The sequence below is a fragment of the Nostoc sp. ChiQUE01b genome (assembly GCF_034531255.1).
GTDB lineage: Bacteria > Cyanobacteriota > Cyanobacteriia > Cyanobacteriales > Nostocaceae > Nostoc.
This window is the reverse complement of record NZ_JAVRBM010000039.1, coordinates 1-57,671: the sequence shown is the minus strand read 5'-3', so window position 1 is coordinate 57,671 and position 57,671 is coordinate 1. Positions and strand designations below refer to the sequence as shown.

The 57,671-nt window shown below is 42.9% G+C and carries 45 protein-coding genes and 2 pseudogenes; 22 read left to right on the top strand and 25 right to left on the bottom strand.

Annotated features, from left to right (window positions below; translation table 11 throughout):
- Positions 1 to 470: 470 nt before the first annotated feature.
- Both RMY63_RS23630 and RMY63_RS23625 read left to right on the top strand, forming a co-directional pair.
- Positions 471 to 4,754 (top strand): ATP-binding protein, encoded by a 4,284-nt coding sequence (locus RMY63_RS23630; RefSeq protein WP_322731045.1) that lies wholly within the window; start codon positions 471 to 473, stop codon positions 4,752 to 4,754.
- 460 nt (positions 4,755 to 5,214) lie between these two features.
- Positions 5,215 to 5,772: an HPP family protein gene (locus RMY63_RS23625; protein WP_322731044.1), complete on the top strand. Its 558-nt coding sequence runs from the start codon at positions 5,215 to 5,217 to the stop codon at positions 5,770 to 5,772.
- Between the two features lie 75 nt (positions 5,773 to 5,847).
- Here the strand turns inward: RMY63_RS23625 and sppA are convergent, their stop codons facing one another.
- The 3 genes from sppA to RMY63_RS23610 all read right to left on the bottom strand — a co-directional run bounded on the left by sppA (position 5,848) and on the right by RMY63_RS23610 (position 9,152).
- A complete protein-coding gene (sppA, locus tag RMY63_RS23620; protein WP_322731043.1) occupies positions 5,848 to 7,683 on the bottom strand; it encodes a signal peptide peptidase SppA in 1,836 nt (611 codons plus the stop codon).
- A gap of 197 nt (positions 7,684 to 7,880) precedes the next feature.
- Entirely contained in the window at positions 7,881 to 8,951 is a 1,071-nt protein-coding gene (gene fni, locus RMY63_RS23615) for a type 2 isopentenyl-diphosphate Delta-isomerase (protein ID WP_322731042.1), read from the bottom strand.
- Positions 8,952 to 8,963: 12 nt separating this feature from the next.
- Positions 8,964 to 9,152: a hypothetical protein gene (locus RMY63_RS23610; RefSeq protein WP_322731041.1), complete on the bottom strand. Its 189-nt coding sequence runs from the start codon at positions 9,150 to 9,152 to the stop codon at positions 8,964 to 8,966.
- Between RMY63_RS23610 and RMY63_RS23605 the strand changes: the two are divergent.
- Positions 9,088 to 9,321, top strand: a pseudogene (locus RMY63_RS23605) (hypothetical protein); the annotation flags it as partial. The gene RMY63_RS23610 and the pseudogene RMY63_RS23605 sit on opposite strands and share 65 nt — an antisense overlap.
- A 35-nt stretch (positions 9,322 to 9,356) precedes the next feature.
- Positions 9,357 to 9,797 (top strand): hypothetical protein, encoded by a 441-nt coding sequence (locus tag RMY63_RS23600; RefSeq protein ID WP_322731040.1) that lies wholly within the window; start codon positions 9,357 to 9,359, stop codon positions 9,795 to 9,797.
- A gap of 308 nt (positions 9,798 to 10,105) precedes the next feature.
- Here the strand turns inward: RMY63_RS23600 and RMY63_RS23595 are convergent, their stop codons facing one another.
- From RMY63_RS23595 to RMY63_RS23585, 3 genes are read right to left on the bottom strand one after another with little or no spacing between them, the layout of a single operon-like run.
- Entirely contained in the window at positions 10,106 to 10,513 is a 408-nt protein-coding gene (locus RMY63_RS23595) for a VOC family protein (protein WP_322731039.1), read from the bottom strand.
- A gap of 53 nt (positions 10,514 to 10,566) precedes the next feature.
- Positions 10,567 to 11,010, bottom strand: a complete 444-nt coding sequence (locus RMY63_RS23590) for a YybH family protein (protein WP_322731038.1) — start codon at positions 11,008 to 11,010, stop codon at positions 10,567 to 10,569.
- A 35-nt stretch (positions 11,011 to 11,045) separates the two neighbouring features.
- Positions 11,046 to 11,405, bottom strand: coding sequence for a YciI family protein (locus tag RMY63_RS23585; protein ID WP_322731037.1), 360 nt, complete (start codon positions 11,403 to 11,405; stop codon positions 11,046 to 11,048).
- Positions 11,406 to 11,590: 185 nt separating this feature from the next.
- On the opposite strand from RMY63_RS23585, the gene RMY63_RS23580 reads away from it, so the two are divergent.
- Complete coding sequence (locus tag RMY63_RS23580; RefSeq protein ID WP_322731036.1) at positions 11,591 to 12,853, top strand: RNA polymerase sigma factor; 1,263 nt, start codon at positions 11,591 to 11,593, stop codon at positions 12,851 to 12,853.
- On the opposite strand, the gene RMY63_RS23575 is transcribed toward RMY63_RS23580, so the two are convergent.
- Complete coding sequence (locus tag RMY63_RS23575; protein ID WP_322731035.1) at positions 12,850 to 13,053, bottom strand: CoA-binding protein; 204 nt, start codon at positions 13,051 to 13,053, stop codon at positions 12,850 to 12,852. The two genes, RMY63_RS23580 and RMY63_RS23575, sit on opposite strands and share 4 nt — an antisense overlap.
- A gap of 266 nt (positions 13,054 to 13,319) precedes the next feature.
- Between RMY63_RS23575 and RMY63_RS23570 the strand changes: the two genes are divergently transcribed.
- A complete protein-coding gene (locus tag RMY63_RS23570) occupies positions 13,320 to 13,982 on the top strand; it encodes a class I SAM-dependent methyltransferase (protein WP_322731034.1) in 663 nt (220 codons plus the stop codon).
- An 18-nt stretch (positions 13,983 to 14,000) separates the two neighbouring features.
- Here RMY63_RS23570 and aroA read toward each other — a convergent pair whose 3' ends face one another.
- Complete coding sequence (aroA, locus tag RMY63_RS23565) at positions 14,001 to 15,281, bottom strand: 3-phosphoshikimate 1-carboxyvinyltransferase (protein ID WP_322731033.1); 1,281 nt, start codon at positions 15,279 to 15,281, stop codon at positions 14,001 to 14,003.
- A gap of 205 nt (positions 15,282 to 15,486) precedes the next feature.
- On the opposite strand from aroA, the gene obgE reads away from it, so the two are divergent.
- Positions 15,487 to 16,515: a GTPase ObgE gene (gene obgE, locus RMY63_RS23560; RefSeq protein ID WP_322731032.1), complete on the top strand. Its 1,029-nt coding sequence runs from the start codon at positions 15,487 to 15,489 to the stop codon at positions 16,513 to 16,515.
- Between the two features lie 116 nt (positions 16,516 to 16,631).
- Here the strand turns inward: obgE and RMY63_RS23555 are convergent, their stop codons facing one another.
- Complete coding sequence (locus RMY63_RS23555; protein WP_322731031.1) at positions 16,632 to 19,460, bottom strand: PAS domain S-box protein; 2,829 nt, start codon at positions 19,458 to 19,460, stop codon at positions 16,632 to 16,634.
- A 347-nt stretch (positions 19,461 to 19,807) separates the two neighbouring features.
- Here RMY63_RS23555 and RMY63_RS23550 point away from each other — a divergent pair, with 347 nt between their 5' ends.
- The 3 genes from RMY63_RS23550 (at position 19,808) to RMY63_RS23540 (ending at position 21,509) form a co-directional block, all read left to right on the top strand.
- A complete protein-coding gene (locus tag RMY63_RS23550) occupies positions 19,808 to 20,413 on the top strand; it encodes a VWA domain-containing protein (RefSeq protein ID WP_322731030.1) in 606 nt (201 codons plus the stop codon).
- A gap of 67 nt (positions 20,414 to 20,480) precedes the next feature.
- Complete coding sequence (locus RMY63_RS23545; RefSeq protein ID WP_322731029.1) at positions 20,481 to 21,086, top strand: VWA domain-containing protein; 606 nt, start codon at positions 20,481 to 20,483, stop codon at positions 21,084 to 21,086.
- Between the two features lie 27 nt (positions 21,087 to 21,113).
- Positions 21,114 to 21,509, top strand: a complete 396-nt coding sequence (locus tag RMY63_RS23540; protein ID WP_322731028.1) for a salt stress protein, Slr1339 family — start codon at positions 21,114 to 21,116, stop codon at positions 21,507 to 21,509.
- 239 nt (positions 21,510 to 21,748) lie between these two features.
- Here the strand turns inward: RMY63_RS23540 and RMY63_RS23535 are convergent, their stop codons facing one another.
- The 4 genes and pseudogenes from RMY63_RS23535 to thrS form a co-directional block, all read right to left on the bottom strand.
- Complete coding sequence (locus RMY63_RS23535; protein ID WP_322731027.1) at positions 21,749 to 22,090, bottom strand: helix-turn-helix domain-containing protein; 342 nt, start codon at positions 22,088 to 22,090, stop codon at positions 21,749 to 21,751.
- Positions 22,091 to 22,695: 605 nt separating this feature from the next.
- Positions 22,696 to 23,031 carry a XisI protein gene (locus RMY63_RS23530; RefSeq protein WP_322731026.1) on the bottom strand — a complete coding sequence of 112 codons (336 nt, stop codon included), beginning with the start codon at positions 23,029 to 23,031 and terminating at the stop codon, positions 22,696 to 22,698.
- A 369-nt stretch (positions 23,032 to 23,400) separates the two neighbouring features.
- Positions 23,401 to 23,475, bottom strand: a pseudogene (locus RMY63_RS23525) (element excision factor XisH family protein); the annotation flags it as partial.
- A gap of 66 nt (positions 23,476 to 23,541) precedes the next feature.
- Complete coding sequence (thrS, locus tag RMY63_RS23520) at positions 23,542 to 25,401, bottom strand: threonine--tRNA ligase (RefSeq protein WP_322731065.1); 1,860 nt, start codon at positions 25,399 to 25,401, stop codon at positions 23,542 to 23,544.
- A gap of 726 nt (positions 25,402 to 26,127) precedes the next feature.
- On the opposite strand from thrS, the gene RMY63_RS23515 reads away from it, so the two are divergent.
- Both RMY63_RS23515 and RMY63_RS23510 read left to right on the top strand, forming a co-directional pair.
- Entirely contained in the window at positions 26,128 to 26,445 is a 318-nt protein-coding gene (locus tag RMY63_RS23515) for a DUF2605 domain-containing protein (protein ID WP_322731025.1), read from the top strand.
- Positions 26,446 to 26,752: 307 nt separating this feature from the next.
- Entirely contained in the window at positions 26,753 to 27,082 is a 330-nt protein-coding gene (locus tag RMY63_RS23510) for a DUF2973 domain-containing protein (RefSeq protein WP_322731024.1), read from the top strand.
- 380 nt (positions 27,083 to 27,462) lie between these two features.
- Here the strand turns inward: RMY63_RS23510 and RMY63_RS23505 are convergent, their stop codons facing one another.
- The 4 genes from RMY63_RS23505 to RMY63_RS23490 all read right to left on the bottom strand — a co-directional run bounded on the left by RMY63_RS23505 (position 27,463) and on the right by RMY63_RS23490 (position 31,129).
- Positions 27,463 to 27,708, bottom strand: coding sequence for a hypothetical protein (locus RMY63_RS23505; protein ID WP_322731023.1), 246 nt, complete (start codon positions 27,706 to 27,708; stop codon positions 27,463 to 27,465).
- A 46-nt stretch (positions 27,709 to 27,754) separates the two neighbouring features.
- Positions 27,755 to 28,030 carry a hypothetical protein gene (locus RMY63_RS23500; RefSeq protein WP_322731022.1) on the bottom strand — a complete coding sequence of 92 codons (276 nt, stop codon included), beginning with the start codon at positions 28,028 to 28,030 and terminating at the stop codon, positions 27,755 to 27,757.
- Positions 28,031 to 28,463: 433 nt separating this feature from the next.
- Entirely contained in the window at positions 28,464 to 29,987 is a 1,524-nt protein-coding gene (locus RMY63_RS23495; RefSeq protein ID WP_322731021.1) for a chlorophyll a/b binding light-harvesting protein, read from the bottom strand.
- Positions 29,988 to 30,070: 83 nt separating this feature from the next.
- Entirely contained in the window at positions 30,071 to 31,129 is a 1,059-nt protein-coding gene (locus tag RMY63_RS23490) for a chlorophyll a/b binding light-harvesting protein (RefSeq protein WP_322731020.1), read from the bottom strand.
- Positions 31,130 to 31,615: 486 nt separating this feature from the next.
- On the opposite strand from RMY63_RS23490, the gene RMY63_RS23485 reads away from it, so the two are divergent.
- Together RMY63_RS23485 and RMY63_RS23480 are read left to right on the top strand one after the other, a co-directional pair.
- Positions 31,616 to 31,864: a RusA family crossover junction endodeoxyribonuclease gene (locus RMY63_RS23485; protein ID WP_322731019.1), complete on the top strand. Its 249-nt coding sequence runs from the start codon at positions 31,616 to 31,618 to the stop codon at positions 31,862 to 31,864.
- Between the two features lie 169 nt (positions 31,865 to 32,033).
- Positions 32,034 to 32,714 (top strand): hypothetical protein, encoded by a 681-nt coding sequence (locus RMY63_RS23480; protein WP_322731018.1) that lies wholly within the window; start codon positions 32,034 to 32,036, stop codon positions 32,712 to 32,714.
- A 116-nt stretch (positions 32,715 to 32,830) separates the two neighbouring features.
- On the opposite strand, the gene RMY63_RS23475 is transcribed toward RMY63_RS23480, so the two are convergent.
- Positions 32,831 to 35,122 carry an amylo-alpha-1,6-glucosidase gene (locus tag RMY63_RS23475; protein WP_322731017.1) on the bottom strand — a complete coding sequence of 764 codons (2,292 nt, stop codon included), beginning with the start codon at positions 35,120 to 35,122 and terminating at the stop codon, positions 32,831 to 32,833.
- 495 nt (positions 35,123 to 35,617) lie between these two features.
- Between RMY63_RS23475 and RMY63_RS23470 the strand changes: the two genes are divergently transcribed.
- The 5 genes from RMY63_RS23470 to trpE all read left to right on the top strand — a co-directional run bounded on the left by RMY63_RS23470 (position 35,618) and on the right by trpE (position 46,652).
- A complete protein-coding gene (locus RMY63_RS23470; protein WP_322731016.1) occupies positions 35,618 to 37,729 on the top strand; it encodes an AAA-like domain-containing protein in 2,112 nt (703 codons plus the stop codon).
- Complete coding sequence (locus RMY63_RS23465; protein WP_322731015.1) at positions 37,722 to 41,909, top strand: AAA-like domain-containing protein; 4,188 nt, start codon at positions 37,722 to 37,724, stop codon at positions 41,907 to 41,909. Before RMY63_RS23470 ends, RMY63_RS23465 begins: the two co-directional genes overlap by 8 nt.
- A 240-nt stretch (positions 41,910 to 42,149) precedes the next feature.
- Complete coding sequence (locus RMY63_RS23460) at positions 42,150 to 44,159, top strand: DICT sensory domain-containing protein (RefSeq protein ID WP_322731014.1); 2,010 nt, start codon at positions 42,150 to 42,152, stop codon at positions 44,157 to 44,159.
- 292 nt (positions 44,160 to 44,451) lie between these two features.
- Positions 44,452 to 44,874, top strand: a complete 423-nt coding sequence (locus tag RMY63_RS23455; protein WP_322731013.1) for a photosystem I reaction center subunit II — start codon at positions 44,452 to 44,454, stop codon at positions 44,872 to 44,874.
- 242 nt (positions 44,875 to 45,116) lie between these two features.
- Positions 45,117 to 46,652, top strand: a complete 1,536-nt coding sequence (trpE, locus tag RMY63_RS23450) for an anthranilate synthase component I (protein ID WP_322731012.1) — start codon at positions 45,117 to 45,119, stop codon at positions 46,650 to 46,652.
- 144 nt (positions 46,653 to 46,796) lie between these two features.
- On the opposite strand, the gene RMY63_RS23445 is transcribed toward trpE, so the two are convergent.
- Positions 46,797 to 47,009 carry a chlorophyll a/b-binding protein gene (locus RMY63_RS23445; protein ID WP_322731011.1) on the bottom strand — a complete coding sequence of 71 codons (213 nt, stop codon included), beginning with the start codon at positions 47,007 to 47,009 and terminating at the stop codon, positions 46,797 to 46,799.
- An 846-nt stretch (positions 47,010 to 47,855) separates the two neighbouring features.
- Here RMY63_RS23445 and RMY63_RS23440 point away from each other — a divergent pair.
- Positions 47,856 to 48,818 carry an orange carotenoid protein N-terminal domain-containing protein gene (locus tag RMY63_RS23440; RefSeq protein ID WP_322731010.1) on the top strand — a complete coding sequence of 321 codons (963 nt, stop codon included), beginning with the start codon at positions 47,856 to 47,858 and terminating at the stop codon, positions 48,816 to 48,818.
- 4 nt (positions 48,819 to 48,822) lie between these two features.
- On the opposite strand, the gene RMY63_RS23435 is transcribed toward RMY63_RS23440, so the two are convergent.
- From RMY63_RS23435 to RMY63_RS23425, 3 genes are read right to left on the bottom strand one after another with little or no spacing between them, the layout of a single operon-like run.
- Positions 48,823 to 49,020 (bottom strand): hypothetical protein, encoded by a 198-nt coding sequence (locus RMY63_RS23435; protein WP_322731009.1) that lies wholly within the window; start codon positions 49,018 to 49,020, stop codon positions 48,823 to 48,825.
- Complete coding sequence (locus RMY63_RS23430) at positions 48,995 to 51,268, bottom strand: Piwi domain-containing protein (RefSeq protein ID WP_322731008.1); 2,274 nt, start codon at positions 51,266 to 51,268, stop codon at positions 48,995 to 48,997. Before RMY63_RS23430 ends, RMY63_RS23435 begins: the two co-directional genes overlap by 26 nt.
- Positions 51,265 to 52,086, bottom strand: coding sequence for a PD-(D/E)XK nuclease family protein (locus RMY63_RS23425; protein WP_322731007.1), 822 nt, complete (start codon positions 52,084 to 52,086; stop codon positions 51,265 to 51,267). The genes RMY63_RS23430 and RMY63_RS23425 overlap by 4 nt, the downstream gene beginning before the upstream one ends.
- A gap of 408 nt (positions 52,087 to 52,494) precedes the next feature.
- Between RMY63_RS23425 and RMY63_RS23420 the strand changes: the two genes are divergently transcribed.
- Together RMY63_RS23420 and RMY63_RS23415 are read left to right on the top strand one after the other, a co-directional pair.
- Positions 52,495 to 53,169 (top strand): ImmA/IrrE family metallo-endopeptidase, encoded by a 675-nt coding sequence (locus RMY63_RS23420; RefSeq protein WP_322731006.1) that lies wholly within the window; start codon positions 52,495 to 52,497, stop codon positions 53,167 to 53,169.
- A 104-nt stretch (positions 53,170 to 53,273) separates the two neighbouring features.
- Entirely contained in the window at positions 53,274 to 53,861 is a 588-nt protein-coding gene (locus tag RMY63_RS23415) for a Uma2 family endonuclease (protein WP_322731005.1), read from the top strand.
- Positions 53,862 to 53,863: 2 nt separating this feature from the next.
- Here RMY63_RS23415 and RMY63_RS23410 read toward each other — a convergent pair whose 3' ends face one another.
- The 3 genes from RMY63_RS23410 to RMY63_RS23400 all read right to left on the bottom strand — a co-directional run bounded on the left by RMY63_RS23410 (position 53,864) and on the right by RMY63_RS23400 (position 57,180).
- Positions 53,864 to 55,798: a type I restriction enzyme HsdR N-terminal domain-containing protein gene (locus tag RMY63_RS23410; RefSeq protein WP_322731004.1), complete on the bottom strand. Its 1,935-nt coding sequence runs from the start codon at positions 55,796 to 55,798 to the stop codon at positions 53,864 to 53,866.
- Between the two features lie 340 nt (positions 55,799 to 56,138).
- Positions 56,139 to 56,543: a biopolymer transporter ExbD gene (locus tag RMY63_RS23405; RefSeq protein ID WP_322731003.1), complete on the bottom strand. Its 405-nt coding sequence runs from the start codon at positions 56,541 to 56,543 to the stop codon at positions 56,139 to 56,141.
- Positions 56,527 to 57,180, bottom strand: coding sequence for a MotA/TolQ/ExbB proton channel family protein (locus RMY63_RS23400; RefSeq protein ID WP_322731002.1), 654 nt, complete (start codon positions 57,178 to 57,180; stop codon positions 56,527 to 56,529). The genes RMY63_RS23405 and RMY63_RS23400 overlap by 17 nt, the downstream gene beginning before the upstream one ends.
- Between the last annotated feature and the right edge of the window lie 491 nt (positions 57,181 to 57,671).

Below are 57,671 nucleotides of genomic sequence, written 5' to 3'. Positions count from 1 at the left end.
AGAGGCTAGAAATGCTGCTCCTGGCGGCTCTGTTGCGAGTTCGGGAGGCGGAGCCTCAATGAGGGGCATTCCCAGTCTCCGACTGGGAACGAGACAATATCTCAAAGCTGGTTCTAGGCTGGCTTTCAGATTAAATTGACACCAATGGTTATAGCACGACCCATTAAAACCCGTTTGCTTGACCTACAGCATGCCAAACACTTGTGGCTAGCGAATCGCCCTTGGTAGCTTGAAATATTGATGATATAAAGGAGACAATAAAAATAGCCAAAGTAGAAACTTGCCCCGAAAAGGCAATTTCAATGCTTTGAAAAGTCACAACAGAGTTGGTATCTCACGCTGTATATGCCTTTGAATATCCTCTAAAATGACTGTTTAGAAGCGTAAAGGTCTAATTTATAGAGGATTTTTCCTAACAGACAACCGCCGATGTAGCCTGTAACCAACACATGACCAATCGAGAGGAATTAATGATGAACGAGTCAACGTTAGCAAGCAACGCCGACGTAAATTTCCTGATTGGTGGAGGTGAAATGGGTGCTAGGATGCGAGAATACGATTGGTCAAAAACGTCCCTTGGCCCAACACAGCAGTGGCCACAGAGTTTAAAGACTGCCGTGCGAATTATGCTAACTTGCCGTCAACCCATGTTTGTTTGGTGGGGCGAGGAACTGATTAACCTTTACAATGACGCTTATAAAACTATTATTGGCGGCAAACATCCAGAAGCATTTGGGCAGCCAGCTTCCTACGTGTGGCGGGAAATTTGGGATCAGGTTGGGCCTCGAGCTGAATCAGCGATGCTGAAGAATGAGGGGACTTACGACGAAGCGCTGCTGCTAATTATGGAGCGCAATGGCTACCCAGAAGAAACCTATTATACTTTTTCATATAGCCCGGTTCCTAATGACCAGGGCGACACAGGTGGGATCATCTGCGCTAACACAGACGACACGCAGCGGATTATCAGTGAGCGTCAGTTGGCACTTTTGCGCGAACTAGCGGCGAGGACAGCAGACGCGCGAACATTTGATCAAGCCTGTACGCTAAGTGCGAGTTGTCTAGAGAGCAACCCTTACGATCTCCCTTTCGCCATGATTTATCTGGTCGATCCCGATAAGCAGGAAGTTTTTCTGGCTGGAACGTGCCGCATCGAGCAAAACCACGTAGCAGTTCCACAAACAGTGGCTCTCGATGCTGATGGGGTTTGGCCCTTTGCGGAAGCGATCAGAACGCATCAAGCCAAACTGATTTCCGATTTGGAAGTGTCTTTTAGTAGTCTACCCTGTGGTGTTTGGCAGCGATCGCCCCATCAAGCGATCGCAGTACCCATTGCCCCATCCGGTCAAACCGGAAAAGCTGGTATATTAATCGCTGGTTTGAACCCCTACAGGCTATTCGACGACAATTATCAAGGATTCATTGATTTAGTTGCGGCTCAAATTGCAGCCAGCATCGCTAACGCCCAAGCTTATGAGGAAGAACGCAAACGCGCTGAAGCCTTGGCAGAAATCGATCGCGCCAAAACCGTCTTTTTCAGCAACGTCAGCCACGAGTTCCGTACCCCACTTACTCTGATGTTGGGGCCATTAGAGGACACCTTAACCACTTGTGCGACTCTGCTTCCAGCCAAAGAACGAGAGCAGCTAGAAATGGTGCAACGCAACGGACTTCGGCTGCTGAAACTGGTCAACAGCTTGCTAGATTTTTCACGCATTGAAGCCGGAAGGGTTGAAGCATCTTATGAACCCACCAACCTTGCCACCTTCACCGCAGAACTAGCTAGTGTATTTCGTTCAGCAGTAGAACGGGCAGGGATGCAGTTATCAGTCAATTGTCCTTCCCTGCCAGCATCAGTGTATGTAGATCGGGAAATGTGGGAAAAAATTGTTCTTAACCTGCTCTCGAATGCCTTCAAGTTCACGATGGCTGGAGAAATTGCGGTCAGTTTGCAGTGGTCAAATGACCATATTGAGTTTGCAGTCAAAGACACAGGAATCGGTATTCCAGCCGCAGAAATCCCCCACCTTTTTGAACGATTCCACCGCGTCAAAGGGGCGCAAGGACGAACTTTTGAAGGGTCAGGAATTGGATTGTCACTGGTGCAAGAATTGGTGCAAATGCATGGTGGAACAGTTGATGTTACCAGTCTTCTCGGAGCAGGCAGTTGCTTTACTGTGTCAATTCCAACAGGATATGCTCATTTGCCTCCAGACCGGATTAGTGCCCCGCGAACTTTAGCTTCAACTGCATTAGGTGCAACACCTTATCTAGAAGAAGCCCTGCGGTGGCTACCCGAAGAGAGCAGGGGAAGCAGGGGGAGAAGAGAAGCAGGGGGAGAAGAAATTGTTCAAGAAGAATACGATTCTTCCCCTGCCTCCCCTGCCTCCCCTGCTCCCTCTGCCTCCCCTGCCTCCCCTGCCCCCCGAATTCTCCTGGCTGACGACAATACAGATATGCGTGATTATGTCAAGCGGCTATTAAGTCAGCAGTATGAGGTGGAATCAGTGCCGGACGGTTTAGCTGCTTTGGATTCTGCTCGTAGACGTGTCCCAGATTTGGTACTGACAGATGTGATGATGCCTGGATTAGATGGCTTTGGACTGCTGCAAGCATTACGAGCCGATCCGCTGACGCAAAAAGTTCCAATCATTCTGTTGTCGGCACGGGCGGGAGAAGAGGCGCGGGTAGAAGGGTTAGAAGCGGGGGCTGATGATTATCTGATTAAACCTTTCTCTGCCCGTGAATTGTTGGCGCGAGTAGAGGCAGCCCTAAAAATGGCTCGTCTCCGCCAAGAGGCAATGGAACGCGAGCAAGGGTTGCGAATTGAAGCTGAGGTCGCCAAAGCCCACCTAGAGACTGTCATCGCTGGCATCCAAGACCAGTTCTTTGTGTTGGATCGAGAGTGGCGTTATACCTTTGTCAATCAACAAGTAGCAGAAATTGTTGGCATCCCCAAGGAAGAGTTGCTAGGTAAGATCATTTGGGAAGTGTTTCCCGATCTGGTTCAAAGCGAGTTTGATACTGAGGTTCATCGGGCGAACGCACAAAACACCGTTGTTCAGTTTGAATACTTTTATGCGCCTTGGCAACGCTGGTTTGAGAATCGCATCTACCCTTTTGCAGAAGGAGTCAGCATTTTTGTTACAGACATTAGCGATCGCAAACAAGCAGAAAAAGCACTTCGGGAAAGCGAAGAAAAGTTCCGCAACATGGCTGACAATGCCCCCTTCATGGTTTGGGTAACAGACCCCAATGGCTACTGCACCTACCTCAGTCAAAGCTGGTACGATTTTACAGGTCAGAGCGAGGAAATGGGTCTGGGATTTGGCTGGTTAAATGCTGTGCATCCAGAGGACAGCATTTATGCTAAGAATGTTTTTCTGGAAGCTAATAGGAGTTGCTCGGCTTTCCGTTTGGAATACCGCTTGCGGCGCAAAGACGGCAAATATCGCTCTTGCATCGATGCGGCTAATCCGTGGTTTGGAGTGGACGGTCAGTTTAAAGGTTACATCGGCTCAGTAATTGATATTAGCGATCGCAAAGTCGCAGAAGCCGAACGCGATCGCCTCTTGGAACTTGAGCAAGCTGCCAGAACTGAAGCCGAAACAGCCAACCGGATTAAAGATGAGTTTCTGGCGGTGCTTTCCCATGAATTGCGATCGCCTCTCAATCCGATTCTTGGTTGGGCGAGACTTTTGCAGACTCGTGAGTTTGAACCAATAGCCCTGAAAAAAGCGATCGCAACTATCGAGCGGAATGCTAAATTACAAGCTCAACTAATTGAAGATTTGCTCGATGTCTCTCGGATCTTACAAGGCAAGCTCAACCTGAAGATGTTACCTGTCAACCTAGTATTTGTGATTGAGGGGGGATTGGAAACAGTACGTTTGGCAGCAGAAGCTAAAAATATTCAAATTAAGACGCTGCTGGATGCTTCTTTCGGGCAAGTTTTGGGTGATTCCGGTCGTTTACAACAAGTTATTTGGAATCTCTTATCGAATGCCGTTAAATTTACTCCTGAAGGAGGAAGAATTGATATTCAATTACAGCGCGTTGACGCTCAAGCTCAGATTACCGTCAGCGACACAGGTAAGGGAATCAGCCCTGAGTTTCTGCCTTATGTGTTTGAATATTTTCGTCAGGCTGATGGCACGACAACCCGAAAATTTGGGGGATTAGGGTTAGGGTTAGCAATTGTTCGTCATTTGATCGAATTACATGGCGGCACGATTCGGGCAGAAAGTTTAGGTGAAGGGCAAGGAGCTATTTTCCGAGTCAGGCTACCACTAATTAAAAAAGATTTAACTCCAAAACAAAACATAGATGTTGCTGCATTAAATCCTTCTCCTCCGACTGAAATTCTTGCAGGCATCCAAATTTTAGTTGTAGATGATGACGATGATACCCGTGACTTCCACACATTTGTATTAGAACAGGCTGGAGCAATGGTAACAGCAGTGACATCAGCAAAAGAAGCACTACAAGTCTTGGCAGAGTCACAACTAGATATGCTGCTTAGTGATATTGGGATGCCAGAGATAGATGGCTATATGCTGATGCGCCAAGTTAAAGCATTGCAAGCAAACCAAGCCAAACAAATTCCGGCGATCGCTTTAACTGCTTATGCCGGAGAAATCAATCAGCAACAAGCACTTGAATCAGGCTTTCAAAAGCATCTCTCCAAACCCATCGAACCAGATGAGTTAGTCAAGGCAATTGCAACTCTAATTGGTAGAAGTAGAAATGTCTGAGTATTCAGTTGCATTCAAGCGTCGCGTCTTGATTCTGACGCCTTGGCGGAGCTTTCCTTGCTTTGCTCCTGAATTCTGACCGAATTTTAGATTTTAAATTTTGAATAATGGAATTGAAGATTCTCTCATTTGCAGAATCTCTACTTCGGGGTTGCAATTTCTGAAATTCAGCAGCGAGGGGATTGGATTGTTTGAGTTACGCCTCCTCAATTCCGAAAGTAGTCTGCGCTTCTTGTGTTGCCCGCCCAAAAAAGCGTTTTCCTGATTACGACCTTGGCAAGGCCAACTCATCCGCCTCGCTGTTCAAATTAGCCTATTTAGGCAAAACTTCAATAAAACAAAAAAATCTGTGTATTTAGATACTTTTTAGAGATTTTTTTCGTAAATGTCATGTTATTGTAACTTAAGCAAAGCCTTGCTCAGTCAATTCAAGGAGTCATGAGTATCGAGTGGTTGATTCATGATCGATAGTAAAAAAGTTCGGTTGAAGTGGCAAAATTATTGGTTTAAAACCTTTGGTAGATGGCGCTCGTGTCCGCTAACCTGTCCAATAGAAAAACCTCATCATCGGCATGTTTTTTGGAGTTGGATCGGTAGTTTTTTAGCCATCACAGCAACGTCCTACCTTGCTGTCAAAACTAATTCTCCTTTGCTGATGGCTCCTTTTGGTGCTACAAGTGTCTTGATCTTTGGTGTCCCTGACAGTCCTTTGGCTCAACCTCGTAATGTCATTGGGGGTAATCTTTTAGCTGCTATAGTGAGTCTGATAATTCTGCATTTTCTCGGTTCCTCTCCCTTGGCAATGGGAATGGCTGTTTCTAGTGCGATCGCAATTATGCAGTTTACCGGAACTGTACACCCACCTTCGGGTGCTGTTGCATTAGTCGTTATGATGACGAAACCGGATTGGCAATTTCTGCTAACACCTGCCTTTGAGGGATCGATGATTCTAGTGCTATGCGCTGTGATCTTTAATAATTTAGCAGCAGAAAGGACGTATCCAAAGCACTGGTTATAACATTGTCTCTAGAGAAAAATTAATCGTATCAAGTACAAAATGTAGGGGCAATTCATGAATTGCCCCTACAAAAAATTACTCAATCTTCAAGTTGAAAGGCAAGCGGGCATAAACCCCCTGTGGATCGTTCATCTTTTGCAAAATCTCTACTTCCTGTTGCAATTTTTGGAATTCAGTGATGAGAGGATTGGCTGATTTAAGTTGCGCCGCTTCAATCCCTAAAGCAGTCCGTGCCTCTTCTGTTGCCCGACCAAAAAAGCGTTCTCCGAAGCTGCTAGTGCGAGGATATTCTTGCACTTCCCAGTCTTCTCCTAGTTTCGCCTGCTTGGCAGTGTATGCGATCGCAGTATTCAATCCACCAATTTCATCCACCAAACCAATTTCTTTGGCCGCTTCACCCGACCAAACCCTTCCTTGGGCAATTTCTGCTACTTTTTGTTCTGGGAGTTTGCGACCTTGAGAAACTTTATTCAGAAACATATTATAAATACGGTTAACACTGCGCTGATAAATTTCTAACTCTTGAGGCGATTTCGGACGCGAAACTGTTTGACTATCAGCATAGCGTGCGGTTTTCACTGAATCCCAAGTAATACCATTATTACTGGCCAGCTTTTCCCCATTAAATAAGATGCCAAACACCCCTATAGAACCTGTAATGGTATTTGGTTCTGCAAAAATGCGATTAGAGTCGCTAGCAATCCAATAACCACCAGAGGCAGCGACATCACCCATTGACACTACAACTGGTTTTACCTCACGAGTTAATTTCACTTCTCGCTGCATCACTTCGGCTGCGGTAGCGCTACCACCAGGACTATTAATTCGTAATACAACAGCCTTTACATCTTTATCTTGTCGCAGCTTGTTGAAAATTTTGGCAAAGCGATCGCCTCCTACTTGCCCATCTTCTCCTTTACCATCGACAATCTCGCCCTCAGCATAAACAACGGCGATTTGATTTTTGGAGTTACGTTCTACACCTAGAGATTTACCAGAAACTTGTGCGTAGCTATTCAGGCTAATTTGTCGGAATGTTTTGTCTTCTTTATCGCTATTTGTCAACTTTTTCAGGTCAGCGACAACTTCATCGGGGTATTGTACTCGATCGACTAAACCTCTAGTTTTGGCTTGTGTGGCTTCTAGTGAGGATTGATTATCGGCGATCGCTTGCAATTTATCGGGTTCAATTTTCCGACTTGCGCCGACAGCAGTGCGCCACTCTCCCCAAACATCATCCAACAATTTCTGAGTTTGTTCGCGGTTTTCTGGACTCAATTTTGTGAGAATAAACGGTTCAACTGCCCCTTTAAATTTCCCGACTCGCACGACTTGAACGCCAATACCATATTTCTGCAATGCTCCTGCTAAGAACATTGGTTGTGAACTCAAACCGTTGATTTCCATCATTCCCAGAGGATTAAGGACAATGGAATCTGCCACTGAACTAACGTAATATTCCTTTTCACTCCAATCACTGCCATAAGCAACAATCTTTTTCCCCGCAGCCCGAAACTCCTCTAGCGCTTTCCGAATTTCTTTAAGAGAGGCATAGCCGACGTTAGCAGTTTGGCTTGTGTTCGTTGCATCCACATAGATTCCGACAATGCGCGGATCGCGCCGCGCCTTTTCCAGAGTTTCCACAACTTTGCGGAGAGCCATTCTATCTTCATCCACACCTGATATTGTGTTTTGAAACAGTTCGCCTGAACTAGGTTCGCTATCAGTAATTTTCATTGACAAGTCAAAAACCAACACTGACTTATTTTTCACATAAGGCCCAGTATCTTTTGACGAGCTAGCAGCCAATATCAGCAAGAACAGTCCAGTAGTTCCTAGACCAGCGAAAATAATTAGTCCTAGTAAGGTGCCAACTAAACTAGCAAAAGTTTGTTTGATAAAATTACGCATTAGTTATTTAGTTATTAGTTATTGGGTATGGGGCAAAACAGTTCCGTTAGTGGTAGCGCGGCATTGAGCCAGTTCCGAATTCTGAGTAAAAAGTGAGATTCCCCACTCAGCACGGGCTAAACCTTAGCTATCCGCTAACAGCACTCATAACTGGGCACTCTTGAGGGGCATTTACAAATGACAAATGACCTATTTACTTATTCTATGCGCTGTAAACTGCCAGAGTGCTTTAACTGATACAAGGTAGCATTGCCAGTGCAGAATAAGACTGTGGTGATTTCAGCGATTAATACCTCAGCAAGTTCAGCTACTGCTGTCTCTGATGTTGCTGCTGCTTGCAAGAAAGGCATTGCTAAACCAGCTATATCTGCTCCCAAGGCGATCGCAGCTGCAACATCCAATCCATGACGCAAACCTCCTGAAGCAATTAAGGGCACATCTTTGGCGTAGGCGTAGCCCGTCGTAGACATCGCTCTAATAGTTGTAATGCACTCTGCCGTCGGTAAACCCCAATCGGCAAACGTCCTCCCTAAGCGACGTTGCAGGGGATTTTCTGCCCGTTCGCTTTCTACTTTTGCCCAAGAAGTACCTCCCGCACCCGCGACATCAATTGCTGCTACCCCAGCGGCGATCAGTTTCTCGGCGATCGCTGCGGAAATGCCGTTACCAACTTCCTTTGCAATTACTGGTACTGGCAATTTTGAGCATAATATAGAAATTTTGTCAAGCAAACCCCGAAAATTAGTATCACCTTTGGGTTGAATGCACTCTTGTAAAGGGTTAATGTGTAAAATCAAAGCATCAGCTTCTAAAATATCAATTACGCGCAAACATTCATCTAAGCCGTACTTGTAGTTAAGTTGCACAGCTCCCAAGTTTGCAAGTAGTAGAACATCAGGGGCATACTTGCGGACAGCAAAAGTATCAGCCACCTGGGGTTTTTCTACCGCTACTCGCTGGGAACCGACACCCATTGCAATTTTGTAGTGTTGTGCGACTTGGGCCAAACGTTGGTTAATAATCGCGGCTTGTTCTGTTCCGCCCGTCATGGAAGAAATTAACAAGGGTGCGTCAAGGTTTTTTCCCAGAAAAGTTGTACTGATATCAATATCGTTGTAGTTGAGTTCGGGTAAGCAAGAATGGGTGAAACGATAACGTTCTAATCCATTGGTGATTTGATCGCACTGAACGTCTTCTTCTAAGCAGATGCGAATGTGATCGGCTTTGCGATTCTGAGTTTGTGCAGAGATATTGGTAGAGGCGTTCACTGGTGGGTATGGCTAAAAGTATTGGCTTGCGATCGCTATTGTTACATATGCACCTCCATTTGGTTCTACTTCTATATCAACAGAATACTCTGGAAAGGCTTGCTTGATTTGGGCGATCGCTTGTTCAATTTCAGGTGTCCATTGTCCAATAGAAGCGCGATGTCTAGCGACAAGCCGCTTCTCTACGAGAGGCTTTGCCAACGTGTCTACGCCCAGCACAGCCCGTCACTTCCAACAGCTATTAGAACAAAGTGGTACACTAGTTCCACCCCTACCTTGGAATAACCTTGAACATCCCCCTAATCAGCTCAGTTTATGGCGATCGTATTTAGTAGATAATTGGTGTTGTCGTAGTTTTCTGTTAAAGTGAATTTTTTCAAAGCAATTCCACAAAAGGAGGTTGAGATGAGTCGTCTTCTTTATGAAAAATCAGTCTCATATAAAGGATATCTCATCATTCCATTTGTTTTTGGTAAGGCGGATAATTACGAAATTTATTCGTATAAAATACTATCTGAAATTGGGCACAGAAGCAAATTTCATAAAGCAGAAAATCCAGCAGAAATCTATGGAAGTGACGTTAGTAACATCATTGATATTGCTAAAGAGCATATCGATCAAAATTTCGAGTTTGTTCATCGGGGGGATAGTTTTAAGTTTCGCTATATTTATCGGAACAATTTGATTATCATCTTCCAAGAAGGAGACAAATATTTTTATGACCATTACCCACCAGAGTTATTGAATAATATTGCAGCTCCTAAGTTATTCAAATCTGAATATGAATGTCTGAGTTGGATTAAGCAAGGGTTTGATGGGCGACATGTGCGGCAAAGAGCTATTTGAAAAAGGTATAGTAGTCGAAGCATAAATTAGGACTATGTTGGTTGCTGAAACTTTTAATAATACTGAGTTTCTACTCAGCACTCAGCACTTTGCTATAAGAGTATTTGCATTTGTGTATTACAGCTATAGCGGTTCCCATTCAGATGCGATATAGCAATCCTAAATTATTCGTGAAAAGTTAGATACCCGATTTCTCAAAGAAGTCGGGTATCTGGACACCGGGAATTTTCACAAATCAGATAGGATTGCTATATGACGTTGTACTACATCTGAATCGGAACTGCTATAATTCCTCAAACATGAAATTTTCAACCTTGATTTATTGCGCTTGGCTCCATGTAGATAATCTCCCAAATGTGGCCATCTAAGTCAGCAAATCCATGTCCATACATAAAATCGTGATCTTGCGGTTCATTGTAGGTTGTTCCACCAGCGGCGACAGCCTTGCGGACTATTTCATCGACTTGTTCTCGGCTATCAAAAGATAAACACACAAGCACTTCTGTGCTTTTTGTGGCATCACAAATTTCTTTGGGAGTAAACGTCTTAAACTTATCATGGGTCAAGAGCATGACGAAAATGTTTTCGGACACAATCATACAGGTGGCAGTTTCGTCAGTGAATTGAGGATTAAACTCAAAGCCGAGTTGAGTAAAGAACTCGATCGATTGATTGAGGTTTTGAACTGGCAGATTAACAAAAATTTGAGTACTCATGGGTTTTTCTTTTGAAAGGATTAAGTTTCATGGCGTTAGCTCAGTAGATTGAGCTATGGGTTGAGCGTGAATACAGCTTGAGAAGTCTGTGGATCGAATGGAACCGAGAGATGTTCGTGTAATATCTGCCATTCGCCTTGATTTTTCTGGCAGACAGCGGTAACGCGCATCCACGTCTGCATTGCCGGATGGTCTTGGGTTCCTGTGAAGCGAAATAGCCAATGTGCAACCGCTAAGTCTTCACTGACAGTAATTTTGAGGTCTCGTGTTTCAATCTCAAAGCTGTCGGGGAAGTAAGGCAAACATTCTGACCACACTTGACCTAAAGCATCTTTTCCTTGGGTTTGGAAAGGAGGTTTAACATCGAAGATGATGACCTCGGTGGCATAGTGGGACATGATTTGCTCAACATCCTTGGTGCAGATGGCACGTTGTTGTTCGGCAATTAGTTGGCGAATCTGAACTTCGTTAGTTGCGATCGTGTTTTTGGTTGTCATCGTCATCTCTCCTTTTGGGTTGAGGTTGAGTACAGTTAGGAATTCTCTGGCAAGCCTGCAACTTCAATCACAGGTCGAATTTCAACGGTGCCGACGCGTGCGCTCGGAATCCGCGCGGCGATCGCGATCGCTTCGTCGAGATCCTGAGCATTAATCAGAAAAAAACCGCCCAATTGTTCGCGGGTTTCTGCGAACGGCCCGTCAGTTACTAGCGATTTGCCATCACGCACCCGAACGCTGGTTGCAGTTGCGACAGGGTGGAGCGGGGCGGTCGCGAGATACTGCCCCTTCGAGTTGAGTTGTTGTGCCAGTTGCACGGATTCTACATAACAATGTTCCCGTTCGGTTTGGCTGAGGGCATTTTCCTCCAGGTAAATCAGCAGCAAATATTTCATCGGGTTGCCTCCTTTATTTCCTGTTGTTACTTCCCTTCTTTAGTTAGTCGAACGGTGCTGCCTCAAATCGACACTCCGCCAAAAATTTTTCTTGTTTAGTACGATCAAGGTATACCTCCCTTGTTTCCCTTCTTTAGTTAGTCGAACGGTGCTGCCTCAAATCGACACCTCGCCAAAAATTTTTTATGTCAGGTATAATTCCAAACGCAAAAACAGACGTAAACCAAGCGATCGCCTCCCTTTACCGGGCTGAATGGGGGCGGATCGTCGCCATCCTCATCCGGTTGGTGGGGGATTTCGATGTGGCTGAAGAAGCGGTACAAGAAGCCTTTATAGCCGCTGTGAATCAATGGCAGTCTAGCGGCGTGCCCGATCTCCCCCGGGCGTGGATCGTCAAAACAGCCCGATACAAAGCCATCGATCGCCTCCGACGGCGGACACGGCTGACGGAAAAATTGTCATGGTACGCTGCCTCCGGGTTGATTCCAACCCGCGAGGAGCCAACTTACGACACAGAGGAAATTCCAGACGAGCGGCTGCGGCTGATCTTTACTTGCTGCCACCCAGCACTGGCGATCGAGGCGCAGGTTGCTTTGACGCTGCGGCTGCTGGGCGGACTTGAGACAGATGAAATTGCGCGGGCGTTTCTCGTGCCCACGGCAACAATGGCGCAACGGTTGGTGCGTGCCAAGCGCAAGATTCGGGATGCAGGTATTCCCTATAAAGTGCCGGACACAACCGATCTGTCTGTGCGGGTAGACGCAGTGCTGACGGCGATTTATCTGATTTTCAATGAGGGCTACGCGACGACTAGGGGCGAGACGATGGTGAGGGCTGACCTCTGCACAGAAGCGATTCGGCTGGGTCGCCTCGTGAGGACGTTGATGGCACCGCAACCGCCCTCAGAAGTGACTGCACTCTTGGCGCTGATGTTGCTGCACGACTCCCGGCGCAATGCCCGTTTGGATGAGGCAGGCGATCTGGTGTTGCTCGAAGATCAAGATCGTCGTCGCTGGAACCAACAGCAGATTGCTGAGGCGCTACCGCTCGTTGAAGAGGCATTGCGGGGTGAGATTGGTTCGTTTGCAGTGCAAGCAGCGATCGCGGCACTACATTGTCAGGCAGCACAAGCAGAAGAAACGGACTGGTTACAAATTGTTCGCCTCTACGATTTGCTCGAACGCTTGCAGCCCTCGCCGATTGTGTCGCTGAACCGGGCGGTGGCGATCTCAATGATAGAGACTCCTCAGAGGGCCCTCGGACTCATTGATGGGCTTGCCCCCCAACTTAACGACTACCATCTATTTCACGCCACCCGTGCCGAGATGCTGCGCCGCATCGGAGCCTCAGCGTCAGCCGCACAGAGTTATGCGATCGCGCTTATGCTAGTCACTAATGACAGCGAACGCCGCTTTCTGGAGCGTCGGCTCCGCTCAGTTCAGCCCTAACGTCCAGCATCACTGGGTTGACCGTCAATTTCTTTAATTAGGGGGTTGACAGCATAGACTGTATAGCCTGTTTGCCACAAGAATTGGGCGATTTGATAACTAGTGCGATCGCGTTTATCAGAGTGACCTATAACAGCAATAGTTTTGGCTTGGATTAACACCTCACGCAGAGCGTTATCATCTTCTTTAAGGTTTGGCATGATTTCAAATATCCTGAGCGATCGCTTTGCTTATCATACTGAGTTGCATTTAAATATAATTTTGAATTCTAAAAAATCGTCTGCGAGTATCAAAGACTCATCCACGAGTATCAAAGACTCGTCGGCGAGTATTAAAAACTCATTCACGAGTATAAAAGACTCGTCGGCGAGTATCAAAGACTCATTCACGAGTATCAAAGATTCGTCGGCGAGTATCAAAGACTCATCCCCTATTCTCCATGCCCCATGCCCCATGCCCAATGCCCATGACAACTAAAACATTAGGACTCGAACAAAACCTCCACAACTATTTACTCTCAGTCTCTCTCCGAGAACCAGAAATTTTAACCCAACTGAGACAGGAAACAGCCCAGTATCCGATAGGGAGAATGCAGATTGCTCCCGAACAAGGGCAATTTTTGGCATTACTAGTGCAATTGTTGGCAGCTAAGAAAACTTTGGAAATTGGGGTATTTACAGGTTATAGTTCCCTGGTGGTGGCATTGGCGTTACCGAGGGATGGTAGGGTGGTAGCCTGTGATATTAGTGAAGAATTTACAACGATCGCTCGGCGCTATTGGCAACAAGCAGGAGTGGCAGATAAAATTCAACTGCATATTGCCCCAGCTTTGCAGACTTTGGATCGGCTACTGGCAACAAAAGAAGCAGAAACTTTTGATTTTGCCTTCATCGATGCAGATAAGAGCAACTATGATGGCTATTATGAGCGATCGCTGCAATTATTGCGTCCGGGGGGATTGATTGCGATCGATAATGTTCTCTGGTCAGGCAGGGTTGCCGACCCCCAAGTGCAAGATAATAGAACAAAAAGAATTCGTGCCTTTAATCAAAAGCTGCATCAAGACCAGCGAGTAAGTCTTAGTTTAGTAGCGATCGCTGATGGCTTAACTTTGGCACTGAAGAAGTAAGTTTAGTGAAAATAGCTCTTATTGTTCTAACATTTGGAAGAATCGGGTAAAGTAATCTGGAAAAGTCTTCGCTGTGCAATCAGGATCTTTAATTACAATCCCTGGAACCTTCAAACCAGTGACAGCAAAAGCCATCGCCATTCGATGATCGTGATAGGTTTCAATTGCTGCCGGGGTAATGGGGCCAGGTTCAATTTTCAGTCTATCTGCGAATTCTTCAACTTCAACTCCTAGCCGTCGCAACTCGGTGACAACAGCTTTAATTCGGTCAGTTTCCTTATATCGAATATGTTCCACATTCCGAATGGTAATCGGGGAACTGGCAAAGGGGGCGATCGCTCCTAATGTTTGCACTAAATCCGATATATCATTCATATCAATATCGATGCCTTGCAATTGCTTCGGCCCCGTCACTTCGGTGTAATCATCCGAATCCTTAATTTGACAACCCATCTGTTCTAAAACATTCAGCCACAAAATATCACCTTGACAGGATTGTTTGGTCAAATGTTTTACCCGCACCCGTCCACCCGTGACGGCAGCGGCGGCAAAAAAGTAAGAAGCATTTGACGCATCGGGTTCTACTGTGTAATGTCGAGCTTGGTAACGTTGACCTGCTTTGATCTGAAATTGATTATCGCCGATTTGAATCACCTCTACGCCAAAATCTGCCATCAGACGACAGGTCATTTTAACGTAAGACTGAGAAACCAACGTACCTTCAACCTCAACAATTGTGTCTTGTTGAGCATAAGGCGCAATCATCAGTAATGCCGAAAGTTGCTGACTTGTTTGGTTGGCTTTCAACCGAAAATTTCCGCCAGCGAATTGCCGACTATAAACGGTGTAGGGCATAAACCCGGAGTTTCCCTCAAAGTTAACGGTTGCTCCACCCGTTTGCAGCACCGTCAACAAGTCGCCCATCGGTCGTTCTCGCATCCGAGGAACGCCATCTAGGCGATATTCACCGTTCCCCAGTGCCACCAGTGCCGAAATAAACCGTGCTGCTGTACCTGCCAAACCCACAAATAAATCTGCCTGTTTAGCTGGAATATCGCCTCCCCTTCCCGCCACTTGAATCTGTGCCAGTTGAGAATTCAAAGTAATGGGAATGCCCAACTGCTCTACGCATTTGGCAAAATACTCGCTGTCTTCACTAAATAAAGCATTTTCTAAAATGGAGTCACCTTGTGCTAACGCCGCGACAAGCAACGCCCGATTGGTAAGACTTTTAGAGCCGGGAATTTCTACCGTGGCATCCACTGGCCGATTCAGAGCAGGAATTGCAATGGTATCCACTTTAGACCTCTATGTAGGCGGTTAGGTACAACTTTATATATTGCCATATCTTGAGCAAAAGGGCAGAGGGTTAGGGAGCGTGAGTTACAAGTAAAGAGTGAGAAATGAGATTTTAAAACTTATAATTTATAACTCGCGTATAACTCGCAACTCATAACTCAGCACTGGCTCAACGCCAGCTATCCGCTAACAGGACTCTAGAAAGATGCAATTTATCGATCAAGCAAAAATTGAAGTTGAAGCTGGTAAGGGCGGCGATGGTATTGTCGCTTTCCGGCGAGAGAAGTACGTGCCGACTGGCGGCCCCTCTGGTGGTAATGGGGGACGAGGTGGTTCGGTATTTTTCGTTGCCGAAGAAAACCTACAAACTTTGTTGGACTTCAGATACAACCATCGCTTTCAAGCAGAAAAGGGTACTCGTGGCGGGCCAAATAACTGCACTGGGGCAGCAGGAAAGGATTTAATTATCGAAGTTCCCTGCGGTACAACCATTTATGATGCAGAAACTGGCCAACTGCTAGGGGATTTAATTGAACCTCAGCAGACTTTGCTAATTGCCCAAGGTGGTAAAGGCGGACTGGGAAATCAGCATTTCTTGAGTAACCGTAACCGCGCCCCAGAATATGCCCTCCCAGGATTACCAGGAGAAATAAAGCAGCTGCGTCTAGAGTTAAAACTTTTGGCAGAAGTGGGGATTATTGGCTTACCAAATGCTGGTAAATCCACTTTAATTTCATCTTTATCAGCTGCACGTCCCAAAATCGCAGACTACCCCTTTACTACCCTCATCCCAAATTTGGGTGTAGTGCAAAAACCTACTGGCGATGGTACTGTTTTCGCCGACATTCCCGGACTAATTGCGGGAGCAGCTCACGGGGCAGGGCTGGGACATGATTTCTTGCGCCACATCGAGCGCACGCGGGTGCTACTTCACTTAATTGATGCTACTAGTGATGATGTGGTGAGAGATTACTACACAATTAAGGAAGAATTACAAGCTTATGGACGAGGTTTAGCAGAACGTCCACAAATTTTGGTGCTGAACAAAATTGATGCAGTCGATCGGGAAACTGTCGATTTGGAGGTGTTAGCCACCCAACTTAATCATCTCTCCTACGCCCCAGTTTTTGTGATTTCAGCGGTTACTCGCACCGGGTTAGAGCCGATGTTACAGGAAATTTGGGAAATTCTCGACCAAATGAAGGTTCCTGAAGAAGTGGAGGCATTGAGATAATTACTAATTCATAATTCGTAATTCATAATTCGTAATTACTACTTTCAGAAGGAAAGTAGCTGTTGGCAGCAGAAATACTTTTTTTACTCACGAGATAAAGCTTTTAAAATTACGAATTATGTTGATGTATTCTGGATCAGGGGAATCTTAATCACAAACTCAGCGCCTTGTCCTGGCTGCGAAATACATTCTAAGGAACCGCCATGTCTTTCTGTAATGATTTGGTAGCTAATGGCAAGACCCATCCCTGTACCTTGACCGATAGGCTTGGTGGTAAAGAAGGGGTCAAATAGTTGTTTTTTAACATCTTCTGATATTCCCAATCCATTATCGGTAATCCTAATTGTTACCTGATTTGGTTCCTGTAGTTGGGTGCAAATGCAAATTGTCAAAGAAGTCATTGGTCCTCTCTTACAAAGTTCTGATCGGAGGAAACCTCTGCTCAGACTTTGCGCTTTGTCATTTGTCCTTTGTTTAGAGTTGTTTCCTAATGACAAATGACAAATGATAAATGACTCTTCCAGTGCATCGATCGCATTTGACAAAATATTCATGAATACTTGATTTAGCTGCCCTGCGTAACATTCAACCAACGGTAGCTTACCGTATTCTTTGATTATTTCAATTGTCAAGCGCTGGTCATTACCCTTGAGGCGGTTTTGCAAAATCATCAGAGTACTGTCAATTCCCTTATGGATATCAACAGCTTTCATTTCGGCTTCATCCAAGCGCGAAAAAGTTCGCAAAGAAAGCACAATCTCTCGAATGCGGTCTGCCCCAACTTTCATTGAATTGATTGTTTGTGGCAAATCTGATTTCAAAAAGTCCAGTTCGATTCGTTCTGCAAAATCCTCAATTTCTAGCACAGGTTCAGGATAATGACTTTGGTAGAGTTGCAAAAGTGAAAGTAAATCTTGGGTGTATTCCTGGGCAGGAGTGAGGTTGCCATAGATAAAATTTACCGGGTTGTTGATTTCGTGTGCAACTCCTGCAACTAGTTGACCCAAACTGGACATCTTTTCACTTTGAATTAAGTGAGTCTGGGTGTATTGAAGTTGGCGAAGCGCAACTTTAAGTTCTTGGGCTTGTTGTCGTAGTTGCGCTTCCGACTCTAGCAGGGCTTCCTGGGTTTGTTTACGTTCTGTAATGTCCCTAGCAATAGCTACCTGACAGAAAGGCTCTCCTGTTTCAGGATGTTTAACCATAAACAAGCTGCAATCAGTGGGAATTTCTATACTCGTTTGAAAATGCCTATGGCGAAATTCGCCTTGCCAAAAACCATGTTGAGACATCAAAGGAATAATTTGCTGTCTCAACTCTGCAAAAGCTTCTGGTGAATGAAAATCATCCAAGGATTTGGTTTTAGCTGCTTCCAGGCTACTAAGTCCCACCATTTTGAGTCCGGCGGGGTTCACATAGAGAACTTGCCCTTCCATTGAAGCAATGCCAATAAACTCGCTGCTGTTTTCAACCAACGCTACAAATTTTTGCTGTTCCTCTTCAGATCGTTTGCGTTCTGTGATGTCTAGCACCATTGAAGCAACGCCAATTACTTGGCCATCAGAAGCCACTAACGGGTTGTTATACCACTCACAAACCATCGTTCTGCCATCTTTCGTGACGTTCTCGTTGATACTAAAACTTCCTCCACGTTGGGTTAACAGGGCAGTGATAATCTCATTTACGTGCTTTTTGACGTTTTCAGGTATTATAATTTCAAAACGATTCCCCAGCATTTCCTCTGCGGTGTATCCAAAGATTCTTTCTGCTGCCCGATTCCATGTCTGAACCTCAAAGTTGGTATTCCATTCAATAATGGCTAAGGGTGTTTGTTCAATCAATAACGCCAGTCTTTGCTGTGAAGCCCTAAGTTCTGCCTCTGCTTGTTTATATTCGGTAATGTCGCGAAAATACCAAATCCTACCGTAATAGTCTCCTAAAGGTGATGTTTCAGCACAGGATGCTTGGTGTTTACGCACAGGTGCAGAATAGCGCTCAAAAATCTTTCCAGACTTGAGGAAAATTTCATCATGGCTGCTTTTTTCTGGATGCTGGTAAAGATACTCTACCTTAGCCAGAAATTCGTCTGGATTTACTACTTGTTCTAGTACCCATCTCAGAAGTTGGTAATCGTCGCTTATTTGGAGCAGTGCCGTAGGAACTTGCCATAACTGGAAGAATTTCTGATTGGATGATGTAATTGTACGATTTTCATCAATAATTAGAATTCCGTCTATGGAAGCTTCTTGTTGAGCTTGGAGTACAGCATTAATGCGGTGTAGGTCTTTCTCTGTTTGCTGGCGATCGCGCAGTGCAGCTTGCTGTTCGCTAGCGAAATCGAACAAATCCTGGTAACGCCGATGCTCTAATTCAGGCGTTTCACGAGCGATCGCTAATTCTTCGTTTTGTTGGCGCAGTTCTTCTTCAATTACTTGGAGTTCTTCTAGGGTTTCTCGAAGTGCCTCGTAGGTTTCCATCAGATTGGTAGTATCAGTAACTCTGCCAGTCACAACCGGAGCTATACTGGCATTATTTTGTAAAATGATGTCTCTAATACTACCCACCAGAAATTTATTACCAGTCTCATCCTCAAAGCAAGACTTTTTTGTAGAGATAAGATGGATTATACCCTGAGCATCAGTAAAAATATCCTGGTTCTCATTAGTAATATTTGTGGTGAAAACTAATTCATCTTTTTCCCAAAACACATCAGCTTCTGCTTGCGGAAAAAAATCATAGTCTGACTTGCCAATTAATTCTTCTCGGCTATGACCGATGAAATCACAGTAGCGATCGTTAAGTAATACCCAGCGATGTTGACGGTCTTTGACAAAAATTGGGTCAGATATGCCGTTGATCGTCTGATGCAGAAATGCTAAGGAAAAGTTTTGCTGCTGCGTGTTTTGTTTTGGCGCGGGGTTATCTAGGAAGCTAGGATGGTTCATACCCGAATTTATCTCTAAAATTGAGCTAAACAAAAGCTGTTTAGCTGCGTGTGTGTCAGCATGAGTATGATTTATTATTCCCAGACCAAATATTGATGCAACAGGGGATTGGGAACACTTCGACATGGTTCGACTTTGCTCACCAACCGCTCAGTGTATCGTAGGGGAACAAAGAGGTTAGGTTTGGTTTGGTTAGGCAATGCCTGCGGCGGGCTATGCCAACGTATTCATCAACAATGGCGTGGCTTTTTTGAGTAGCACAATTGATACAAAACCTTAAAATGCTTGCGGTATCGTCAAATTCGTAGATTAGACTAGAACCACAGGGTAACAATCAAAGGAAGATTATGATGAGCGATCGCGACTATACATTAATCATTGACAAAAGCGGGAGTATGTCTACACCCGACCAAGTGGGTGGTAGAAGTAGATGGGAAATCGCTCAAGAGTCTACTCTCGCTTTGGCCAGAAAGGCCGAACAGTTTGACCCCGATGGCATTACCGTTTACGTGTTTTCTGGTAGATTTAAACGCTACAATGATGTCACCTCAGCCAAAGTCGCCCAGATATTTCTCGAAAATGACCCTTCTGGCACAACAAACTTAGCAAGTGTACTTCAGGATGCGCTCAATAACTACTTTCAACGCAAAGCAGCCGGTAAAACCAAGCCAAACGGAGAGACAATTTTAGTTATCACCGATGGTGAACCAGACGATCGCAAAGCTGTGTTTGAAGTCATCATTCATGCTACTCGCCAAATGGAACGTGATGAAGAATTAGCAATTTCGATTATTCAAGTAGGTTCAGATGCCCAAGCAACTAAGTTCCTCAAAGCTTTGGATGACCAGTTGCAAAGTGTCGGCGCTAAATTTGATATTTGCGATACCGTCACTTTAGACGACTTAGAAGAAATGAGTCTTGTAGATGTATTGACGAACGCAATAACTGACTAATGTGTTTTTTGATCGCCCATAGTTCAGTAGTTCAGTAACTGTTAATTCTTAATTGGAGAATTGAATAATGCTAGAAAATCGCGATTATACCTTGATTATTGACAAAAGCGGTAGTATGGCAACCCAAGATCAAAAGGGTGGTAGAACTAGATGGGTTGCAGCCCAAGAATCAACTTTAGCTTTAGCTAGTAAGTGTGAGCAATTTGACCCAGATGGCATCACTATCTATGTATTTTCTGGCAAATTCAAGCGATACGAAAACGTCACATCCAGCAAGGTATCACAAATTTTTCGAGAGAACGATCCCTCTGGTACAACTGACTTAGCAAGTGTATTAAAACATGCAACTGATGATTACCTTCAACGCAAAGCAGCCGGTCAAACCAAGCCAAATGGTGAAACAATTTTAGTAGTTACTGATGGTGAGCCGGACGATCGCAAAGCAGTCATGAGGGTGATTATTGAAGCTTCTCGTCGCATCGATCGAGATGAAGAATTAGCTATTTCTTTTATTCAAGTTGGCACAGATCAACAAGCTACCCGCTTTCTCAAAGTCTTAGATGATGAACTCCAAAGTGCTGGTGCTAAGTTTGATATCTGTGACACCATTACTATGGAAGATATGGAAGATATGAGTCTCTCAGAAGTGTTACTCAATGCTATTAATGACTAGCTATACTATTTATGAGGAATTGCCAAAATGGATTCCATTGATAAGCTATTAGCTGAACTCCAAACTGAATGCAAAGAAGTACAACCACAACAGCAGCAGTCAAAATCAGTTGTAGCCAAATCGTTTATTTCATCATCGCCAAAGTCGGCATCTTTTATAGATAACCTTTTGGCAGAAGTTAAGGCTGATTTTGCCGAAGAGGATGCTGCTATTGAGTTAAAAAAACAGCAAGAACTAGAACAGGAACGAATTCGACAAGAACAACTCAAAGCCAAACAACTAGAAGCTTTAAAAGTGCAGGCGAAAGAATGGTTAGCCAAAGTAGACCCACTTTCTTCTGAAGGACTTTGGTTTGAAAGGTTTGCTGAAAGTTACCCTTCAAAATTAGAGGCAGCGATTGAATATTTAAAAAGCAATGAATAAACTTAAAATTCAAAATTCAATACCCTATAGATAAATCTGCTCACTCGAATTGAAAATTAGCAATTATTATCTAAGTAAGTAAGCGCAAATAATTGCACTATTTTAGCCTTGCCACGCTAGTAGGGTGTGTTACTGCGTTAGCATAACGCACCGAAAACCTTAAATAGTACGTTACTGAAGCCGTAATACTACAGTTGGAATTAGAAATTAGCAATTATTATTTATAATCAATATCAATATTAATGATGACTTGTCCGAGCTAAATGTTGCACAGCCCATTCATGCATAGCATAAAGAATTGGTTGCAAAGTTTCTCCTAAAGGCGTCAGTGAATATTCTACCTTGGGTGGAATTTGGGGATAAACTTCTCGATGAATAATGCCGTCTTCCTCCATTTCTCTGAGTTGCTGGGTTAGCATCTTTTGCGTAACTCCAGGTAAAGCTCGCTGCAACTCACCAAAGCGTTTGACGCCTGTCATTAATTCTCTAATAATCAAAACTTTCCAGCGTCCGCCAATCACTTTTAGGGTAGTTTCTACTTCACAAGTCAGCCTGAAATGGTTTTCTGCTTCAGCTTTCATAGTTTTTTTATAGGAATCACCCGACTCAAGTTTGTTGGATATACTGCTAGTTATCTGATTATTACTTGTTTTAGCTTTTCCATGACTAGTGTAGCAGCTGCGGGAATATGAAAAGTTTTTCACAAGCCTAGACTTGTTCCTGCTCCGCCTCTTGTTGAATAATTGCAAATTCCTTTCTCAGCTCGTCGTCAGATGGTCTTCCTGGATACTCTGTATGTCTGTATATCCAAAACAAATAAACGACGCACTTAGTCTTGTTGACCACATACATGAAGCGACATTTCTTCGCTGCACCATCTAATCCAGGCGCTCTAAATCGGATTTTTCTGAACTTAAAATCTGTTCTGTACGCTTTTTTTGGAAAACCTTCATCCTCTGAAAATGAATTAGAGCTAGGATTCTCGCGGAGTTTGCTTTAATGAGTCTCTATCTACTATTTACTTGGAGAAAATTAAAAGGCACTCTTATACTACAACCAATCTTTGTTGTTACACAAACTTATAAAAAACAAGTCAGGGATAGCGACTACCGTGAACAATGAGGGTAAAATCTACTTAGAGTTAGGAGAAAGCGATCGCAGGTCGTTTAAAAATTAAATTGAATTTCTAAGCAACAGCAAATCCCGTATATTTTCTAACATTTGGTTCGTGAAATCCTAAAACAATATCTTCTTTAGGTATACCTGCTTGAACGAGTTCATTCGCAATACTATTTTCAGTATTATCGGACTGAATCCAAACTTTACTGTAAATGATTTCAACATGAATTAAACAGCTATGCAGGTGTTGTTTATCATCCCAGCCCTCAGAAATAATTAGATATTGATCGTTTTCTGAGTCAAATGCCGGTCGATTACGTATATTAGCATTTGCATAGTAAATATTGAGATATACTGCAAGTGTATTACGTATTATACTTCGGTAATAAGCTAGTTTATCCATTTCGTAATTATCTCTTCTTCGGAATCGAATACAATCAATTTTAGTGTATGGTCAAAATAATTCGTAATTATAGCGTTTCCTAATCTGCTGAAGTACTTAGTACATTGCTAATAAAATTGGATAAAACTCTGCGTACCTCTGCGTTTGACTCTGCGCGACGGCAGTCGCTACAACGGGGGGAACCCCCGCAACGCGCTGCCTCCCCTTTGCGTTTAAAAACATTGGTTTTGTACCTCACTTAACTGGGAATCGCTATAATACCCCATAGATGAATCGTCAGGATTGAATATTGATGCGGAGCTTTTCCTTTCTCTCCATCCTTAAATTCACTCTTCTTGAAACCATAAATTACGAATTACAAATTATTCGGTCATCCGTAATCTTCCACCCATCTTTGATGAGTGCATTTTTCACACAATCATGATAAATGTCTTTGGCTGGCATTAATTCTGATTTTTCAGTTAATTTTTGAGGCTGGGCATTACCCAGCCGACTGTTTGCTATTTGAAATTAATCTGCACTTGTGACATCGATCTGAAGGTTATCGAAGTTAGCGATGGCTTCTTGTAATTTATCCAAAACTTGATTGACAGAAATACTACCTAAATCCCCAGAGGCGCGGGTACGGATGCTCAAGGTGTTGGTTTCCACTTCCTTAGCTCCCACCACAGCCATCACGGGTATTTTTTCTTTCTCTGCATTGCGAATCTGTTTACCTAAGCGATCGCCACTGGTATCAACTTCTGCACGGATGCCCAACGCTTTCATTTTCGCCACCACATCTTTAGCAAAGTCTAGCTGTGTATCACCCACTGGTAGTAATCTAGCTTGTACTGGCGCTAACCACAAAGGGAAATCACCTGCATATTCTTCAATTAAGATCCCAATTAGCCGTTCCAGTGAACCAAAAGGCGCACGGTGAATCATCACTGGGCGTTTGCGAACACCATCTTCGGCAACGTACTCTAAATCAAAGCGTTCTGGCAAATTGTAATCTACTTGTACAGTTCCTAATTGCCACTCCCGTTCTAGGGCATCACTGACAATAAAATCTAATTTGGGCCCGTAGAAAGCCGCTTCTCCAATTCCCTCAAAATGTTCCATTCCCAAGGTTTCAACAGCCCGACGAATGGCATTCTCAGCCTGGTTCCAAGCTTCATCGGAACCAATATACTTATCACTAGCTGGATCGCGGAAACTCAGTCGCGCTTTAAAATTCCCCAATTGCAGAGTCTTAATCACTGACAATATTAGATCAACCACCTTGAGGAATTCGCTGTCTAACTGTTCTGGGGTGACAAATATGTGGGCATCATCTTGAGTGAAACCCCGCACCCGTGTTAAACCGCCGAGTTCTCCTGATTGTTCGTAGCGGTAAACAGTACCAAATTCCGCAAGTCGGATCGGTAGTTCCCGATAAGAGCGCAACTCACTCTTATATATTTGGATATGAAAAGGGCAATTCATGGCTTTGAGAACAAAGCCTTGTTCCTGTGCAGCAGCTTCCTCATTTTCTGCCATCATCGGGAACAGGTCGTCTTTATATTTCTGCCAGTGTCCAGAGGTTTTAAATAAATCCACTCTACCAATGTGAGGGGTGACAACCTGCTGGTAGCCACGTTTGATCTGTTCTTGCTTGAGGAAGTCTTCCAAAGTACTCCTTAACAGAGTGCCTTTGGGCGTCCATAAAGGTAAACCCGGCCCCACTTGCTCAGAAAATATAAATAATCCCAGTTCCTTACCCAGTTTCCGGTGATCTCGCCGTAGCGCTTCTTCTTTGCGTCGCTTATATTCAGCCAGTTGTTCTGGACTTTCCCAAGCAGTGGCGTAGATGCGTTGTAATTGAGCTTTAGTTTCATCCCCACGCCAATAAGCGCCAGCAACGCTTTCTAGTTCAATTGCTTTCGGGTTTAATTCACTGAGATTTTCCAGGTGAGGCCCCGCACACAAATCCCACCATTCATTCCCCAGGTGGTAAATCGTAATTGGTTCGTTTTTGATATCTGCCAGAATTTCTAGCTTGTAAGGTTCCTTAATTTCCTGAATCCGGCGTTCGGCTTCTTCGCGGCTGACTTCTTCTCGAATAACCGCCAACTTGCGATTGATAATCTTCGCCATCTCTTTTTTGATGGCTTTAAGATCGTTTTCGCTAAATGGTTCTGGATTGTCGAAGTCATAGTAAAAACCGTTCTCAATCCAAGGGCCGATTGTAACTTGTGCCTTGGGAAACAGCTTTTGTACTGCCATTGCCATTACATGGGAAGCAGTGTGGCGAATCTTTTTTAAGTTCTCCGATTCGCTGGTACGCGGTAAATAAATTTTTTCAACTTGTTCTGACTGTGGTGACTGATTTGATGAATTTGGCGACATTGGCTGCTGAACCGTTGGCGAAGTGATTACAAAAGTTGATTTATCTAAATCTATAGGCTTATTCAACTATAACGACTTTGATTAACTAGTCATTGGTCATTTGTCATTGGTGCATACCCCGTCCCTTGCAATGCCATAAGTAGTTCGACAAAGCTCACTTAAACTTGCTTTGACTTTTGACTTTTGAACGCCAATTGCTTCTCCTGTCGGAGACGCTACGCGAACAAGTCGGCAGAGCCGCCCAACGCATTGGCTCCTTTTAACTTCACCGTTCGCGCAGCGTCCCGTAGGGAAGGGGCTGACGCTGGGCAGAAAAACTTTATCTTTCATCAGATTAATTCAAACTATGTTAAAGAGTGGGCGTGCTTTCTCTTGGACTAATAACTAATGACTTTGCGTAGCGTTTGATTCTGAGTCCTGAATTTTGACTCCTGAATTCTTCTTCAATCAGAGATAAAGATAAATTTTTGATTTGTTACCTGAGTGTCAAATTCAGGATTGCCCGCGATCGCTAAATTATCTGATCAATTGCAACTTGATGTCATATATACCTATAGATGCCTGTCCAAAGGCACTGTACAAACCAGATATCAAGACTATATAATAAATTATGTGCCCTTTGTTACAAAATTTAATATCAAAAAATTATGAGAGAAACCAAAAAAGTATTAAGAAACGTAAATAACGTTAATATTAGTAAGCAAGTTTGAAATATTCCTTTTATTTATGTCAGACTCAAATTTACCAGGGACTGAGTTGCTGAAAACGGTTTTAGATCCGCTGCTGGAAGATTTTCAGCATTGGTTTATGCGATCGCGCCATTTACTCGAAACTGAGGAACTATCATTTATGAGTCACCAAGAGCAATCTGACTTGCTCTTGCGGGTTAAGCAAGCGCAGGATGAATTAAATACGGCGAAGATGCTATTCAATGCAACTGATAAACAAGTCGGAATTGATATGGCAACGTTAATGCCTTGGCATGAACTAGTAACAGAATGCTGGAATGTCGCAATGCGCTTTCGTCAAGGACGTGAAGTCTAAGCGTCAAATTTCGGCAGACTATTTAGTGATGTCTCTTGAATTACCAAGGAAGCGTCTATGCAAGATGGTAAATCAGTCGTTAAAAAGATAGTAGAAAATTCTTAACAATTTCTTAACATTATCTGGATGACCAAAAGAATGTATCCTATGCTACCGTAAGTGGAATAACGGTTGACAAATAGCTCCATATAAATGTAAGCGCATGAAAAGCGCGTAGAATATTCGTCTTAACTGTGAGTCACGGTATCGGCGAAACAAAGCGTTACAAAATAAAGTTTTAAAAATTGCTGTTCTGGAGGAAAATCCAATGTTACATCTGCTTTACATTCTTGCTTTTACAATCCTTGCATTTATAGCTGTTGGCAACTTAATTCGTAACCTGATTATGTTCAGTTTCGATCGCGAGCGAACTTACCCGACGAATTCCTCGCCAATAAATAATCAAGGCAACTATGGTTATTATTCGTCAAAAAAACAGTTTGTACCCCATCCAGAGTTATTAGATAGCGCTGGAAACTTAATTAAAGAGCCACTTTTGGTAATGCGTTCAATTAACGTTGAAGATGCGCGTCAACATCTTGATGCACTTTACGAAGCATCCCCAGGACATAAAAGAGAAAATTCCGAAGAAGCATAACAAATAAAAGTCAGGAGTAGAGACGCGATTAATCGCGTCTGTTAGTAGTTTGGGTGTAAATTATTGTTATTTTTACATCCTTAAAAGGCTGTCTCTAAAGAAATGTAAAGAGATAAAAGTAAGGCGTAAGGCGATCGCTAGAAATGAAAATTGATTTTGAAGCAATAGAGTAGTGGTCTAAACAATGACACGCAAAGCTTATCCAAGTGATGTAAATGATGCAGAATGGGTAATTATAGAGCCTTTGCTTCCTTTCTTCACAACCCATTGGTCGTCGCCGTGAAGTAAATTTACGCTTGTATCATCAGTTTACACCCTCTTAGATCGAAACAAAGACTCAGAGATAATCTTGAGCGACTTAAGGGTAATACTGTTTCTATTTAACGAATTTTCAATTCTTTTTTGGCATTTTTCAACTGTCTCCAGAGAATGTGAATTTGTTTGTAAGCCTCTTCTGGGGAAAGTTTACCACTCGTTTGGAGGCTGCAAATGTAGTTTACCCGTTGAGAAAAATCTTGAAGATTAGCGTTAAATACTAGATACTCTGGTTTAAATTGCCCATAATATGGACTACGAGGATATAGAAAATCACATAGTTCGGATAGCAAATCAGATTGTTGGTTCATAAGTATTTAGAGTATTACGGATTAGAAATTATCTAATTGGAAAATTTTAACAAAGCTTTTGTCGACCCTTTTGACAAGCATTACACAAAGAAGTTTTAGGTTCAAAGTCCAGACAGCCGAACGCTTCCTCAGAGCAAGCTTTAATTGGATGTACAGTACACTTAAGGCGATAGTCGTTAGTGAAATATTCACAAGCATGACAAGGAATTTGATGTAGCTTTTTTAAATAATTTATTCCTTGTTTTAAGGTAAACCAGATACTCAAAATAAAAAAAATCAAAGTGGCGCAAGCAAATGAAGCACAAAAAATTGTAGCCAGCATAAGTTATCCTCCTAAAGATTAGAAATAAAGTGCCCGCAGTCAACTGCTTTTAACCGCAGGCAGGAAATATTATTTAGCTGGTGTTGAGTGAAACTAAATTAACTAAGTCAGTAGGTAGACATGAATCAATATGTCATTGCCTAAGCAATCTAATTATTAATTTGAGGCAATGAGTGCCAAGAATGCCAAACTTAATCTGTAAACGCCAACACATCAAGGAAGAACTTAGCTCAGATTTCCAATAGCGATCGCCTCGCCTTCCTTGCAGAACCTGGCGTTCTTAAAGGTAAAGTTACAGGATAGATCGGCACGTGTAGCCGTTTAAACAAGGAGTGAGGCGAGAGCGAGCAATCTAAGTCTTGCTCTAAGATACTTTATTGTAAAGACGTAGAATGCTACGTCTTTACATCATGGGTACTAAATCACTAGATGATTAAATCGAGTTAATTGCGATCGCACCGAATAAAGCAATACTAGTCAACAGCAGATAAGCGAAGATTGCTCCACCAATTCCACCAATCAAAAAGCCCTCGGTAAATTGACTCCATTCGGCGACAGTATTGATGCTCTGTGGCACTTTGGCAACTGTTGCAACCGAAACCGGTCGTGAATAGATTTCTTGCTGTCTTTCGTAGCTAGTAGTGCCATAAAGCGAAAAACCAATTGTCAGGATGATAATCAAACTACCTGTGGCTAGTAAACCAACCAAGCTGCCCAGATTAGAATTGCGTAATAAACCTAATGAACCTAATGTCGCAAAGGGGCCAACTAGCCAGTAACCATGAGCCATGCCAATTTCTAATCCCCGCCACAAAGCAGATATACCAGGGCGGTAAAGTGGCAAGTATTTCAGAAACTTCAGCGTCAGATCGGAAGAATTGACTACGGTTACTTGATTACTCGTTTGGCGCTCTACACGTGGAGGCTGAACCATATCACCATTTTGAAAATCAAACCCGCCTGCGATCGCACGAGCGCGGAGAGCGTGCCAAATGTGACCTAACAGAAATATCAGCGCTAGGACAAAATGGAAAGTTACCAACCAACCACGAGCAGAAACTATACCAGCAGAAGTTTCTATAGCTTTAATTGGGCCATAAAAAACTTCGGGATAGACGGTGTTATTAACTGATGCAAAGTATGCTGCTAAAAAGCCCATGTATGCTACAGCACCAATGCTGTAAGATAAATACGCTTCCCCTGAGTAAATCAAAACTCGGCGTGCCCAAGCAAATGGCTTAGTCAAGATGTGGAAAATACCACCGCCAATTAACATCAAACCAACCCAGATGTGACCGCCAACAACATCTTCCAAGTTATCAACAGCAGCCAATCCCTCTGACCCCCAAGCCCCAAATAGGTAGCCAAAGATGCGCAATGGGTTAAGTGTCGGATGATTGATTATCCTGACATCTCCACCGCCAGCAGCCCAAGGATCAAACAGTCCACCCCAAAACACCGCCTTAGCAACTAAAGCCAAAGCACCCAAACCTAAAAGCGTTAGGTGAATGCCCAAGATGGTTGTCATCTTGTCCTTATCTTTCCAGTCATAGCCAAAAAATCCAGCCCAAGTGGGATTATCTTGTAATACCTCTGGCCCCAGCAGAGAGTGATAAATACCACCGGCTGCCAGAATCACTGAAGGTATCAGATGTAAGACGCTGATTACAAAGTAGGGATAGGTGCTAATAACTTGCCCACCAGTACCGACACCCAAACCGAGAGTCGCTAGATGAGGTAGCAAAATTAAGCCTTGCTCATACATTGGCTCATTAGGGTTGAAGCGCGACAATTCAAACAGCGTCATCCCTCCAGCCCATAACAAAATCAATGCAGAATGGGCAACATGAGCGCCTAGTAATTTTCCCGATAAATTAGTGAGACGAAAGTTACCTGCCCACCAACCAACATCAGGTATCTGTTGCTTATATGGGCTATCTTCAATTACTGCTGTCATTTCCAAAACTCCTTGAGAATATTTAGCAATATTGTTGTGCTTGTACTTCTAGACAATTGCAAATTGATTGCATTAAATTGAATTTAGCTAATTGGTTGCGGAATTACCGCCTCCTGACTCACCCTACCTTTGCGAAAATCGAACCCACGCGCCCGCAAGGCGTGCCAGATATGACCTTGGAGAAAGAAGAAAGCTAACCAAAAATGGGCATTAGCTAACCAAGTCCGAGCAGTTACAAGGTCAGAGTCAGGTGATGAAAAGTACGGCACGATATTCTGTCTAACTACAAGCGCCGGCCCATAAAAAACTTCAGGATAAACAGTGGTGTTTACCGATACAAACAGAGTTGCAATAAAACCCATCAGTGCCAAAGCGCCCAGACTGTATGAGAGATAAGCTTCTCCAGACCAAACAAATAGTGGATGCGTCCAGGTAAAGGGCTTAGTTGCTATGTGGAAAAGTCCACCAATAATCAATATCGCACCAACCCAAATATGTCCGCCAACCACGTCTTCTAGGTTGTCAACGCCAGCAATCCAAAATTTACTAATTGCGCCAAACAGATAACCAAAAATGACGGCTGGGTTTAATGTCGGATTTGTAATTACCCGCACATTTTCAACATTTGGGTCGTACAAACCACCAAAGTACATTGCTTTAGCGACTAACAAGAATGCACCACAGCCTAGTAAAACCAGATGTATACCAAGGATTGTGGTCATTTTACCCGTGTCTGACCAGTCGTAGCCAAAGAAAGGAACTCTACCTTCCAATTTTTCGGGGCCACGCAGGGAATGAAAGATTCCTCCAAAACCCAAAAAGGCTGAGGAAATTAGATGCAAAGCTCCAATTACAAAGTAGGGATAAGTATCCACGACTGCACCATTTGCACCAACACCCCAACCTTCAGTAGCTAGATGAGGTAGCAAAATTAAGCCTTGCGAGTACATCGGTTCTGCTGGATTAAAGTGGGCTAGCTCAAATAGAGTCATAGCTCCTGCCCAAAAAACGATCAGACCAGAATGAGCTACGTGAGCGCCTAGTAGTTTCCCCGATAAGCTGGTGAGCCTTGCATTACCAGCCCACCAAGGCGAGTCGGCAAGGTCTTGCTCCACCGACAGAGGACTTGTGGAAATTGTCATTTTACCCTCTAAATTATTGATTAAGTTTCTCAATAGTCTTCCAAAACGAGTCTACACTAAAATCTAAATTAATGAAAGTAAATCTCATTAATAATTTTGAACCCAAATAGAAAATTATTTAATATCTCAATACGTTTGGTGTCAAAAGAGGCAGGGGAGCGGGGAGCAGGGGAGAGAGACTGAAACGGAGCTTGTACTTTGCCCATAAGAGAGCGCCCTCTTATGGGCGGGGCTTCTCAACTCTTGGAGAGGCTGCGCCAACGAACGAGACGCACTCGCGTTCATACCCATGTTCCGCAACGCTTGTCGCAGAGTATTGCGCTTGCTCCCCCAGCGGTGTGAGTGATGAGATGATTCGTGAAGCACTCAGCGAAGCTACTGGGCAACACAGCAACAGTTAGTAACGGCAATGAGTAGCGGCAATTATTTGATTGTGTTGCAGGTTACTAGCATAGAATAACCTGTAATCTATTATTTAGAAGTGCATTGACCAGATTTGAGTTCATAGTAAATGGGCGACCAGTATCACAACAGGCTCGTAAGCGTGGTAAGGGTAATCGGCTTCAAGATTGGAAAAAGACAGTACGACAAGAGGCTGAAAAATACTGGTCTTCGGAACAAAAAACAGCTACTGGGTTGGTTATGCTCCAAATAACCTATTTCTATGATTTTGTTCAAATAGATATAGACAATATAGTGAAGCCTATTCAAGATGCAATTAAAGGAAAGGATTAGCCTACGTCGATGATAATCAAGTAAGCGATCTCCTAGTTAGAAAGAGGAATTTGTCAGGTAACTTTAGAATAGAAAACATGACCTCGACATTGGCGGAAGGTTTTGCCCGTGGCAATGAGTTCTTACATATTGTTGTAATTGATGCTCCTAACCAGGAGGTAATTATTTGATGGAAACTCCAACCGCAAACTTAGAAAGAGAGCGATTGCTGAAATTAGGAGAGGAGTATCGTGAAAAAGGTTATGAAGTTTTTTTTCATCCAAATCCAGAAGACCTGCCTGACTTCCTTAATCACTATCGCCCTGACATGATAGTACGTCGGGGAGAAGAAAATGTAGTTATTGAAGTCAAGTCACGTTCCTCACTTAGCTCTCCTTCTAATCAATACTTGCGTAATTTAGCTCAAGCGGTAGAAAAACATCCTGGTTGGAGATTTGAATTAGTAATGACCAACCCGGAGGATACAACGTATTCTTTCAAAGCTGAGGCTTCTCTTCAAGAACATGAAATAAAATCAGAGTTGCAAGTAGCAAGGCAACTTACAATGCAACATCCAGAATCAGCTATCCTATATTCCTGGTCTTTGCTAGAAGCAACTTTGAGACTTATTGCCCAAAAGGAAGAGCTAAGTTTAGAAAGATTTGATCCACACTACTTAGTAAAGCAATTAGCAACTGAAGGTGTAATTTCCAAATCTGAGTATCAGGTACTAATGAATGCATTGCCATTACGTAATTCTATTGCTCATGGCTTTAAAACTACACCAATTACGCAAAATTCTATATATGAATTGATAGAGCTTACAGAGCAACTCTTGAAAACTCTACACACTGGCGATGAAACAGGCTAACACTGCGTTGGTTGGAGTGGATGGCACTGAGCGATGTCTACGACGGGCTATGCCTACGCACCAAGCATATCAGCCTAAAATAGGGAGTAGTAAATTCCCTACTCCCTACTCCCTTCCTATGCTTCAATAACTACCCGCAGATTGCCCCGTTTTTTCGCAACGCGACAAGCAGTCGTAGTCCCAGAACGCTCAAATTCCAAATCGAGGATGGTGGGGCCGACTCGCAAATTATGAAATGATAGGCGATTAATCGATTCTGGCAAAGCGGGGTCGATGATTCGCAAGCAGTTATTTTGAGCATCAGGCACCAAGTTGACCATCATTTGCAGTAGTTGGAAAATACTACCCGTAGCCCAAGCTTGGGGAGTGCAAGCAACCGGATACTGCACAGGGGCATTATCACCGTTCCGTTCGTAGCCGCAGAAAAGTTCTGGAGGACGTTGATAGGGTTGCTGCTGAGTCATGTCGAATAAACCTTGGAATATTTCTAGGGCTTGATCGATAAGACCGAGCGATCGCAATCCCATTGCAATCAGAGCGTTATCATGGGGCCAAACTGAACCAATGTGATAACCCATCGGATTATAAGCAGGTGACAAACTACTTAGAGTCCGAATGCCCCAACCATTAAACATATCTGGCGCCCGCAACCGTTCTGCTACACTATGAGCTTTTTCGTCTGTGAACAGTCCCAAATGCAGACAATGACCAGGATTTGAGGTAATACTGTCTACTGGCTTGCCTTCTCCATCCAAAGCCAGGGCGCAGAAATCTTGATTTTCCACCCAAAAATCTCGATTAAAACGAACCTTAAGATTTCTGGCCTCCTCTTGCCAACGATCTGCCAAATCAAGCCGCTTCTTCATCCTAGCTATTTCTGCTAGGCGTATTTTTGCAGCATAGACGTAAGCTTGCACCTCACAGAGGGCAATTGGCCCGTTGGCTAATTCTCCCTTGTGGTCTACGATACAGTCGCCAGAATCTTTCCAACCTTGGTTAACAAGACCACGTTTGGATTTACGGAAGTAGCTGAGGTAACTGTTTTGTTTGGTATTGCGATCGATCCACTCCATTGCAGCTAGAGCATTGGGCCAAAGTTGCTCTAAGAGTTCTTGATCGTAAGTCCAAGCATAATGTTCGGCATAGAGCATCAGCCACAAGGGAGTAGCATCAACTGTACCGTAGTAAGGTGTATGGGGAATTTCTTGACAACGAGCCATTTCTCCCAAACGTAACTCGTGCAAAATCTTACCCGGTTCTTCTTCGCGCCATTCGTCGTCTATTTTACCTTGGTATGTCGCCAGTAATACCAGGGTTTCCTTAGCTATTTGCGAGTTTAACATCAGGCTTTGAGAAGCTGTAATCAGCGAATCTCGCCCAAATAATGTTGAAAACCAAGGTACTCCAGCGGAAACAGTCTTATGCTTACCAAAAGACTGGCGCAACAAATACATATCTTGTTCAGCCCGCTCAATCACTCGATTGAAGGTACTTTTATCTGAGCTAATGCGGGTAATTTGTTGTACCCAGTGTTGTTCCTCCATCCACTCAGCAGCTTTTGCCTGTCCTAATGTGGTGGCGGCGCTCACGGTTGAACTGGACTGGTTGTTTCTCAACATATTCACTCGGTAGCCCAGTTTTTGAGTTTCGTGAGAAGCCAGCTCAAGCTGCCAAACCGCAGTGTAACCCTTGAAATAGTCTGGTTGCCGATGCTGGAATAGAATCCGGGATTCCATCACCGAGCCATCCAAACCTTGATAGGCAAGTGTTAAAGATTCTTCTCTATAGGCAGATGGCTCTTTAGACACTGGTGCAACACCATCAATGTGAGAAGATGTTCCTTCCTCAGTCGTCGGTTCTACTAGGCGTAAAAGCCGACCTCGTTTTTCTCTGTCATAGCCCCGGACTTCAAATAAATCAACAAAATCCGCATCAAAGCTGATGGTTAGTTCAAAATTGACAGTGGTTGTGCTGTAGTTAGATACTTCTATTTCTTCAAATAATGCTCCATTCAGCACAATTTCTCGGCGAATTCCGATAGTCTCGGCTTTCAGACGATCGTCGATTCTGGGGGTAGTACACAAAACTGAGAGTGAAAACCCTTTTTCGGCAGTACTACTGAGGAGTACAGGCGATCGCCCTTCAATTTGTAACTCCAAGCGATTCAGAAATCTCGTATCACAACAAAACAGTCCCATACTGGGATTGCCATCGTTGAGGGAACAGCCAGAAATATTCCCGATAGTATCTGTCACAAAAAATAAATCATCATCTTTAACCGTCAGTGTCGGTTGCGATCTTTCAGCCACAACACAAGGCCACTCCGGGATCGGTAATTGTTCGGCAGGAATAAAAGTTTTTCCATCCAGAAAAATTTTTTCTGGGGTGATTAGCGTATCCGGTGTCATTAGCCAAAATTCCGTGTACAGGTCTATATTTTTGTGGTATTTGAAGTAGAGGTCTTTAATCCTCACAACTTGCAGAAAAAAGACTCTTTCTAAAACTTGTTTGAGCCATTCTAGCCAAAATAATTCTTACGTACTGCTGATAAAATAGCAGCCCTCAAATCCATATAAGTAAATATTGATAAATTTATATTGTATAAGTCTAAACTCAATACTGAAAACTGAGAATTTTGAGATAATTCCTTAGTTGTTGAACTTTTTCAATATACAAGGCATAAGTCTACTCAGCAAAAACGCGAAATTCCTAGTTTTGGTTGGGTAAAGACAGCATTTGTTCCCTAAGTGATTATACGATTTTGTCTTGAATATCTTTGGTCTTTGATAAGACAAATTTATGATATTTAATTAACTAATTATGGGAAAATAGATCAATTTCCTCCCCGTATGGGAGATGTAAAATATATCCTCTGTACATCATCATACCCTGAGTATAGCCCTGTGAAAAAGATTCTGATTCTCACAGCTAATCCCAAAGACACGGATAATTTACGCCTAAATGAAGAAGTACGAGAAATTCAAGCAGGCTTAGAACGGGCACGCAAGCGAGATCAGTTTGAAATTATCTCCCGGTGGGCGGTACGCCCTGACGATTTGCGACGGGCTTTGTTGGACTATGAGCCACAAATTGTCCATTTTTCGGGACATGGGGCGGGTACTCAAGGATTAATTTTAGAAGACGGCGCGGGAAAGATGCAACTAGTTAGCGCTCAATCTTTGGCGCGGTTGTTCAAGCTTTTCCAAAATAAAGTTGAGTGTGTATTATTAAACGCTTGCTATAGCGAGGTGCAAGCAGAAGCAATTTGTCAACACATTGATTATGTAGTTGGGATGAATCAGGCAATTGGGGATGACGCCGCAATTAAATTTGCCGTTGGGTTTTATGATGGATTAGGTGCTGGGCGATCGCTAGAAGATGCCTTTGAGTCAGGCTGTATTGCGATGGAATTAGAAAGTATTCCGGAGTCAGCAACACCAATACTCAAAAAACGAGCTTCATCCGGGGAAAAAGTGCTGACAACGCCCCAAAGTCGCATTTTCATCAGCTACAAACGCAACGCCGAACCTGATGAAACAGTAGCGCTACAAGTCTTTCAATCACTTAGTCAACAACATCAAGTGTTTATCGATCAAGCGATGCTGGTGGGTACGCCTTGGGCAGAAAGGATTGAAGCTGAATTGCGTCGAGCAGATTTTTTGATTGTTTTTCTCTCCGAACGAGCTGTTCATAGTGAGATGGTGGAAGCCGAGATTGCCACAGCATACAGTTTGGCAAAAGAACAGGGAGGACATCCCCTAATTTTGCCAGTGCGTCTGGACTATCAAGAACCGTTTCAATATCCATTGAGTGTTTATCTCAACGGCATCAACTGGGCATTGTGGCAGGAAGATGAAGATATGCCCAATTTAATTGAAGAGTTAAAACGGGCGATCGCAGGTGATACTCTTTCCATCAGTACAGAACAATCCAAAGCCGACTTGCTGCAAATTTCGCCACAACCATCTTTACCGCGTCCATCTCCCTTTGCTCAACCAGTACCTCTGGAGATGCCAGAGGGGACAATGGACTCAGAGTCTCAATTTTACATTGAGCGTCCCCAGGATGCGATCGCGATCGCCACAATCGGACGACGAGGAGTCACTTTAACAATCAAAGGCCCACGGCAGATGGGCAAAAGTTCGCTGTTGATCCGGGTGATTGATGCGGCGATGAAAGTCAACAAGCAGGTGGCGTTCCTGGATTTTCAATTATTTGACCAAAATACCCTCACCAATGCAGACATTTTTTATCAGCAGTTTTGTACAGTTTTAACCGAACAACTGGGAATACCTAATCGAACTGAAGAATTCTGGCAGCAAGGTGCAGGTAACAATCAGCGTTGCACCCGCTATATGGAATCCTATCTCCTCAAAGAAGTTGGTGGTTCCTTGGTGCTAGCAATGGATGAAGTGGATCGGATGTTTGATGCTGAGTTTCGTTCCGACTTTTTTGGGATGTTACGCAGTTGGCACAATAACCGCGCTTTACCGACGAAGCGGATTTGGAAACAATTTGATCTGGCGCTGGTGACTGCTACCGAACCCTATCATCTGATTGCCAACCTGAATCAATCGCCCTTCAATGTCGGCGAAGTTCTCCTACTTGACGATTTTACACCAGAACAAGTTGCCGACCTCAATCAAAGGCATAGTTCACCATTGACGCGGTTGCAAGCAAGCCAACTGATGGCATTATTGCATGGTCATCCTTATTTAGTGCGGCGATCGCTTTATCTAGTTGCGAGTCAGCAGATTTCAGTAGAGGAATTGTTTGCTCAAGCAATTAGCGATCGCGGCCCCTTTGGCGATCACCTGCGTTATCATCTATTCCGCATCTACGAAAAAAAAGACCTAGTACAAGGATTTCTGCAAGCAATTCGTAACAATACCTGTCCAGATGAGCGAATTGCCCGATTATTGAGTGCAGCTGGTTTAGTCCGGCGTGAAGGTCACATAGTTGTGCCGCGCTGTCAACTTTATGCCGACTACTTCCGGGAGCATTTGTATGGCTGAACCCACCATTTACACCGTTGGCGGTACTGTCCAGGCAAATGAACAGGGGTTGTATATTCCCCGACAGGCAGATGCAGAACTACTAGCACTGTGTCGTGCTGCTACCTTTGCCTATGTCCTGACTCCTCGCCAGTTGGGAAAGTCTAGTCTGATGATCCGGACGGCAGAACAACTGATAGAGGAAGGCGTGCAATGTGTGATTATCGATATCAGTGGTGAATTGGGTGTTAATTTAACTGCGGAACAATGGTATAAAGGATTACTCACTGTTATCGCTGATCAGTTGATGCTGACAACTAATCTAGAGCAGTGGTGGCAAACACATTATCACCTTGGAGTCACACAACGGCTGACAAAATTTTTTGTAGAAGTACTATTGACAGAAATCAATGATTGTGTAGTAATTTTTGTTGATGAAATTGATACTACCCTCAGCCTAAATTTCACTGATGATTTTTACGCAACAATTCGTTATTTTCAGGTTGCCCGTGCCACAAATCCCGAATTCCGTCGTCTTTCTTTTGTTTTGATTGGTGTAGCAACACCAGGCGATTTAATCCGCGATCCGAAGCGTACACCCTTCAATATTGGACAACGGGTAGATTTGACAGATTTTACCTTCGAGGAAGCGCAACCCCTAGCAGCAGGTTTGGGATTACCCATTGAGACTGGACAAAATGTGTTGCGATGGGTTTTGAAATGGACAGGCGGACATCCGTATTTAAGTCAGCGTCTTTGTCGGATAATCGCCGATCGCCATCAAGCAAACTGGTCGGAAGCCGAAGTTGATCGCGTTGTTGGTAGCGAGTTCTTGGGCACAGCTAGCGAACAAGACAATAACTTACAATTCGTGCGAGATATGCTGACCAAACGGGCACCACATCCGTTGGAACAAGAAGTACTCAACACTTATCTTCAAATCTACCGAAGCAAATCTCTCGTAACTGATGAAGAACAGTCACTCGTCAAGTCTCACCTGAAGCTATCTGGAGTTGTGCGACGAGAAAACGCACTGTTACTAGTAAGGAACCGAATTTATCGTGAGGCTTTCAATTTACGCTGGATTCAGAAACATTTACCTAAAAGCTTGTGGCAACGGTTGAAACCCGCGATGCCTCTGATTACAAGCTTATTTGTCTTTTCAATTGCTATGGCGGCGATCGCAACTTATGCAGAAGTTCAACGCCAAGAAGCTAATTCACAACGTCAAAAAGCGGAAGTTCAACGTCAGAAAGCGGAGCAGAGCGCTAAGAATGCTGAAAAGCAGGCAGATTTTGCAGAACAGCAACGGCGAGATGCAAACGAACAACGCCGAATAGCATTAAAACACGCCAAAACAGCTAGAGATTATGCTGTAAGAGCAAAGGAGGAAAGTCAGAAAACTCTGTTGGCTTTGCAGGAGATAGTACAACAACGCCAGATTGCAGTAGATGCCAAAAAAATTGCCGAACAACGCCGTCAACAGGCAGAAACAGCCCAAAAAGCCGAAGCACAACAACGCCTAATTGCAGTAGCAGCTAGCAAAGTTGCCAAACAGCGCCGACAACAGGCAGAAACAGCCCAAAAAGCCGAAGCACAACAACGCCTAATTGCTGAACAAAAAACGAAAGAAGCACTTACAATAGATTTGTCATCAAAAGCTCTAGCTTTTCGCGATGTTTCCCCTCAGCACAGTCTGCTTCTAGCTGTTGAATCTTTGAAAACGGGTGTCTTCCCTCCCACAGAGAATTTTGCATTATTACGTCGATTGCTGGATGAAATTGGTGGTACTCCGTTGATTGGGCATGAGAAACCAGTAGTTGCTGTTGCCTTTAGCCCGAAAGGAAACTGGTTAGCGACAGGAAGTAAAGATGGAAAAGTGCGGCTTTGGGATAAGCTGAATCCTGATAAACCCGCCATTGTTTTGCTAGGAAATGTCGGTGAAGTAAAGACTGTTGCTATTAGCCCTGATGGAAAATGGTTAGCGGCGATCGGTAAAAATACCAAGATTCAACTTTGGAATCTCACTGCACCCAACTTTGCCACCAAATCACTAATCCTGGAAGGACACGGAAATACAAAAAACCAGAGAATTCCCGATCCAATAAACGCATTATCATTTAGTCCTGATAGTAAGTGGCTGGCTACAGGAGGTGGAGACACCAGCATCAGACTTTGGGATTTGACAACTCAAGTGCCTGCTGCCAGATATATACTACAGGGACACAATACTCCTATTGGGCACATCGTTTTCAGTCCTTCTGGGCGATGGTTGGCTACAGGTGAAGCAGATAACCTTGGAGCAGATAGCATTAATGTACGGTTATGGAATATGACAGCTATTAGCTCCTCTGCCACACCCATAATCTTAAAGACTAGTGAATATTCTGAGAATAATATTCGGGGACTGACTTTTAGTCCTGATGAAAAGCGTTTGGCAGCTGGTATATCCTACTCTGTGCAAGTGTGGGATTTAACCTCTAAAAACTTAGCTACTACCCCAGGCACGATCATAGGTATAAATAATGGGTGGATTCATTCCATTGCCTTTAGCCCTGATAGTCGTTGGTTAGCAACAGGTAGCGGTGACTTAAAGTTGTGGGATATCCGGAGTTTAGATTCTTCGCAGCCCAAATCCCCAAACTGTGAGCCTGACACAGATTATTCGGTTTGTCGCTTTATTTTGCGGGGACATAGCGCTGCTATTGTTGGAGTAAATTTCAGCCCTGATGGAAAGCGACTAGCAACAGCCAGTCAAGACGGAACAGCTAGGTTGTGGAATATCACTGACCTCTTAATATCACCTATCGTTCTTCAAGGACATGAAGGATGGGTTAATAGCCTGACTTTTGACGCGGAGGGGCAATGGTTAGCAACTGCTAGCGAAGATACTCAAGCCCGACTTTGGAAAGTTTCCAACGTTTTGAATGACCCAATTGTTTTATCGGGGATTAAAGATGGAGTAGGAGTACGGGCAAATGCAATCAGCCCTGATGGCAAGTGGATAGCATCTGCTGGCGGCGACAAAATCATTCGACTGTGGAACGCCACTGATCTGCTGCGTCCACTTATCTCGCTAGCCGGACACACATCTGATATCTACAGTTTAGCTTTCAGCCCCAATCGGCAATGGTTAGCTTCAACTGGCTCTGATGGGACTGTCCGGTTGTGGGATATGACTAATCCTACTGCACAGCCACATATCCTCGAAGGGCCAAGTTTCTGGAGTATGGCATTCAGTTCTAGTGGTAGATGGTTAGCCGCCGGCAGCTACGACGGAACCGTGCGATTATGGGACATGAAAAAGCCCAGTCTACCAACTGAGCCCAGCTTTGTGCTAAAGACGCAAAACTATGGAGTGCGATCGCTTGCTTTTAGTCCAAATGAGCGTCGGTTGGTTACTGGTGGTAATATAGCGGGTTGCAGTGACAGAAATACTTTGGTTTGGGATTTAACCAAAAAGAATCCTAATCCCAATCCCATTTCTCTATCTGATCACTGCGATGTCGTTTCAGATGTAGCATTGAGTCCTAATAGTAAGTGGGTAGCAACAGCAAGCTGGGACGGTACAGCTAGACTGTGGGATCTCACCGCTAGCAATCCCTCAGCAAAGCCAAAGATTATTAAGTTTAATCCAGTTGATCGCGTTTCTCAAGTTGCCTTCAGTCCAGATGGTCAGTGGTTGGCTGCTGGTTCTTGGAATTATCAGGTGCAGTTACAGGATATGAATAATCTTGCCAAAGAACCGGATCTGCTGACTGGACATCGAGGGCGTGTTTTTGGTGTAGAATTCAGCCCTGATAGCCAATGGCTAGCAACCTCCAGTGAAGACCATACGATCCGCCTGTGGAATCCCACTGACAGCACTGCTGCACCCATTGTTCTACGCGGACATGATAGCGGTGTTGAGAATTTAGCCTTTAGCTCTGATAGTCGTTGGCTGCTCAGTGGTAGTAGTGATGCGCGTCTGTGGCGAGTGTATTTCGATAATAATGACTTGCTCAGTATCGCTTGTCGCACAGCAGGTCGCAATTTAACTCCGCAAGAGTGGCAGCAAGCTTTTGGCGATCAGCAGTATCATAAAACCTGTCCAAATCTACCTTCCAAAGAAATACAATCTTCTGGTGAGTCAACAGATGATTCCTTTGGTGGTTTCATCTGGCAAAAATTTCAAGAAGCGATCGCTACTTTAACACCCTAGTATGAAAGCTACAGTGTACGAGTACCTTGAAGATGGGGAGTGCAATTCGTTAAATTTTGTAAATGAAACTGCACGCACTCCTCCTAGTTGGTAACAAAGTGTTGCGATTGCTTTGGCGAAAAGCGCTTTTTAGCGTTCTTTACATATTGCAACTGTCTATTTAACTTGAGAGTCCCTTGGAATTTGTACAATGCAGCTGTGACGTGAATCTGATCGAGGTTGAGCGTTTAACAATAATTCATGAGCATTTCGACTTTTGTGCTGAGTGATCTGCTAAAGTCCCTCCCCTACTTGCGGCCCCAGCTATATTTTAAGGCTTCACTAACGGCGCTCTCCCACGCGATGGAAGATCAAGTTTTGGCTGCGACTTTAGCTCAACCCCTTGTAATTGCTAGTTTCCAGCGAGAGCGATTCTACCGCCAAGAAGCTCATCGCTACCTGCGACTTGCTTTACGAAGCAATCAAATATACGTATTATCTGCTCCAGAAACGGATTTTACCAACAGTTCGGAACACTACGAAAAAGTGGCTTTTGAGCCAACGGATGGCTTAAGTCAAGAGTGGCATTTGGTAGTGATTGCTGACAATTATGCTACTTGCCTGGTTTGCCGAGAAAACCTTGGTTCTCTTGCCAAAAACAAGCAAGTACCAGAACTAAGCCCTAATCTGGATATAGATACAGCCCGAAGATTTGAGGGAATTTGGACATCGGAAAGGGGAGTTAGCCTCAAAGCAGCCGAATTGCTGTTAGATAGGGTTTTGGTTTACAGACCAGAACTAGCAAGTAAAATTCAACAGGCACGTCAGAGGTTTGGCATCGGGGAGCCACGAAACTATTCTGGAGCCGAACAGGTAAACGAATATGCTTGTGACATTGATACAGATCCCTTTGTGCAGCGCTTAGTAACTTATTTACAAGCTAGTCAGTACAAATTGCACAAAGCCTACCGTTCTATTGCTGCCCAAGCACGAAAAGAACGATTAGTCAACTCAATTAGTACTGCCATTCGGCGATCGCTCGATCCTCACGAAGTTCTCCAAGTGGCGGCACAAGAATTAGGGCAACACCTAAAAGCTTGTCGCTGTTTAATTTACCGCGCTCAAGCCACAGATAGCCGAGCGATAATTGAACACGAGTTTTTGACCCCCGGTATTTTATCTGTTTGTGGGCAAACCTGGGAGTTAGAGAAAAATTCCCTATTTCGGGACATCGTAGAACAAGGCGAAGGTGTTTGTGTCAGCGATACGCTGAGTGACCCTCGCGTTACCAAATCGCCAGGACTTTCCACGATCGCCAAAAAGTTTGCCATTCGTTCTTGGCTGATGGAACCAGTATTCTATCAGGGGCGATTATTGGGGATTGTGGAGTTACATTACTGCCGAATGCCACCGCACGAGTGCCAACCTGGGGAATTGGATTTGGTAGAAGCGATCGCTACCCAAGTAGGAGCAGCTCTCATCCAAGCGGAAGCTTACGCTAACCTAGAAGAACTTAACCAGCAGCTAGAAGCCCTAGATCGCACCCGCAGCAACCTGATAGCCATCACCGGACACGAACTGCGTACCCCCCTATCCACAATTCAAGTGTGCCTCGAAAGTCTCGCTAGCGAACCGGATATGCCCTTGGAGTTGCAGCAGGTCATGCTCAACACCGCTCTTTCCGACTCGGAACGGATGCGAAAACTGGTACAAGATTTTCTGACACTTTCCAACTTGGAAAGCGGTCGGGTGGAATGGCATCCAGAATCTCTCACCTTACAAGAATGTGTGGATTTAGCACTCAGCCGAAATCGCACGCGTTCCTCAACAGAAAAGCCGCCCCAAATCAAGACTCAAATTGCCGAAAACCTACCTCTGGTCAGAGCTGACGGTGATTGGCTAGTCGAGGTACTGGCAAAACTCATGGACAATGCTTTGAAATTTACGCCACCCCAAGGAGAAATCACGATTAAAGCGATTTCCAACAGCCGTCAAATGGTCGAGGTGACTGTCGCTGACACTGGACGCGGCATTGAACCAAATCGTTTAGAAATAGTTTTTGACCGCTTCTATCAAGAAGAGGGAGCGCTGCGCCGCACCACTAGCGGAACTGGACTTGGTTTAGCAATTTGCCGTCAAATTGTTAATGGCTGGGGTGGGCAAATTTGGGCAGAGTCAACTGGCAAAGACCAGGGTAGTCAGTTTCACTTCACCATCCCGATTGTTAAAAGTAGCCAAGAGGAAAAGCGGACAAAAGTCAAGAGTAAATAGGTATTAGTCCTTTGTCATTAGTCATTAGTCATTGGGCATTGGGCAAAACAGTTCCGAGTTTCGAGTTCCGAGTGCTGAGTAAAGAGTCAAGAAGTGAGATTCCCCACTCAGCACGGGCTAAACGCCCCGCTTCCGCTAACAGCACTCAGCACTCCTGAAGGGCATGGGGCATTAGTTTTTAACAAATGACAAATGACAAATGACTAAAAACTGTTACAGTCTATGACGCGATCGCAATATGATCCTGGTTGCGGTGTTAGGATTCCCTAAAAACGTTGAGAGAATCATCTTTATGGCAGAAACACTCTCTGGACAAATCCCGCTATTTGCTGGCAGCACTGGTGGCTTGCTAAACAAAGCAGTAGTTGAAGAAAAGTACGCTATCACTTGGACTAGCCCGAAAGAGCAAGTATTTGAATTGCCTACAGGTGGTGCTGCTATTATGTGGAAAGGTGAAAACCTGCTGTATATAGCTCGTAAAGAATATGGCATCTTTTTGGGCGGTCAGCAACTTCGTAAACTCAAAATCACAGATTACAAAGTTTACCGGATTTTACCCAACGGAGAAACTACCTTACTTCACCCAGCCGATGGTGTCTTCCCCGAAAAAGTAAATGAAGGTCGTGAAAAAGTGCGTTATGTCCCACGCAGCATTGGGGAAAATCCCAATGCATCACAACTCAAGTTCAGTGGTAAAGCTACCCACGACGTATAGGGACTAGGCATTGGGGACTGGGGACTGGGGACTGGGAACTGGGGACTGGGTATTGGAAAATCCTTCTAATACCCAATCCCTAATCCCTAATCCCTAATCCCCAATGCCCCATGACGGCAGTTGCTTCTCCCTTGGCGCTAGCCTCTCCCTTTGGGAGAAGGGGAGACGCTGCGCGAACAAGTCGGGAAACCGCAAGGGCGCACTGCCTCCCCAATGCCCAATGCCCCATCCCTTAGCTATTTATGGTATTCCCCGATTTCTTTGAATTTTCTCAGCTAGCTTTACAAGGCAACTTCGTCCCGGTATATCAAGAATGGGTGGCAGACTTAGACACGCCTGTATCCGCTTGGTATAAAGTCTGTGCGGGTCAGCCTTATAGCTTTTTGTTGGAATCGATAGAAGGTGGAGAAAAACTGGGACGCTATAGTTTAGTGGGCTGCGATCCGCTGTGGGTTTTGGAAGCAAGGGGCGATCGCACGACTCAAAAAAACCGCGATGGTTCGCAGGTGGTTTTTACTGGCGACCCTTTTACAGCTTTAGCCGAATGTTTAGCACCTTATCACCCAGTAAAATTACCACAGCTACCGCCAGGAATTGGCGGTTTGTTTGGGTTTTGGGGCTATGAATTAATTCAGTGGATTGAGCCGCGTGTGCCTATTTATCCACCAGATGAGCGGAATATCCCTGATGGATTGTGGATGCAGGTAGACCACTTGTTGATTTTTGACCAGGTGAAGCGGAAAATTTGGGCGATCGCTTATGCTGATTTACGTGACCCGAATGTAGATTTCAAAGCAGCATATCAACAAGCTAGCGATCGCGTCACCCAAATGCTCGAAAAGCTATCTCTACCCTTATCGCCACAAAAAACTCGATTGGAATGGAATCCGCCAGGGAGCAGGGGAGCAGGGGCGCAGGGGAGCAGGGAGCAGGGAGCAGAGGAGTATAGGAGTAATTTTACTCGCCCTGATTTTTGTGCCAGCGTTAAGAAGGCGAAAGATTACATTAAAGCAGGTGATATTTTTCAAGTAGTAATTTCCCAACGACTATCAACAACATACACAGGCGACCCTTTTGCCCTTTATCGGTCGCTACGTCAGATAAATCCTTCGCCTTACATGGCTTACTTTAACTTCCAAAATTGGCAAATCATCGGTTCTAGTCCTGAAGTGATGGTGAAAGCCGAAACCGATGCAGATGATGGAGTAACAGCGACGGTACGGCCAATTGCTGGGACGCGTCCACGGGGTAAAACCACTAAGGAAGATGCAGCCTTCGCTGAAGATTTACTCCAAGACCCCAAGGAAATCGCCGAACACGTGATGCTTGTGGATTTAGGGCGGAATGATTTGGGGCGTGTTTGTCAAAGCGGTAGTGTTAAAGTCGATGAATTAATGGTGGTTGAACGCTACTCCCATGTAATGCACATTGTTAGCAATGTTGTGGGTAAATTAGCAGTTGGTAAAACAGCATGGGATTTACTAAAAGCTTCCTTTCCAGCAGGTACGGTAAGCGGCGCACCCAAGATTAGGGCGATGGAAATTATCCACGAGTTAGAGTCTAGTCGTCGCGGTGTTTATTCCGGTGTGTATGGATATTACGATTTTGAAGGACAATTAAATACTGCGATCGCAATTCGCACAATGGTAGTGCATGATAATACGGTCAGCGTACAAGCCGGTGCCGGTTTGGTGGCTGATTCTGAGCCAGAAAAAGAATACGAAGAGACGCTGAATAAAGCTAAAGGTCTATTAGAGGCGATTCGTTGTTTGCGTTGAAGTCGGGACTAAATTAGGTCTAAAAACAACCGGGCCAATTAAATCTTTTTGGGGATAATCAAAATCAGTTTTCATAAATAAGTTTGTCTCTAAATTGCTTTATTCGTCAAGTGAAGAAAATTCATAAATCTCATAATGTCTTCTTTAAAGGCTGGTTAGCCATCCAATCAAACCGTGTCCGGTGAGAACTTCTACAGCTATAAGTGAAACAAAAGCAATCATTGCCAAACGACCATTGAGTTCTTCGGCATATTTGGTGAATCCTATCTGTGGAATTTCATCAACATAAACTTTGGGTTCAATCGCAAATCTATTGAGTTGACCGCGTTCGTTAATCGTAAAGCCTTTACTTGCCATTTTTGACTCTTTGTTTTTGCTAATTATAACCAAATGTTAACTATTGTAAATATTTTTTACAACTACTTGACATAGAACTAAAAGTAGTAAAACCCGTACTCATTCAGGAGTGCCGAGTGGTGAGTAACCCCATAGATAAATCTAGGGGATTGAACTAAGGACGCATTAAATATGCGCTACGCATCTCGAAATAAATATTTATTTCTTCTTCCATGCTTAAAAGCTCTTTCTTCAGACCCTTCTGTGCTGAGTGCAATTATTACTTTATAACTGGGCACTCATAACTGGGCACTCAGCACTGTTTCGGTGAGTAGGGCATTTCGGATTTGTGCGAGAACTAGGCGATGTCTATGGTCGGCTGTGATGCTCGATAGCGAAGCATCTTTTTTATGAAAATTTAATATCTACGATGGCTACGCCTAAGCTCTTGGAAGTGAATTCACACAAAAGCACCAATTGGGTTAAATCTAACCTCAGTAAAACTTATAAGTTGTATAAGCAGAAATTATCAATATATAACTGAGAAGGTATTGCTTATTTGTAACAAACTTGTTATGTTTCTTTACATAAAGATACAAGAACAGCATCAATGCGTTAAATCACTGTTAATCAAGGCTTTCTAAATAACTATGCAGTTGAGCCTGCAATGTGCTTTGCCAAGTATCTAAACTCAATGGCAACAGTATCACCATGCCTTTATTAGAGCTATGTCTACAACAGGCTTTTTAGTGATGCCAAAACTACTGAGTGCCTTTATTAACACTTAAACGCATTTCTCATCTGGCTTTGCACATTTGATTTTTCACATTTCGGTAGAACTGTAATTTTCTTTTTGGAATTTCTGCTATGTCTTTTACCATCCAGTCGGCTCAAAGTATTTTTCCCGGCACCCTAATTGCTGATGTTGTTCCAACTGTCGTCGAATCATTCTCTAAGCTCAATGCTGAAGATCAACTAGCATTACTTTGGTTTGCCTATACCGAGATGGGTAGAAGTATTACGGTTGCTGCCCCTGGGGCAGCCAACATGATCCTCGCACAAGGTTTAATGGAACAAATTAAGCAGATGCCTTTTGAGACTCAAACGCAAGTCATGTACGATTTGGCTAACCGTGCTGATACTCCCCTCTGCCGTTCCTATGCATCCTTCACCGTGAATATCAAGCTGGGCTTCTGGTATCAGTTAGGAGAATGGATGGCCCAGGGAATCGTTGCTCCGATCCCCGAAGGTTACAAGCTTTCTCCTAAAGCTGCTGATGTGTTGCAAGCCATCCGCAATGCTGATTCTGGTCAACAAATCACCATCCTACGCAATACCGTACTCAATATGGGATTTGATCCGAATGCTCCCGGAAGTTACAAAAAAGTCTCACAACCTGTGGCTCCTCCTACTGCACTAGCGTTTCGGACTAAAGTCACCATTGAGGGCATCAACAATCCTACGGTACTTGGCTATATCAACAACATGAATGCCAATGACTTTGAGGCTGCGGTTTCTCTGTTTACTTCCGAAGGTGCTTTGCAACCTCCCTTTGAAAGACCGATTGTTGGTCAGGAGGCAATTCGCGCTTATATGCGTGAAGAATGCCAGGGATTGAAGATGCTCCCAGAGCGCGGCGTATCTGAGCCTGTGGAAGATGGTTATACCCAAGTTAAAGTTACAGGCAAAGTCCAAACCCCTTGGTTCGGTGCCAGTGTGGGCATGAATATTGCATGGCGGTTTTTGCTAGATCCCCAAGGCAAAATATTCTTTGTAGCGATTGACTTGCTGGCTTCTCCTAAAGAACTGCTGAACCTAGTACGTAAATAGAGGGCTAGATTAGTTGCTGCTTAAGCGTGGATGAGTAAACGAGCGTAGGCGTAGCGCGTCGTAGACATCGCAACCTTGCCACGCTTAAGCGAAAGAAACTGATAACGGCTTCTTTGGTATCTTCATGTTGCGATCGCTCTTGCAAAAAGTCAGGTTTTGAAGCGTTGATGTTAATTCTACAACCAAAATTGGCGATCGCCATTCAGCGAATTTGGGACAATACCTTGTAACCGCCTATAGGCTATACGGTCAGATCCATACAGTGGAACGGGTAAGCGTGGCTCTTTCAGCGCTCCATGATGGAGCAAGGTGAGTTTCAGCGTTGCTTCTATTACATCCTCAATGGGTGCTTGGTGTCCTTTCTCATGTACTTTCAAACGTAGAGGATAAGGTAAGCCCATATTTTCAGAGGGTAATTTAGTAGTTACTAAAATCACTTCACGAGAGGACAAACGAAGTGCTAACCCTTGTGTGGGTGCTTTCACAACTGACTGATAATAGTTATATAATCTGGGAATACCAGACTTAATACACTCTACAAGAATAAACTTAGAATTAATTGCTTTGGCTCTTTCCTGCAAATATTCAACTTCATCACCACAAAAGCGTCCGTCACGGTAAATTAGTACAGTTTTTTCGCTGATATCAGCAGATGGGAGAAACCTTTCTAATGTTTGTTTATCAATTTCTTCACCTTCTGTTGAAACATCTTCTAACCTATAACGAATAAAATCCCCTTGTTTACCGTACAAACGAATACTTGCACACACATTTATGCTACCGACGGTTTTCTTTTTGGGTTTTCTGGAAATATCCAAGCCGATAAAATAATCAGCAATCCCTAAAGGTTCAGCTAGAATAAAAGGCGAATTTCCTAACTTTGCTAAAATTCCTACTATTACTTGATTGAGGATATTTTTATAATTGCTAGGATCTTTCAAAGTATCCTCATAGATTACTTGGCTTACTATCTCAGGGTTACTACGTCGGAGTAGCCTTGAAGAAACAAAAGTATATAAGCTCCCATCATCACTATTATCAGCATGGTGATCGCTCTGTGGTAAAAAGGTCAAAACAATATCAGTAGGGATAGCTATTAAATCATCAAGGGCTTTCTCCACTTTAGCTCTGGCTTCGGCACTGCTTAAACTATTGATTGAAACGGCTTTTCTTCTATCCTCATCAATCTCAAGGCTTTCAAAGCCATAGTCTTTTAAGCGTTGTCGAAGTTGCTTAAGAAAAGATATATCAACTTTAAAATCGCTTATTTTAAGTACTGCAATGCGAATTTTTCTGGAAGTATCTTGATAATCTTTGTGACGGCAATAAACGCCACCTATAGATAGCCCCTTTAAAACCTCATTTCGCTTTCGGGTCACATTCTTGCCAAATTGAAGTAATGTGTCTTCAAGTTTGAAGGTAGGTACTAAGAACAATTCTGGATACTTCCCGTTGTTAATACATTTAGCGGCTAATTGAAAACCATAGATAGCTAAAGCTTTTGTAGCTTCTTGTTTGGATGAAGCTAAACGATTTTGCCGTTCTTGATAAGGAATTTTAGTTTGCTTTCGTAAATCACTATACTTTACTTCAAATAAGTCAGCGGTTTCTTCTGTAACACAGGGAATTAAAGCAGCCATTGGATATGGATATTGTTGTTTATCCTTACCAAATTGAATAGTAACTACAGGTTGATCATCTGGTGCTGCTTCCGGTTCAAGTTTTTGTTTACTAATAGCTCCAGTCGCTTTTTGAAAAAGCTCTTCTCTACGCTCTCCAAAAGTTCCTGCAAGAGCCACAATTGTAGCAGAGCTTTTTTTTTCAATATCTCTAACCTTTAAGCCAATCAAAAGCTTATTTGGATCTTGTCGATAGGGATGATTTTCGTAAAACTCAGCTAAATCACCTTTGAAAACAAAAGAACTGTGAATTGTAAAAGCGATCGCAGGATGTAAAATATCTTTTATTTCTATTGTTTCTGCCCAAAAATCTACTTCACGTTTGACTTCCACCTTATTTTCAGACCAAATAGTATCAGATGAAAAAGGTCGTCTAACTTTCAAGACCCTTACAGCTAATTGAGCCAATATAGAAGCAGAAGCTGTTATTTGTGGTTGGCTTACCCACTGAATTGAGTAAGTGCGATCGCCAATATCTTTTTTCAAGTCGTCTTGAATTTCTGTTAAAGCTTTTCGCCATTCATCTAAATTTGGCATTGGTTGATCGGGTTTAGCTAAAACCCAAAAATTACCATCTGAAAAAATGACTATAATATCAGGGAATTTCTGACTAAACCGCCAACTAAAGCGATTACCTATTTTAGTATCGACTCGGGGAGTCAGTCGAAAGCAAATTAAGTTAGGTTGAGGAATATTTAGTAAAAATATTTCCGACAAAAATATTGGGTATACATTAGTTTTTAGGGGGGATTGAAGCACACCAGCAGTCATGTAGAAACCTCTGATATAGTAAATTCACAAATTGAGTTAAACGGACAGTAGCGACAACTTACACCTGGATTTTGGGGAAATATTTGACTGAAATCAGCAAAATTTTTACGGTAGCGTCTCAAATCTTCTTGATGTCGTTCAGCTATTAAAGCGAGTTCTATCTGAAAAGCCTTAAGAGTGTTAGGTGTTGCGCTGATAGGTTCTGACCAGTTACCATTTTCTAAGTTATAAAAAGACGCTACTGCTTTTTGCTGGGGGTATCGGTAACTAGCAGCTAGTAAATAAATATACCCTTGTCGCCGATCAAAATCAGAGTGGCCAGTTTTGAAATCTAAAATGTGCAAAGTATCATCTTCTTCGGCAAAAATGCAGTCAATCGCAGCAAAGAAGTTAAAAGATTGATTACCCTGCTTAATCAAAATTGGTTCTGGAAAACCCTCATCACCTCGGCTAAGTTGAATAATTTTTTTCTCAGCAAGAATTGGATTTTGCTGGTAGTTTGTCAGTATCTGAAGTACTCTTTGCTGAACCAAATCTGACTCTTTTTGCAATTCCAGAATCTCTATCATTTGTTCTACAGCGTCTTCTTGATGTAACATCGGGAAGTTTTCATGAAATTCATAAACCCCCCTTTGTGCTAGTAATCCAATTCTTTGAGGAGTGCTATCACTTGTCAAGATTGCTGCAACCGCAGGTTCTCGCGATCGCGCTTTTGTAAAACCTCGTTTCATGTCGCAGTGTAAGTGTTCTTTTCCTATAAGTGGAGAATACTGCAACCATAGGTTGTAGCTGGCAAATGGTAGCCAATTTTGGCTCATTGATGTCAAGTCCCAGAATTTAGCAGAGAAAAAAGTTTTACTTGGTTAGGATTTCGTAGATTGCTGTATATACACCAATCTCGGTTGCCATTTCCAAAGTACGCAAGCCTTCTAGCATCTGTTCCGCAGCCTTTATGAGTTGTGGATTGCAGCTTGATTTTTGAATTTCTTCAAGCAGAACTGGTAAAGGTCTACCAAGAGAGAAACTGATTTAACAAACTGGCGTCATCTTTATGCTATGCAAGATGATCTTGGTGTAACAATATCCAATCTCATCAATCGTTTGCAAGACCTTGGTTGGATTTATATTCCTGAAGGTTCTAAGCAAATCTATCCTAGAAAAATAGAATCAGCAGAATTTTAAGAAAGAATGTGTTTGTTATGAATAAAGAAGGTGAGGAGTAAAAAGTGAACATCTTCAGAAAATATCAATTTTATAGCAAAGAACAAATTGAGTTAAAAGCTAATGAAGTTTTAAGAATTATGGAGGTTGAGAATTTTCCTCCAAAGTGGCCTTTTGAGGCTAGTCGTGCTGCTGATGCTTTGGCAATAATGATTGACTGGCAAAGTATACCTCCTGATACTCAGGGGCTTATAGTAGCAAAGATTCTTCCATTGCAAAGAAAGATTGTACTTAATGAATCTATTCCACAACTAAGTGGAGGATTTGAACAATCTACAATCGCCCATGAAATTGGACACTGGGTACTTCATGTCAATCAAGATGAAGCGGATGGGCTTACAGAACAGTTAGAATTAAATCTAGGACTAGAAGATGTCACAAAATATTTTTTGTGCCGCACTGTAGATGCTAAAACTAGCCAGATAAATATGAATAGCCAGTTAGAGAATATTGAATGGCAAGCTCAGTTTTTTGCGAGTTGTCTGTTAATGCCTTTACACATTCTAGAGGCTACACGGAAAGGACGTGATTTAACTAACTGGAAACATCTTTATGCTATGCAAGAGGAACTTGGTGTAACCATATCTAATCTTGTTTATCGCCTACAAGACCTTGGTTGGATTAACATTCCCAAGGGTTCTAAGCAAATATATATCGGTAAAGCTGCACCGAATGGGTAGACAAATTTATTTAATAAGTAAAGTGCGATCGCTCTCTATCATCTCCTGACAGCGATCGCACCCACACAGCACTAAACTAGAAAGTAAGATGCTCAGAATAGCCTATGAACGCCACGACAACCACTTTCCCTTCTACACTCAAATTGAAAATTGACTTGAGCGATGAACAGTTCTTCCAAATGTGTCAGAAAAATAGTAATTATAGATTTGAGCGCACAGCATCAGGGGAAATATTAATTATGCCACCTACAGGTAGTGACACTGGCAGACGTAATGTTAAAATTACCACTCAATTAGATATTTGGAACTCTGAGAGTAGTTTAGGCGAAGTTTTTGACTCTTCAACTGGTTTCACCCTACCTAATGGTGCAGAACGTTCTCCTGATGCTTCTTGGGTGAAAATTGAGCGTTGGAATGCTTTAACCCCAGAACAACAAGAAAAATTTGCCCCGATTTGTCCTGATTTTGTAGTAGAGTTGCGTTCTCGTACTGATTCCTTGAAAGAATTGCAAGAGAAAATGCAGGAGTATATCGAAAATGGCACTCAATTAGGCTGGTTAATTGACCGGAAAAACAAGCGAGTAGAAATTTATCGTCCAGGTAAAGATATAGAGATATTAGACAATCCTGCTAGTTTATCAGGAGAAAATGTACTACCTGGGTTTGTGTTGAATTTACAGCAGATTATGTAGTTTTATTGATTAGGATAGATATAGCGCATTTCAAAACGACTTTGTTCCCAAAGTGGTATTAAAACCTGTTTAGCAGCATTTAACTGAGCTTGTGAAAAAGAGATTTTACCATTTTCTATAATCCAAATAAATATCCGAGTGATTAAATCTGCCTTAAAACTATTCTCGTATTCACTATTATTTATTCTTACTGCTTGCCGATCTAAGCAATCTATAGCATATTTAAAAGTCAAGTTTTTCCAGTCTGTGGAATTGCTATAATTTTCTTCTGACGAATTTTTCCAGTCAACTCTCCGCAAATTTCCGAAAATATAGTCTATGCCTGTTATCGAAGAATCTGTGTTACGCACTAAATTTGTATAAGCTTGGTAATATGGTTTCAATAGCGAAGCTGCAATATTTTCTACATAGATATGTAGCCAAGATTGTATGTCACGAAGATAAGGTATTAAATCTCTGATATTATCAATTTCTTTAATCAGCAAACGTTCACTTCTGTAATTTGTTATTTTTGCTAGCAATTCAGCTTCAGATAATTGAGACTTTTCTGAGTAGTAATTAATCACCTTGGGAATATATTGATCTAATAACCACTGTTTGGTATATCTAGCTGTCCAAGTTCCTCGTACTCCAATATCTTGTTGCCATAAGTTAAATTTAGCTGTTTCAATAGATTGTAAATTCAGATCATTTAGTTCGTAGATGATGTTAACTTGATTGCTAGGGAATAAAGATAAATTACTGTAAAAGTTGGAAAAGATAAATGCATGATCGCGAATTCCTCGACTCACTCGAATTGATATATTTTCTCTATGAAATAGATGCCATTCTGACTTGCCTTTCTTATAATCAAATTCCTTAGCAAACTGCTGCATCAACTCCCATAATTCTTGTCTTACAGAAAAAAGGATAAAACCGCGAATTTCTGATAAGTTTACGAATTCAAAATCCCATGTTTCTAGAGTATTCTCAAATTCAATTATTAAATTTTGATATTCTTGAAAAACTTCATCAATACACAAACACAAGTCTTTTGCTTCTAATTTTGATAAAATGACTGTTATTTGACCCAAATTTACTGTAAAATTATCTTTATCTAATTCTTTCAAAAAACGACGACAACCCCAATTTGCTTGAGTGTGTAATCCAGTCATTAATTGACCTAAAATATCTTGATGATTTAAGTGAATTTTTAGACCTTTTAAAAGAATACTACTGAATTTTATTTGACAATTACCTTCTCCAAAAGCTTTGGGTAGATTACAGGCGATCGCTACTTTTGGTTTCACAACAACTAAGTTGTAGCCTTCTCGCGTTATAGAAGGCTCAAAATCACATTTTTCTAAAAAATACTGTAAATCTGGATTGCGTATAATTAATTTTTCTATTAAGTTACATTGAGTATATGTCAAAATACTGGCTGTATTTTTATCGATATTTTTAACTAAATCAAAATTGAGTTTATTATAAAATTTTGAGGCGACATCGTTATTTTTTAAGGTATCTATATTTAGATCAAATACTAATTCTTCTCGATTGTAATGCAAACACTGAAAAACCTTGATTTCATATCCGTTAGTCACAATAAAAAATAGTGTTTTAAAATGATTACTATAAAATTTAGCTTGCTCAATAGCCTCATTTAACTTAGTTTTTTGCGGTTCTATCGCTTCCACGAAAATCAGTGATGTATCTGTATTTTGTTTCTTAATATCATCTGTTGCAAAATAAATCTGAGCAATTTCTGAATTCTTGGCGTAGGTTTCCGATTGATATGTTTTCAAAGAGTATTCACGATGACATATCTCTGGATAGCAGAGATGGTGGAACATTGGCAAAATCAACTTTTCTTTTACATCATCTTCATTTCGTAAAACACGATGGTCAAAACCTTGTATCCATGTAATGAATTTTTTAATTGACTCTGGAATCGTCATCAGATAATCTACCTGCTTGTATAAACTTGCTATGCCTTATTTTGTTCGTGTAATTAGCAATTTATCAAGTCAGTTTGGATTATGTCGTGATTGTAGATACTAGAATGGAAGCATTCAGCTGAAACTTAGCCTTGGCAAAACCTACACCAATAAAAGTTACTGCCGTTAAAATTAAAAATCTGGTGAAAATCAGGTAAGTAAAATTAATTAATTGTGTATAACAATAATTTTGGGCAACGCATAATAAATTTCTGGAGATGTCTATGAGACAAGAAGGAGTTAGGAGTCAGAATATAGAATTTTCCTGACTCTCTGCACTTCTTATGCCCAATATATCTATTTATTCTCTTTGGGTAGCGATCGCTAATTTAGCTCCCGGAACCTGACGTACCCGATCCATCACCGCCACCACCCGACCATAATCAACTTTTTCATCAGCATTAATAATTACTAACACTTCTGGGTTAGAACCAACTAAAGTCCGTACTTCCGCTGTTAAATCATCAACTGCAATTGGTTTACGGTTCAGGCTTACCTGTTCTTTTTCATCTACCGTAATGGTAATTTTAGTAGGAACTTGCTGTTGTTTAGCTGTGGCGGCCTTCGGTAAATTTACTGGCAAACCTTCAGAACGTGTTAAAAACAGAGTTGACATAATAAAAAATGTCAAAATTGCAAAAATCACGTCAATCATCGGCACGATGTTGATCTGTAGTGGCAGCTCTGGTTCATCTGGTAGACGCATACGTTTTTTCTCCTCGTTCATAGCGACGGCGGTAAAGTAATTCTAGCTGTCCCCCATACTCCTGAATTAGTGCAATTTGCCGTTGGTACAATCCCCGGAAGGTATTGGCAAACATGAGTATGAATATAGCAACTATTAATCCTGATGCTGTTGATACTAGAGCCTCACTAATCCCAGCGGTAACACTTGCCGTTTTGCTACCTCCTACATCACCAAGATTTAGGGAAGCAAAAGAAGCTATCAATCCTAATACTGTGCCGAGAAGACCTAACAGTGGTGCCAGACTAATGATTGTCTCGAAAAGGTTTTGGAAACGTTTTAACACAGGTATTTCAGCCTGCGATTCGCTTTCTAACGCCAAACGAAACTCTTCCGGGTTTGGCTCCTCTAATTCTAAAGCCGCTAGAAAAATCCGGGCAAGTGGCAAATCTGCGTTTTTCTGAAGTTTATCCATTGCACCGACAACATTATCGAGACGGTAGAGATTCAACACATCTCGCACCACCCGGTTTTGACGCTGATTAATTCTTGCCCAAAACCTAATCCGCTCGACGATCAGTGCCACACCTACTACCGAAAACGCCAGCAGGGGCCACATGACGATACCACCTGCTGCAAACAAATTCTGAATTTCCATGTTCTTAAAACGTGATCAACAATACACAGTAAGACTACCAGAATCTAGAGAAAAGCTGAAACTTTTTCTCAATAAAGTTTAGAATATAATGAGAATTTTTTCAAATCAAATCATCATAATTTTGATTTACTTTAGGATTTATCCTAGTACAGTTCGGCGTAAATAAACCACCCATTCAAAATCAATGAAACGCTTGCGCTGTATGAATTTTTAATTTTGAATTCCGCCTTGCGGTACTAGTGTCATATTTTTTTAGTAAAAATTGTCCAATATCAGAGGGAGCTATTACCTTAAAAGGGTTTTTCGACTTCATCTCTTTGAGGCTTATACGAGAGCAAACGATGTCTACGACGGTCTACGACGGTCTACGTCTACGCTGCTTTCTCATTACAAATGTTTGGCGGCAACCACTTTTTTATCCACTTACAATAATAGTCATTAGACCCGTCCTAAAACTTGCAAGCAAGTATATATAAGGCTTTGAGACCGCC

Bases quoted from the DNA above. Each gene is read 5' to 3' on its own strand.
- thrS (WP_322731065.1), bottom strand. From the start codon at position 25,401: ATGTCGCCAAATTCATCAAATCAGTCACCACAGTCAGAACAAGTTGAA.
- RMY63_RS23425 (WP_322731007.1), bottom strand. From the start codon at position 52,086: ATGAGCCAAAATTGGCTACCATTTGCCAGCTACAACCTATGGTTGCAG.
- RMY63_RS23590 (WP_322731038.1), bottom strand. From the start codon at position 11,010: ATGACAACCAAAAACACGATCGCAACTAACGAAGTTCAGATTCGCCAA.
- RMY63_RS23500 (WP_322731022.1), bottom strand. From the start codon at position 28,030: ATGCTGGCTACAATTTTTTGTGCTTCATTTGCTTGCGCCACTTTGATT.
- sppA (WP_322731043.1), bottom strand. From the start codon at position 7,683: ATGCGTAATTTTATCAAACAAACTTTTGCTAGTTTAGTTGGCACCTTA.
- RMY63_RS23410 (WP_322731004.1), bottom strand. From the start codon at position 55,798: ATGACGATTCCAGAGTCAATTAAAAAATTCATTACATGGATACAAGGT.
- RMY63_RS23480 (WP_322731018.1), top strand. From the start codon at position 32,034: ATGGAAACTCCAACCGCAAACTTAGAAAGAGAGCGATTGCTGAAATTA.
- RMY63_RS23595 (WP_322731039.1), bottom strand. From the start codon at position 10,513: ATGAGTACTCAAATTTTTGTTAATCTGCCAGTTCAAAACCTCAATCAA.
- RMY63_RS23545 (WP_322731029.1), top strand. From the start codon at position 20,481: ATGCTAGAAAATCGCGATTATACCTTGATTATTGACAAAAGCGGTAGT.
- RMY63_RS23505 (WP_322731023.1), bottom strand. From the start codon at position 27,708: ATGAACCAACAATCTGATTTGCTATCCGAACTATGTGATTTTCTATAT.
- RMY63_RS23600 (WP_322731040.1), top strand. From the start codon at position 9,357: ATGAGTCGTCTTCTTTATGAAAAATCAGTCTCATATAAAGGATATCTC.
- RMY63_RS23495 (WP_322731021.1), bottom strand. From the start codon at position 29,987: ATGACAGCAGTAATTGAAGATAGCCCATATAAGCAACAGATACCTGAT.
- RMY63_RS23475 (WP_322731017.1), bottom strand. From the start codon at position 35,122: ATGACACCGGATACGCTAATCACCCCAGAAAAAATTTTTCTGGATGGA.
- RMY63_RS23405 (WP_322731003.1), bottom strand. From the start codon at position 56,543: ATGCGTCTACCAGATGAACCAGAGCTGCCACTACAGATCAACATCGTG.
- RMY63_RS23430 (WP_322731008.1), bottom strand. From the start codon at position 51,268: ATGACTGCTGGTGTGCTTCAATCCCCCCTAAAAACTAATGTATACCCA.
- obgE (WP_322731032.1), top strand. From the start codon at position 15,487: ATGCAATTTATCGATCAAGCAAAAATTGAAGTTGAAGCTGGTAAGGGC.
- RMY63_RS23510 (WP_322731024.1), top strand. From the start codon at position 26,753: ATGTTACATCTGCTTTACATTCTTGCTTTTACAATCCTTGCATTTATA.
- RMY63_RS23585 (WP_322731037.1), bottom strand. From the start codon at position 11,405: ATGAAATATTTGCTGCTGATTTACCTGGAGGAAAATGCCCTCAGCCAA.
- RMY63_RS23630 (WP_322731045.1), top strand. From the start codon at position 471: ATGATGAACGAGTCAACGTTAGCAAGCAACGCCGACGTAAATTTCCTG.
- RMY63_RS23490 (WP_322731020.1), bottom strand. From the start codon at position 31,129: ATGACAATTTCCACAAGTCCTCTGTCGGTGGAGCAAGACCTTGCCGAC.
- RMY63_RS23445 (WP_322731011.1), bottom strand. From the start codon at position 47,009: ATGGCAAGTAAAGGCTTTACGATTAACGAACGCGGTCAACTCAATAGA.
- RMY63_RS23460 (WP_322731014.1), top strand. From the start codon at position 42,150: ATGAGCATTTCGACTTTTGTGCTGAGTGATCTGCTAAAGTCCCTCCCC.
- RMY63_RS23465 (WP_322731015.1), top strand. From the start codon at position 37,722: ATGGCTGAACCCACCATTTACACCGTTGGCGGTACTGTCCAGGCAAAT.
- RMY63_RS23455 (WP_322731013.1), top strand. From the start codon at position 44,452: ATGGCAGAAACACTCTCTGGACAAATCCCGCTATTTGCTGGCAGCACT.
- RMY63_RS23550 (WP_322731030.1), top strand. From the start codon at position 19,808: ATGATGAGCGATCGCGACTATACATTAATCATTGACAAAAGCGGGAGT.
- RMY63_RS23400 (WP_322731002.1), bottom strand. From the start codon at position 57,180: ATGGAAATTCAGAATTTGTTTGCAGCAGGTGGTATCGTCATGTGGCCC.
- RMY63_RS23535 (WP_322731027.1), bottom strand. From the start codon at position 22,090: ATGAAAGCTGAAGCAGAAAACCATTTCAGGCTGACTTGTGAAGTAGAA.
- RMY63_RS23440 (WP_322731010.1), top strand. From the start codon at position 47,856: ATGTCTTTTACCATCCAGTCGGCTCAAAGTATTTTTCCCGGCACCCTA.
- RMY63_RS23575 (WP_322731035.1), bottom strand. From the start codon at position 13,053: ATGCCAAACCTTAAAGAAGATGATAACGCTCTGCGTGAGGTGTTAATC.
- RMY63_RS23555 (WP_322731031.1), bottom strand. From the start codon at position 19,460: ATGAACCATCCTAGCTTCCTAGATAACCCCGCGCCAAAACAAAACACG.
- RMY63_RS23570 (WP_322731034.1), top strand. From the start codon at position 13,320: ATGACAACTAAAACATTAGGACTCGAACAAAACCTCCACAACTATTTA.
- RMY63_RS23435 (WP_322731009.1), bottom strand. From the start codon at position 49,020: ATGGCGATCGCCAATTTTGGTTGTAGAATTAACATCAACGCTTCAAAA.
- trpE (WP_322731012.1), top strand. From the start codon at position 45,117: ATGGTATTCCCCGATTTCTTTGAATTTTCTCAGCTAGCTTTACAAGGC.
- RMY63_RS23415 (WP_322731005.1), top strand. From the start codon at position 53,274: ATGAACGCCACGACAACCACTTTCCCTTCTACACTCAAATTGAAAATT.
- RMY63_RS23530 (WP_322731026.1), bottom strand. From the start codon at position 23,031: ATGGATAAACTAGCTTATTACCGAAGTATAATACGTAATACACTTGCA.
- RMY63_RS23540 (WP_322731028.1), top strand. From the start codon at position 21,114: ATGGATTCCATTGATAAGCTATTAGCTGAACTCCAAACTGAATGCAAA.
- RMY63_RS23580 (WP_322731036.1), top strand. From the start codon at position 11,591: ATGTCAGGTATAATTCCAAACGCAAAAACAGACGTAAACCAAGCGATC.
- RMY63_RS23625 (WP_322731044.1), top strand. From the start codon at position 5,215: ATGATCGATAGTAAAAAAGTTCGGTTGAAGTGGCAAAATTATTGGTTT.
- RMY63_RS23515 (WP_322731025.1), top strand. From the start codon at position 26,128: ATGTCAGACTCAAATTTACCAGGGACTGAGTTGCTGAAAACGGTTTTA.